Source organism: Pseudomonas sp. CFII68, from assembly GCF_000416195.1.
GTDB lineage: Bacteria > Pseudomonadota > Gammaproteobacteria > Pseudomonadales > Pseudomonadaceae > Aquipseudomonas > Aquipseudomonas kilonensis.
In genome coordinates, this window is sequence record NZ_ATLN01000077.1 from 1 (window position 1) to 54,393 (window position 54,393).

Genomic DNA, 54,393 nt, shown 5'->3' on the forward strand with positions numbered 1-54,393 from the left:
AGCTTGCTCGCGAAGAGGCCGGCACATCCAATATCTTCATTGGCTGTGAAACCGCCTTCGCGAGCAGGCTCGCTCCCACAGGAAAAACGCGTTCGCAAAAAAGCCAGGTCGGCTGTCAGGCCGCCTCGATTTTGATTTTGATTTTGATCTGGGGCGCCCCGTTAAACCACGCTGGCTGAGCGAAGGTATTGCGCAGTGGGCAACCCGGCATGGATGCCGGGTTAGCCGCGCTGGGCCATGGATGGCCCTTCGCGGCGGCCCACGGAGCGATGCCTTCGTTCAGGCATGCCGAGCCTAGGCGAGGCACCGAGTGGTGGGGCAAGAGCGTTTTGCTTACTTTTGCGCTTCTCAAAAGTGAGCCGCTGTAAGAGCGGAACCATAAGCAGCCGTTACCTAAATAACGGATATACACACCATCACCCGCAACACCACGCGCAATTTAGACGTTAAAGCGGAAGTGCATCACATCACCGTCCTTGACGATGTATTCCTTGCCTTCCAGACGCCATTTACCAGCCTCCTTGGCACCGGCTTCACCCTTGTACTGGATGAAATCGTCATAGGCGATGACTTCGGCGCGGATGAAGCCTTTTTCGAAGTCGGTATGGATCACGGCCGCGGCTTGTGGCGCGGTAGCCCCTACGCGAACGGTCCAGGCGCGGACTTCTTTTACGCCAGCGGTGAAGTACGTCTGCAGGTTGAGCATTTCATAACCCGCACGGATCACGCGATTCAGGCCAGGCTCTTCCAGGCCCAGGGCCTCCAGGAACATGTCCTTCTCTTCGCCGTCTTCAAGCTCGGCGATTTCCGCTTCGATCTTGTTGCAGACCGGTACCACGATCGCGCCTTCTTCTTCGGCGATAGCTTTTACCACGTCCAGCAGCGGGTTGTTCTCGAAGCCGTCTTCGGCAACGTTGGCAATGTACATGACCGGCTTGGTGGTCAGCAGGTGGAAGCCACGAACGATCTGCTTCTCATCGGCACCCATGTTCTTGATCAGGCTGCGTGCCGGCTTGCCCAAGGTGAAGTGGGCGATCAACTGCTCGAGCAGGGCTTTCTGGGCGACGGCGTCTTTGTCGCCACCCTTGGCATTGCGAGCGACTTTCTGCAGTTGCTTCTCGCAGCTGTCGAGGTCGGCGAAGATCAGTTCCAGGTCGATGATTTCGATATCGCGTTTCGGGTCGACGCTGTTGGAGACGTGAATCACGTTCTCGTCTTCGAAGCAGCGGACCACGTGGGCGATGGCATCGGTTTCGCGGATGTTGGCCAGGAATTTGTTGCCCAGGCCTTCACCTTTCGAAGCCCCGGCCACCAGGCCGGCGATGTCGACGAACTCCATGGTGGTCGGCAGCACGCGCTCCGGGATCACGATGGCCGCCAGGGCTTCCAGGCGCGGATCGGGCATCGGCACGATGCCGGTGTTCGGCTCGATGGTGCAGAAGGGGAAGTTCTCGGCCGCGATACCGGATTTGGTCAGGGCGTTGAACAGGGTGGACTTGCCGACGTTAGGCAGGCCGACGATGCCGCAATTGAATCCCATGGTGTTTCCCCTCGGATAAGTGTCAGGCCTTCTGGCTGTGCAGGTTTTTCATCGCGCGGTTCCATTCACCGGCGAGGATATCCGGCAGCACGCCGAGGGCAAAGTCGATGCTGGCATCGAGTTTTTCCTGTTCGGCGCGAGGCGCACGACCCAGGACAAAGTTTGAAACCATACTGGCAACGCCCGGGTGGCCGATGCCGAGCCGCAGGCGGTGAAAGGTATTCTGATTACCCAGTTGCGCGATGATGTCGCGCAACCCGTTGTGACCGCCATGGCCGCCGCCTTGCTTGAGCTTGGCAACGCCCGGAGGCAGGTCGAGTTCGTCGTGGGCCACCAGGATTTCTTCAGGCTTGATGCGAAAGAAACCGGCCAATGCCGCCACGGCCTGGCCGCTGCGGTTCATGTAGGTGGTGGGAATCAACAGGCGAACATCCTGACCCTGGTGCGAGAAGCGACCGGTCAGGCCGAAATACTTGCGATCGGCTGCCAGGCTGAGGCCTTGTGCGTGCGCGATGCGCTCAACAAAAAGGGCCCCTGCGTTATGCCGGGTCTGTTCGTATTCAGCGCCTGGATTTCCCAGGCCAACGATCAGTTTAATGGCAGTCACGATAGGGGCCCTTCCTGGAGTGTGGGTAACAATGTCGCAATCAGGCGGTGTTGCGACAGTGGACAAAAATGGCGGATTTACCGTTAAGTAAACTTCGCGTTCTCGCCCGCTGTCTCGCTACGTTCCAGTCCGCGATGTTTCCGGTCACTCCGGCGACAGAGTGAAATTACTCTGCAGCGCCTTCTTCAGTGGCTTCTGGAGCAACACGTGGAGCGTGGACGTTGGCAACAGCCTTGTCATCGCCGTGTGCCAGAGCAACAAACTCAACGCCTTTAGGAGCCTTGAGGTCGGACAGGTGAATGATCGTGCCGACTTCGGCGTCAGCCAGGTCGACTTCGATGAATTCAGGCAGGTCTTTCGGCAGGCAGGTCACTTCGATTTCCGAAACAACGTGCGAAATTTCGCCGCCTTTCTTGATCGGAGCAGCTTCGCCAACGAAGTGTACAGGCACGATAGCGGTCAGTTTCTGGCCAGCTACTACGCGTACGAAGTCGGCGTGCATCACGTGGCCTTTGGCCGGGTGACGCTGCAGGGCTTTGATCACGACGTTTTGCTTGGTGCCACCAATGTTCAGCTCGATGATGTGGCTGTAGGCCGCTTCGTTTTCGAGCAGTTTGGCAACTTCTTTGGCCAGCATGCTGATGGACTCAGGGGCTTTTTCGCCACCGTAGACTACAGCTGGAACCAGGCTTGCGAGACGACGCAGGCGGCGGCTCGCACCTTTCCCCAGGTCGGAACGCACTTCAGCATTCAGAGTAAAATCGTTCATGTTGTATCTCCAAAATAGCCATTTCCGAATGACGTCTGCGACCGACGCCAAAGCGGTATGGGCAAAAAAGCCCCGCCCCAACATGAGTGTTGGGGCGGGGCGCTTTTCGTCAACGAGATCTCCTGGAAAGGGCAGGGCCCTTAACGGAACATCGCACTGATCGATTCTTCATTGCTGATGCGGCGAACCGCTTCGGCAACAACCGGTGCGATATCCAGTTGGCGGATACGCGCACAGGCTTGTGCTGCAGCGGACAGCGGGATGGTATTCGTCACCACCAGCTCGTCCAGCACTGAGTTTTCAATGTTCTCGATCGCTCGACCCGACAGCACAGGGTGTGTGCAGTAGGCAAAGACCTTGGCAGCGCCATGCTCTTTCAGGGCCTTGGCCGCGTGGCACAGGGTGCCGGCGGTATCGACCATGTCATCGACCAGAATACAGGTACGCCCTTCGACGTCGCCGATGATATGCATCACTTCGGAGTGATTGGCTTTCTCACGGCGTTTGTCGATGATACCCAGATCAACGCCCAGGGATTTGGCAACTGCCCGTGCACGCACGACGCCGCCAATGTCCGGGGACACGATCATCAGGTTTTCGAAGCGCTGATCTTCAATATCATCCACCAGGACCGGGGAACCGTAGATGTTATCCACGGGGATATCGAAGAAACCCTGAATCTGGTCAGCATGCAAATCAACCGTGAGGACACGGTCGATGCCGACTACGGTCAGCATATCAGCCACGACTTTCGCGCTGATCGCCACACGTGCGGAACGCGGACGGCGATCCTGACGGGCATAACCAAAGTAAGGAATAACAGCAGTGATACGAGTAGCCGAGGAGCGACGGAAGGCATCAGCCATCACGACGAGTTCCATCAGGTTATCGTTGGTCGGAGCGCAAGTCGGCTGAATAATGAAAACGTCTTTACCGCGAACGTTTTCATTGATCTCGGCAGTGATTTCGCCGTCGGAGAATTTACCGACAGAAATGTCACCGAGAGGGATATGCAGCTGACGTACGACACGCCGAGCCAGATCGGGGTTAGCGTTCCCCGTAAAGACCATCATCTTGGACACGCGCAGTACCTGAAGGCTGAGGGTATACCTGGATGAGTATAGGAAAATGGCAGGGGCGGCTGGATTCGAACCAACGCATGGCAGGATCAAAACCTGCTGCCTTACCGCTTGGCGACGCCCCTGTATCTGTTGCTGCGAGTGCCCAGCACTCGATTCCTTTTAGAGCAGGTCTTGCAGCTTGCGATGCAACATCGAAACGTTGCTTCCTTTTGCTACAAACCCTGTAAGGGTCTCTGTCAGAAGGGCCGAGACTTTATCAGCTTCAGCTTTGCTTGGGAAGCCCCCAAACACACAACTTCCAGTTCCGGTGAGTTTTGCTTCGGTATATTTACCTAACAAATTCAAAGCGTTACGAACATCTGGATAACGCCTTGCTACCACCGGTAAGCAGTCATTTCGACTGTTTCCCTTGGGAACGGGGCGCACTTTAATGGGAGGAGAGTTACGTGTCAACAGTGGATCTGAAAAAATTTCTGCTGTACTTACAGATACTTGCGGCACCAGCACCAAGTACCAGGGTTCTTCGGGTTCCACCGGGGTGAGTTTTTCCCCGACGCCCTCGGCGAAAGCGGCGTGGCCACGCACGAAAACCGGCACGTCGGCGCCCAGCGTCAGGCCCAGGGCCGCCAGGCGATCCACGTCCCAACCCAGCTGCCACAAATGGTTGAGGCCCAATAAAGTCGTTGCCGCATTCGAGCTGCCGCCACCGATGCCACCGCCCATGGGCAGGATTTTTTCGATCCAGATATCGATGCCCAGCGGACAACCGGATTGCGCCTGGAGTTTTTTCGCGGCCTTGACGATCAGGTTGCTGTCGTGGGGAACGCCTTCGAACTCGGTGTGCAGGCGAATCACCCCGTCGTCGCGTACGGCAAAGGTGATTTCGTCGCCGTAGTCCAGGAACTGAAAAATCGTCTGCAACTCGTGGTAGCCGTCCGGACGACGGCCGATGATGTGCAGCATCAGGTTGAGCTTGGCCGGGGAGGGCAGGGTCAGGCGTGCAGCGCTCATGTCATTGCCCCAGCTTGCGCGGCTGCCATTGCTTGATCACCAGCGTGACGTCGAGGTTGCTGCCGTGCAGCTTGATGCGTTCGGGCAGCCAATAACCGTTCTGCTGGGCATAGCTGAGGTATTCGATCTGCCAGTCATCCTGTTCGAGGTTGGACAGGCGGCTGTCGGCATCGAGGGTCAGGCGACTTTTACTGTCCGGTGCCGGCAGCCCGCGAACCCACCAGGTCAGGTGGGAAACCGGCAGCTTCCAGCCCATTTGTTCTTCCAGCAGCGCTTCGGGCGTGGGCGCCTCGTAGCGTCCCTGGTTGGCGACTTCCAGCGACACCTGGCCCGGCCGGCCGGTCAGGCGGGCCGCACCGCGACCCAGTGGGCCTGACAGGCGAATGTCGTAGTAGTCCTGGCGTTGCAGCCAGAACAGCGTGCCACTGCCGGAGTCTTTCGGGGCGCGGATGCCGATCTTGCCGTCGATCTGCCAGCCGTCGAGGCTGCTCAGTTGTTGCTTGTGCTCGCGCCATTGGGCCTGGTTGCCCTGGCCCTGGACGGATTCACGGGCGCCGAAGCCCGCGCAACCGGCGAGCAGGGCAATGAAGCTGAAAACGATGAGATGGCGCAAAAACATAATCTTAAAGAGTCTCGGATCCGGTCAGGCGTTTGATGGTGCTGCGCAAGATAGGGCTGTCAGGCTGATCCTTGAGGAATCGGCTCCAGATCTGCCGGGCTTCGCGTTGTTTGCCGTTGGCCCACAGGACCTCGCCCAGGTGAGCGGCGACTTCCTGGTCGGGAAAGCGCTCCAGGGCCTGGCGCAACAGGCGTTCGGCTTCGTCGAGATTGCCCAGGCGGTAATTCACCCAGCCTAGGCTGTCGAGTACCGCCGGGTCTTCCGGATTGATCTGGTGGGCCTGTTCGATCAGCAGCTTGGCTTCGTCATAGCGGGTGGTGCGATCCGACAACGTATAGCCCAGGGCGTTGAGGGCCATGGCGTTGTCCGGGTCACGCTGGATGATCAGGCGCAGGTCCTTTTCCATCTGGGCCAGGTCATTGCGTTTTTCCGCGAGCATGGCGCGGGTGTACAGCAGGTTCAGGTCGTCCGGGTACTGCTTCAAGGCTTGTTGCAGCACGTTCCAGGCTTTGTCGCCCTGATTGTTGGCCGACAAGGTTTCGGCTTCGATCAGGTACAACTGGATGCCGTAGTCCGGTTGGGAGTCGCGTTGTACCGCGAGGCGGCTCTGGGCTTCGGCGGTCTTGCCATTGCCGATCAGGATATCGGCCTGGCGCAACTGTGCCGGCAGGTAGTCGTTGCCCGGGCCAACCTGGGCGTACTCGATCAGTGCGCTCTCAGGGTCATTGCGTTCCTCGGCGATGCGACCCAGGTTCAGGTGGGCCGAGTCGACGTGGCTTTCCCGGGCGATCAGGTCTTCCAGGTAACCCTTGGCCTCTTCCCAGGCCTTGGCTTCCAGGCAGACCAGCGCCAGGGAGTAGCGCAAGTCGTCGTCTTCCGGGTATTGCTGGACCAGGCTGGAGAACTCCACCTTGGCGTCGTCCATGCGGTTGTTTTCCACCAACATGCGGGCGTAGGTGAGGCGCAGGCGTTTGTCGTCCGGGTACTTCTTGATGCTTTTTTCCAGCAGCGGCAGTGCTTCGTCGCCCCGGTTCAAGCCTTGCAGCAGGCGTGCGCGCAGCAGGATCGGCGCCACTTCGCCGGCTTCCGGCGGGTTGTCTTCCAACAGGGTGAGGGCGCCCTGGGTGTCACCGTCCTGTTGCAGCAGCAGGGCCTTGCCGAAAATCAGCTGGCCGTTGTTCGGGTGGCGCTGCAACAGGCGATCGAAGCTTTTCATCAGGCCGTTGCGAGTTTCCTGGTCGGTATCGGCGGCGGACAGGGCCAGGAAGTCGAAATGGGTGTCGCCCTTGCCCAGCAGGACTTTCTCCATATAGATCATGGAGTCGTCATAGCGCCCGGCCCGGGCCAGTTGCACGGCGGCGGCGCGCTGTGCTTCGAGGTCGTCCGGGGCATTCTTGGCCCAGATCAGCGCGGTATCCAGCGCGGGCTGGTCGGCGCCCAGGTATTCGGCAATGCGAAATGCCCGCTCGGAGATGCCCGGATCCTGGGTGTTGATGGCCTGGGTCACGTAGTTGTCCAGGGCAATGTCGAAGCGATTGCGCTGGCCTGCCAGTTCGGCGCTCAACAGGCTGAAGATGGTTTCTTCGCTGAACGAGCCGTAGACCTTGGGTTTTTCAGGTACCTGCACACTGTCTTCGACGGGCGGCGTACCGTCCGTCGAAACGGGGGCCATGGACTGGCAGCCGCTGAGCAAGGCAAGGGCGAGGAGCAACGCGGAAGATCTATTCATATAGGAAGAGGACGACTAACCTGCGGTCGGATCATCATGACACAAGCCTTCGGTCAAACATAACCGCCCCGTCGATTTACAACCCCGGGCAGGGCGATAGAGATCGAGTGGTTGTTCTGAATCTGACGAAGTAGGACAATTGCCGGCTTCACGTCACCATCAGCGACTTTGAATGGCCTTCCTTGCACTCGGTATTAACCACAAGACTGCTTCAGTAGACGTCCGCGAGCGCGTGGCCTTTACGCCTGAGCAGCTGGTTGAGGCCTTGCAGCAGCTCTGCCGACTCACCGACAGTCGCGAAGCTGCGATCCTCTCCACCTGCAATCGCAGCGAGCTATATATAGAACAGGATCACGTTTCGGCCGATTCAGTCCTGCGCTGGCTGGCCGAATACCACAACCTGAGCTTTGAAGAGCTGCGCGCCAGTGCCTATGTGCACGAAGACGATGCGGCAGTTCGTCACATGATGCGCGTCGCCTCGGGGCTCGACTCGCTGGTGTTGGGCGAGCCGCAGATTCTCGGCCAGATGAAGTCGGCCTACGCCGTGGCCCGCGAGGCAGGCACCGTCGGCCCGCTGCTGGGGCGCCTGTTCCAGGCGACGTTCAACGCCGCCAAGCAGGTACGCACCGACACCGCCATCGGCGAGAACCCGGTGTCCGTGGCGTTTGCCGCGGTCAGCCTGGCGAAACAGATTTTCAGTGATTTGCAACGCAGCCAGGCACTGCTGATCGGCGCTGGCGAGACCATCACCCTGGTCGCCCGCCATCTCCACGACCTGGGGGTCAAGCGCATTGTTGTCGCCAACCGGACCCTGGAACGGGCCAGTACCCTGGCCGAGCAGTTCGGCGCCCATGCGGTGCTGCTGTCGGACATTCCCGCGGAGCTGGTGCACAGCGACATCGTCATCAGTTCCACCGCCAGCCAGTTGCCGATCCTGGGCAAGGGCGCCGTGGAAAGTGCCCTGAAGCTGCGCAAGCACAAGCCGATTTTCATGGTGGACATTGCTGTTCCCCGGGACATCGAGCCGGAAGTCGGCGAGCTGGATGACGTGTATCTCTACAGCGTCGACGACCTGCACGAGGTGGTCGCCGAGAACCTCAAGAGCCGGCAGGGCGCGGCCCAGGCAGCCGAAGAGATGATCACCGTCGGTGCCGACGACTTCATGGTGCGCCTGCGCGAGCTGGCGGCGGTGGATGTGCTCAAGGCCTATCGTCAGCAGAGCGAACGCCTGCGCGACGAGGAGCTGCAAAAAGCCCTGCGCCTGCTGGCCAACGGCGGCAGTGCCGAAGAGGTGCTGGTACAACTGGCCCGCGGCCTGACCAACAAATTGCTCCACGCCCCCAGTGTCCAGCTCAAGAAGCTGACCGCCGAAGGCCGCCTCGATGCGCTGGCCATGGCCCAGGAACTCTTTGCCCTCGGTGAGGGCTCACCGGATAGCTTTTCGGATAAAAAACCGCAATGAAAGCGTCACTGCTCAACAAACTGGACATTCTCCAGGACCGTTTCGAAGAACTGACCGCCTTGCTGGGCGATGGCGAAGTCATTTCCGACCAGAACAAATTCCGCACCTATTCCAAGGAATACGCGGAAGTCGAGCCGATTGTCGCCGCCTATAAACAGTTGCTCAAAGTGCAGGGCGATCTCGAAGGCGCCCAGGCGCTGCTCAAGGACAGCGACCCGGACATGCGCGAAATGGCCGTGGAGGAAGTCCGCGAAGCCAAGGATCAACTGGTTGAACTGGAAAGCAGCCTGCAACGCATGCTGTTGCCCAAGGACCCGAATGACGGGCGCAATGTGTTCCTTGAGATCCGTGCCGGTACCGGCGGCGACGAGGCGGCGATTTTTTCCGGCGACCTGTTTCGCATGTATTCGCGCTATGCCGAGCGTCGCGGTTGGCGGGTGGAGATCCTCTCGGAGAACGAGGGCGAGCACGGTGGCTATAAAGAAGTCATCGCCCGGGTCGAAGGCGACAACGTCTATGGCAAGCTGAAATTCGAATCCGGCGCCCACCGCGTGCAGCGCGTGCCGGCCACCGAGTCCCAGGGACGCATCCACACCTCGGCCTGCACCGTGGCGGTATTGCCCGAGCCGGACGAGCAGGAAGCCATCGAGATCAACCCGGCGGACCTGCGGGTCGACACTTACCGTTCCTCCGGCGCCGGCGGCCAGCACGTCAACAAGACTGACTCGGCGATCCGCATCACGCACTTGCCTTCGGGCATCGTGGTCGAGTGCCAGGAAGAACGTTCCCAGCACAAGAACCGCGCGCGGGCCATGGCCTGGTTGTCGGCCAAGCTCAACGACCAGCAGACCAGCGCCGCCGCCAATGCCATCGCCAGCGAACGCAAGTTGCTGGTGGGCTCGGGCGACCGTTCCGAGCGGATCCGTACCTACAACTTCGCCCAGGGCCGGGTCACCGACCATCGCGTCAACCTGACCCTGTATTCCCTGGACGAGATCCTTGCCGGTGGTGTCGATGCGGTGATCGAGCCGTTGCTGGCCGAATACCAGGCCGACCAGTTGGCGGCGATTGGCGAGTAAGCACAGGTGAACAAATGACCATCATCGCCAGTCTGTTACGCGCTGCCGAGTTACCGGATTCGCCCACGGCACGGCTGGACGCCGAGTTGTTGCTGGCCGCAGCCTTGGGCAAGTCCCGCAGCTTCCTGCACACCTGGCCCGAGCGGATCGTGCCCAGCGAGGCAGCGTTGCTGTTCTCCGAATACCTGCGGCGACGTCGTTCCGGCGAGCCGGTGGCGTACATCCTCGGGCAACAGGGTTTCTGGAAACTCGACCTGGAAGTCGCACCCCATACCCTGATCCCGCGTCCCGACACCGAGCTGCTGGTGGAGACCGCGCTGGCGTTGTTGCCGGCGACACCAGCCCGGGTCCTGGACCTGGGCACCGGCAGCGGCGCGATTGCCCTGGCATTGGCCAGTGAGCGCCCGGCCTGGAAAGTCACGGCGGTCGACCGGGTGCTGGAGGCCGTGGCCCTGGCCGAACGCAATCGTCAGCGTCTGGACCTGCGCAACGTCACGGTGCTGAGCAGCCACTGGTTCAGTGCGCTGGAAGACGAGCGTTTCGAGTTGATCATCAGCAACCCGCCGTACATCGCGGCCAGCGATCCGCACCTTATCGAGGGCGACGTGCGTTTCGAGCCGGCCAGTGCCCTGGTTGCCGGGCCGGACGGGCTCGATGATCTGCGCCAGATCGTTGCCCAGGCCCCGGCTCATCTCGAGCCGGGCGGCTGGCTGATGCTTGAACACGGTTACGATCAGGCCGAGGCGGTGCGCGATTTGCTGCGCCTCCAAGGTTTTGCTGACGTCCACAGCCGCAAGGACCTGGGCGGTCATGAGCGCATCAGCCTGGGGTGTCGGCCGTGCTGAACGATCAGGAGCTGTTGCGCTACAGCCGGCAGATTCTGTTGCAGCACGTCGACATCGACGGCCAATTGCGTCTCAAGCAAAGCCGCGTGCTGATCATCGGCCTTGGCGGTCTCGGCGCGCCGGTGGCGTTGTACCTGGCCGCCGCGGGGGTGGGTGAGATGCACCTGGCGGATTTCGACACCGTCGACCTGACCAACCTGCAACGCCAGATCATTCACGACACCGACAGCGTCGGCCTGAGCAAGGTCGATTCGGCAATGCGGCGCCTGGGGGCGATCAACCCCGAGGTCCGACTGGTGCCTCACCAGGTGGCCATGGACGAAGACAGCCTGGCCGCGGCAGTTGCGGCGGTGGATGTGGTGCTTGACTGTTCCGACAATTTTTCGACCCGCGAAGCGGTGAACGCGGCCTGTGTCGCGGCGGGTAAACCGCTGGTCAGTGGCGCGGCGATTCGCCTGGAAGGGCAGTTGTCGGTGTTCGACCCGCGTCGCCCTGAAAGCCCTTGCTACCACTGCCTCTACGGCCACGGCAGTGACGCCGAACTGACCTGCAGCGAAGCCGGTGTGATCGGGCCGCTGGTGGGGTTGGTGGGCAGCCTGCAAGCCCTTGAAGCCTTGAAGTTGCTGGCCGGTTTCGGTGAGCCGCTGGTGGGGCGCCTGCTGTTGATCGATGCCTTGGGTACGCGATTCCGTGAACTGCGGGTCAAGCGTGATCCAGGTTGCAGCGTCTGTGGTGGTCAACATGAGTGAAGCGCCGGTCGGTGTGCTCGACTCGGGTGTCGGCGGGTTGTCGGTGCTGGGGGAAATTCGCCAGCTGCTGCCCAATGAGTCGCTGTTGTATGTGGCCGACTGTGGGCATATTCCCTACGGCGAGAAGACCCCGGAATACATCCGTCAACGCTGCGCGATCATTGCCGACTTTCTCCTGGGCCAGGGTGCCAAGGCACTGGTCGTGGCCTGCAACACCGCAACGGTCGCCGCAGTTGCCGATCTACGCCGTGATTTCCCCCATTGGCCCATCGTCGGCATGGAGCCGGCGGTCAAGCCGGCGGCCGCCGCGACCCGCAGCGGTATCGTCGGTGTGCTCGCCACCACGGGCACCTTGCAGAGCGCCAAGTTCGCCGCTTTGCTCGACCGTTTCGCCACCGATGTGCGGGTCATCACGCAACCATGTCCGGGGTTGGTGGAACTGATCGAAGCGGGTGACCTGCACAGCCCGGCCTTGTATCAATTGCTGCAACATTACGTCGACCCCTTGCTGGCAGCCGGCTGCGATACGCTGATCCTGGGTTGCACGCACTATCCGTTCCTCAAGCCATTGCTCGCGCGGATGATTCCGGAGCACATCAGCCTGATCGATACCGGTGCCGCCGTGGCCCGGCAACTTCAGCGCCTCCTGGCGGAGCGAGGGTTGTTGGCTGAAGGACCTGCCAGCGAAACGCACTTCTGGACGAGTGCAGACCCGATACATTTAAGAAAAATCCTACCGATGCTATGGCATTCGTCCGGCGTTGTGCGAAGCTTCGATCTGTAAAAAGAATGTGAAAACCGTGTGAAACGGGCTGAACTTCTGTTTGGATGCGGATTTCTATAGCTTTGTCTGTTTGTAACAAAACTAACTAAGTCTGTTCGGAAAAGGATGTTTCTAATGAAGCGCTTATTCTGCTTTGCCGCGTTTGCGGCTGCATTGTTGGGGCACACTTACACTGCACAAGCAGCGGGTGTGGAGTTTGGGGTTGGCCAGACCAGCGACTCGACCATGACCTACCGCCTGGGCATGCAGTTCGACTGGGACAAGAGTTGGCTGCAAAGTGATGTCGGTCGCCTGACCGGCTACTGGAGTGGCGCCTATACCTATTGGGAAGGGGACGAGACATCCAGCAATCACAGCCTGTCGTTCTCGCCTGTGTTTGTGTATGAATTTTCCGGTCAGAACGTGAAGCCTTACATCGAGGCAGGTATCGGCGTGGCGTTGTTTGCCAATACCGAAGTCGAAGACAACAAGCTCGGTACGGCCTTCCAGTTCGAAGATCGCATCGGCTTCGGCCTGCGCTTCAACGGTGGGCATGAAGTGGGCATTCGCGCCACTCATTACTCCAACGCCGGCATCAAGTCGACTAACGACGGTGTGGAAAGCTACGCGCTGCACTACACGATGCCGCTGTAACAAAACAGCTTGAGAACGGTGGGAGCGGGCTTGCTCGCGATGGCAATAGACCAGCCAAGATAAAATTGTCTGAGCCACCGCTATCGCGAGCAAGCTCGCTCCCACAGTAGATCAGACCAGACCTTTATCGATACGCCGTCGTAATGCCCTGGCGTTCTTCCAGGCACTCCGGCGCGCCCATCTCGAACTCGCGGCAGATCAGCGGGCGCTTTTCGTAGATGGTGCACATCATGCTGTCGCGATCCAGGGCCGCGCACCAACCGTCATCCAGCCGCAGCATCACCTCTCCACCCCAGTCGTCCGTGTCGATAAAGCGCTCCGGGACCCCGGTGTCGGTGATCAGCATCACTTCCAACTGGCAGCAGCACGCCGCGCACGTCGAACACGTGACGGCCGATGTCGGGATTTCATGGACGGGGATGGTTTTCATGGCGCGCAGTGTAAGGCAATCAGCGGCTCAGGGTCGTCCCTTGATCGGATAGCCGTTTTTCGCCTGGCATGAGCCCATATCGGTCGGCACGGTTTCGGTCGACGAAGGCAAAGGCCAGAGTGCGGTCATGGACGCAATGGGAAGCGCGACTTCCCGCGGGCGTTCGACCAACTGATTCAGCACGTGCCGCGCTGTTTCGTCTGCCGACCAGTGAATCGGGGTTTGGGGGCAATCGTCGGGCCCCGGCAATGGGGCGTTGTAGCCAGGGTGTACCAGCGTCACATCGACCCCCGCGTATGCCAGTTCTGTCCGAGCCGATTCGAACAGATGACGCATCCCGTGGCCACCCGCTTCTACTTGTGAAGGGGGCAGGTAAGTCGCCGGGCTGGCAATACCCACCAGATGAGGTTCGGTCCCGGCGCGCAGCAAGGGCATGGCCACTTCGATGCAGAAACTGGCAGCCAGCAGATTGCTGCGCACAATATGCTCGATCAATGTGTGATCAGCCGGCTGCCCGTCAACGTACTCAGTCGTCCCGGCATTGACGATCACCTGATCCAGGGCGCCCCATTGCCGGGCGATCTGTTCGCCGATCTCGCGCACGGCCTGGCTGTCGGTCAAATTGCCGGGCACGGCCAGCACGTGTCCGGGATAACGTAGCGAAAGGGGTTCGCATGATCGGGTCGAGCGCGAACTGACGGCCAGGTATGCACCCGTCTGCAGTATCGCTTCAGCCAACGAAGCGCCGATTCCGTTGCCAGCCCCGGTGAGCCAATAGCGCCGTGGCAGTCTTAGACCCATTCCCTACTCCTTTCGATTGGACAGCGCACTGATTCGCAGCTTTTCAGTAGAGTCCGTACGACTAGTAAGACTATATGTTATCGGGTAAACAATGCATCCCGCAGGCTGGTAATTTCATGTTCGCTAATCGCCCATGCCTTCAAGGGCTGCGTCCCGTCGCGCCGGCAGGTTTCTGAACGCTGCCAGCGCGCGAGCCCTGGATTGGCTCAAGTCGACAATCGGTGCCGGATAATCCACGGCACCAAACAAGCCGCCTTGGGTATTTGGGCTATGGACCTGTTGCCTGTCCAGATCGTTCAGTTCAGGTAGCCAGCGTTTGATGAACAGGCCCTCACGGTCAAATTTTTCCGACTGGCTCAACGGGTTGAAGATGCGGAACCAGGGTGCCGAATCGGTGCCGGTGGACGCGCTCCACTGCCAGCCGCCATTGTTGGCGGCCAGGTCGCCGTCGATCAGATGCTGCATGAAAAAGCGTTCGCCTTCGCGCCAATCGATCAACAGGTTTTTGGTCAGGAACATGGCGACGACCATCCGCAAGCGGTTGTGCATCCAACCGGTCTCCAGCAATTGACGCATGGCTGCATCGATAATCGGCAGGCCGGTGCGCGCTTGTTTCCAGGCCTCCAGTTCTGCGGGGGCCTTGCGCCACGCCAGCGCCTCGGTTTCGGGGCGAAACGCACGATGGCGCGATACGCGTGGATAGCCCACTAGAATGTGTTTATAAAACTCGCGCCAGAGCAATTCATTGACCCAGGTCACAACACCGGCACTTCCGCTTTCGAATTCACCTTGGTTGGCTTGCAGCGCGGCGTGCAGGCACTGACGCGGCGACACCACGCCGGCCGCCAGATAGGCCGATAGCTGGCTGGTGCCGGGCTTGGCGGGAAAGTCCCGTTCGCCTTGGTAATCGTCGATGTGCTGCTCGACAAAGGTGTCCAGGCGCCGACGGGCTTCGGTTTCCCCGGCAGGCCAGAGGGCGCGTAGCGCTTCGCTGGGCGGTGCGAACCCATCGACTTGCGTCGGCACCGGGTCACGGGCAATGCCGTTGGGGGCCTGCCGGGCCGGCGTGGCGACCAGGCTCGGCAATGAAAAGTGCAGACGGCTGTAGCAGACCTTGCGGAACTGGCTGAACACTTGGAAATAGTTGCCGGTCTTGGTCAGTACGCTGCCGGGCTTGAACAGCAATTGATCGAGGTGGCTGTGAAATTCAACGCCCAGGTCATTCAGCGCGTGGGCGACTTCGGCGTCGCGTCGCGTTTCATTCAGGCCGTACTCTTCGTTGACATGCACGGCGGCGACGTTCAGTTCGCGACACAGCTTGAGCAGTACCTGCGGTGCCTGGTGCCAATGCGCAGCGGCGCGGATCAGCAGTGGGATATTCAATTCGGCCAGGGCCGCACTCAACGCGCCGAGGTTGCGCAGCCAGAAATCGATCTTGCACGGCGCGTCGTCATGGGCGCGCCATTGTTCGGGGCTGGTCAGGTACACCGCCACGCAGGGGCCTTGGGCTGCGGCCGCCGCAAGAGCGGTGTTGTCGTGCAGGCGCAAGTCGCTGCGCAGCCAGATCAGTTGCATGCTGTCTTCCATCTAAAGGAGTTCTCGGCGGCTCAGTTCGCGCTGAGCCGATAACGGGTCTTCGGCCCAGGACACGTCAATCATCGCAACGCCTGTGGATAACCTGGCCTGGTGGATCGACGCGGCGGGGCCGGCGATGATGATTGGGCAATCAATTGCGCCCAGCAGCCTGGGCAGTTGGGACAGGTTGAGGGCGTGACTGGAATACAGCAGGACGCCGCGGGCCTTGAGGCGCTCGACCGCCAGCGCCAGTTCGCCGGCCGGTAGCGGGCTGTCGAACACTTCCACCGGGCAGTCGGCGCTGCTGGCCAGCCAGGCGGTGAGCCACAAGTGCGGCTCCTGGGGCGAGTCCGAATGATTGACCAGCAACAGTGGCGCGCCGCGCAACTGACGGTTGTTGTGGTAGATCCGGCTGCCGAACTTGCTGCGCAGCCACGAGTACAGGAAGACCCGTTCCAGTTGCGCGCCGAACTGGCCTTGCCAGCGCAGGTGCAGCTCGGCCAGCAACGGCAAGAGCAACTGCTCGCACACGGTCCAGGGCGGGTACAGCGCCATCGCCTGGTTGACCAGGTCATCGATCTGGCGCTCGGCCAGTTGCGTCACCGCCAGCACCAGGGCATGGCGCTGACGCTGCCAGTCATTCTCCGGCACCTGGGAGGATTCGCTCGGTGGCTGCGGCGTGTCCAGCAACGGCTTGATCTTGCTCACCGCAACGCCACGGTCGATCCAGGTGAGGATGCTCAGGATCCGTTGCACATGCTCGGCATTGAACAGTCGGTGGCCCTTGGGCGTGCGGTGCGGCACGATCAGGCCATAACGGCGCTCCCAGGCTCGCAGCGTGACGGCGTTGACACCGGTTTGCCGGGCGACCTCGCGTATGGGCAGCCAGCCTTGCGCCAAGGCCTTGGCAAAGTCGACCCCCAGGTCTTCGCTGGCACTCGAATCGGGTTTGTTCCTCATTAAATAGCGTTTCGCAAGCTGAGGTTTTCCGGGTGTGGTTGCAGGTAGACCTGCTGCGCCAGGTAAGGATCGGGGTGCTGGCGCAAGTGATGCTTGAGCAGCGTCAGTGGCACCACCAAGGGCACGATGCCGAGGCGGTATTGCTCGATCAGATGCTGTACTTCCTGTTTGTCATCGGCGTCGATGGCGCGCTTGAGGTAACCGCTCAGGTGTTGCAGCACGTTGGTGTGGGTGCGGCGGGTGGCGCATTTCTTCAAGGCCGCCATCAATGCGCTGAAATAGCGTGGGCCCAACTCATTGGGGTCGGCCTTGCCCATGTTGCCCAGCAAGTTGCCCAGGGCCTTGTACTGCACCGGGTTGTGGGCCATCAGCAGGTATTTGTAGCGCGCGTGGAATTCGATCAGGTCGCGACGGGTCAGTCCGTCGCGGCGCAAAGGTTGCCAGGCGGCATAGGCGAACACCCGGGTCAGGAAGTTTTCGCGCAGCACCGGGTCGTTGAGGCGGCCGTCTTCCTCCACCGGCAGGTCGGGGTGGCGTTCGCAGAAGGCCTGGGCATAGATACCGCGGCCGCCGCCGTCCTGGGTCACGCCGTTGTGGTCGTAGACCTTGACCCGCTCCAGTCCGCAGGACGGCGATTTCTGCATGAAGATGTAGCCGCAGATATCATCCAGCTCCCCAGCCATCTGTTGCCCGTAGTCGGCCAGTGCCCGGGTCACGTTGAGGTCGCGATTCACCGTGCCGAGCGCCTCGGGATGTTCGGGGTTGCCCACCAGGCGAATCGGCTCCCGGGGAATACCCAGGCCGATGGCGACTTCGGGGCACACCGGCACGAAATCGAAATAATCGACGAGGGTGCGGCTGCACAACTGCGATTGCTTGTGCCCGCCGTTAAAGCGAACTTCAGCACCCATCAGGCAGGCGCTGATGGCGATTCTGGGTTTGGCGATGGCTGTGCTGGGCATGGGCGACCTCTGATTGCTAAATCTTGTACAGTTTTTCATTTCTGTACAATATTTTCATCATAGGTCCGAACGTGCACAAGTCAACCGGATTTGTGGGGCGAGGCGACGTCAATCGGTGTCGCAGGCAGGCTGCTGTCTCTTTCGACAGCAGCGAAGGGCGATGGGTGACGCGATCTACTGCAGGCTTGCATGCAGGCGGCGTGCAGCTTCCTGGCCGCTGAGCCAAGCGCCTTCGACCCGACCGGACAGGCACCAGTCGCCGCACACATACAGGCCCAGGTCGGCATCGGCCAGCGCGCCCCATTCGTGGCTGCCGGCGGGGCGGGCGTAGAGCCAACGATGGGCCATGCTGAAGCTCGGTGCAGGCATCGCACTGTGCAGCAGTTCGGCGAAGGCGCCATGCAGGTGCTCGATCACCGCTTCCTTGGACAGGTCGATGTGCTGCCGGCTCCAGTCGCTGGTGGCGTGCAGGACCCAGGTGTCGAGCTTGCTGTCGCGTCCCGGTTTGCTGCGGTTGCGCGCCAGCCAGTCCAAGGGGCTGTCCTGTACGAAGCAGCCTTCCATGGGCGTATCCAGCGGTGCTTCGAAAGCCAGCGCCACGGCCCAGGTCGGGTCCATCTTCACGCCGGCGGCCACTGCGGCCAGCTTCGGTACGGCCGCCAGCAATGCGGTGGCTTGGGGCGCGGGCGTGGCGATCACTACTTGGCCGAAGGGGCCGTGGGTGAAACCTTCCGCGTCCTGCAAATGCCAGTGCTCCTGGCCGCGGTAGACCTCGGTGATCCGGCAGGCAAACTGCACTTGCAACTTGTCGAGCAAGGCGCGGGTGATGGCGCTCATGCGCGGCGTGCCGACCCAGCGGGTCTGTTCGTCTGGCGATGGGCTCAGTTGGCCGTTCTGGAAGTTGTAGAGTTGCGGGTTCCATTCCGCCGCCCAGCCGTTGGCTTGCCAGCGCTGGACTTCCGTGACAAAGCGGCGATCGCGGGCGGTGAAGTATTGCGCGCCCATGTCCAATGCGCCGGCGTCGCTGCGCTTGCTCGACATGCGTCCGCCGCTGCCGTGGCTTTTATCGAAGAGTTGAACGATGTGCCCGGCCTCCGTCAGGGCCTGGGCGGCTGAAAGTCCGGCGATGCCGGTGCCGATGATTGCGATAGGTACAGTCATGAGGGCCTCGTTTACCTTTCTGTACAGACTACGCCGTCGTTTAAACCTGTACAATTCGGGTTTTTGGTATAAGTTTTACCGTTCGCGTTTGGGCAGGTTGTCCTATTGTTAAACACAGACCCTGTCCGATACGAAAAATCCCTGCTTATAAAAATAGACTAATGGGCCGGGTAAAACGCGATGCGAGGAACATCTCATGCACATATTGCTGACCGGCGGTACTGGTTTGATCGGACGTCAGCTCTGCCGCCTCTGGTTGGGGCAGGGACATCGCTTGACGGTATGGAGTCGTCGACCCGAAGAGGTGACGAAAATCTGTGGCGCAGATGTGCGAGGCGTTGCCAAGCTTGATGAAATTGTCGAGCCGGTGGACGCGGTGGTCAACCTCGCGGGAGCGCCGATTGCCGATCGGCCCTGGAGCCACAAGCGCAAGATGTTGTTGTGGAGCAGTCGCATCACGTTGACGGAAGTTCTGCTGGCGTGGCTGGAGCGTTGCGAGCAGAAACCGCAGGTATTGATTTCCGGTTCCGCGGTGGGCTGGTATGGCGACGGTGGTGAGCGTGAGTTGACCGAGGAATCGGGGCCGGTGAGCGAAGATTTCGCCAGCCAGTTGTGCATTGCCTGGGAAGAAACCGCACAACGGGCCGAGGCGTTGGGCATACGCGTGGTGCTGGTTCGTACCGGCCTGGTCCTGTCTGCCGAGGGCGGCTTTTTGTCGCGGCTGCTGTTGCCATTCAAACTGGCGCTGGGCGGGCGTATCGGCAATGGTCGGCAGTGGATGCCGTGGATTCATATTGACGATCAAATCGCCCTGATTGATTTTCTTCTGCACCGCTTTGAGGTCAGCGGTCCTTATAATGCGTGCGCTCCGAACCCGGTACGCAACCGCGATTTTGCCAAGGCCCTGGGGCATGTATTGCATCGGCCAGCCGTGGTGCCGATGCCGGAACTTGCGTTGAAAGTCGCGCTGGGGGAATTGTCCTTGCTGTTGCTCGGCGGCCAGCGCGCCACGCCGGCCCGATTGCAGGCGGCGGGTTTCACATTCCGCTTCACTGATTTGCCTGCGGCCCTGGAAGACTTGTCCAGCCGCCTTTGAAATAGGACGTTGCATGACCGATCACGCGTTGCTTCTGGTGAATCTGGGTTCGCCTGCCTCCACTTCGGTGGCCGATGTGCGCCGCTACCTCAATCAATTCCTGATGGACCCGTATGTCATCGACCTGCCATGGCCGGTGCGGCGCTTGCTGGTGTCGCTGATCCTGATCAAGCGTCCTGAGCAGTCGGCCCATGCCTATGCCTCGATCTGGTGGGAGGAAGGGTCGCCGCTGGTGGTGCTCAGCCGTCGGTTGCAACAGGCCATGACCGCACAGTGGACCCAGGGCCCAGTGGAACTGGCGATGCGTTATGGCGAGCCGTCCATTGAATCGGCGCTGGTGCGGCTGGCGAGCCAGGGGCACAAGAAGATCACGTTGGCGCCGTTGTACCCGCAGTTCGCCGACAGCACCGTGACCACGGTGATCGAGGAGGCCAAGCGGGTCGCGCGGGAAAAGAAACTCGATGTGCAGTTCTCGATTCTCCAGCCGTTCTACGATCAGCCCGAATACCTCGACGCCCTGGTGGCCAGCGCCAAGCCGTACCTGATGCAGGAGCACGATCATCTGTTGTTGAGTTTCCACGGCTTGCCGGAGCGACACCTGACCAAGCTCGACCCCACGGGGTTTCATTGCTTCAAGGATGCCGACTGCTGCAAGAACGCGCCGCCGGAGGTCATGGCGACCTGTTACCGCGCGCAATGCATTCGCACTGCCGAGCTGTTCGCCCAACGCATGGGGCTCAAGGCTGGCCAGTGGTCGGTGTCGTTCCAGTCGCGATTGGGCCGGGCCAAATGGATCGAACCCTATACCGAAGCGCGCCTGGAGGAACTGGCCAAAAGCGGCGTGAAGAAAGTCTTGGTGATGTGCCCGGCGTTCGTGGCCGACTGCATTGAAACCCTGGAGGAAATCGGCGATCGCGGCCGCGAGCAGTTCCGTGCGGCAGGGGGGGAGGAGTTGGTGTTGGTGCCTTGCCTTAATGATGAGGCGCAGTGGGCGCAGGCGTTGAGTACCCTCTGCGAACGGGCGCCGATAGCTCTGTAAACCTCGAAAAGCATCGCGGGCAAGCCTTGCTCCCACAGATTTTGTCTTGACCACTCAAGCATGGTCCACTCAAGACCTGTGGGAGCAAGGCTTGCCCGCGATGACGGCAGTGCGGGCGATGAAAGTTCTGCGTTTTACTGGAACGGCTCATCCGCCTGCTTCTGCTTCCAGCTGTCATTGCCCGGCAGCAGCAGGTTCAGCGCGATCGCCACCACCGCGCACAGCGCGATGCCTTTGAGGCCGAAGTCGTCCGGCCCAGTGCCGGTGCCCACCAGCACACCGCCGATGCCGAACACCAACGTCACCGAAACGATCACCAGGTTGCGTGCCTCGCCCAGGTCGATCTTGTGGCGGATCAAGGTGTTCATGCCCACTGCCGCAATCGAACCGAACAGCAGGCACAGGATCCCGCCCATCACCGGCACCGGGATGCTTTGCAGCAGCGCGCCGAACTTGCCGATGAATGCCAGGCTGATGGCAAAGATCGCCGCCCAGGTCATGATCTTCGGGTTGTAGTTTTTGGTCAGCATCACCGCGCCGGTCACTTCGGCGTAGGTGGTGTTGGGTGGGCCGCCGAACAGGCCGGCGGCGGTGGTGGCAATGCCGTCACCGAGCAGTGTGCGGTGCAGGCCGGGTTTTTTCAGGTAGTCGCGACCGGTCACGCTGCCCACGGCAATCACGCCGCCGATGTGCTCGATGGCCGGTGCCAGGGCGACCGGCACGATGAACAGGATTGCCTGCCAGTTGAACTCCGGCGCGGTGAAGGCCGGCAGTGCGAACCACGGCGCGGCGGCGATTTTCGCGGTGTCCACGACGCCGAAGAAAAACGCCATGGCAAAGCCCACCAACACGCCGGAAATGATTGGCACCAGGCGGAAAATGCCTTTGCCGAACACCGCCACGATCAGGGTGGTGAGCAGGGCCGGCATCGAAATCAGCATCGCGGTTTGATAATGAATCAGCTCGGTACCGTCGCCGGCCTTGCCCATCGCCATGTTGGCGGCAATCGGCGCCATGGCCAGGCCGATGGAAATGATCACCGGACCAATCACCACCGGCGGCAGCAGCCGGTCGATGAACCCGGTGCCCTTGATCTTCACCGCCAGGCCCAGAAAGGTGTAGACGAAACCTGCCGCCATCACGCCGCCCATGGTCGCGGCCAGGCCGAACTGGCCCTTGGCGAGGATGATCGGGGTGATGAAGGCAAAGCTCGAGGCCAGGAACACCGGCACCTGGCGCCCGGTGACGATTTGGAACAGGAGCGTTCCCAGGCCGGCCGTGAACAGCGCCACGTTAGGGTCCAGCCCGGTGATCAGCGGCATCAGTACCAGCGCACCGAAGGCGACGAACAGCATCTGCGCGCCAGACAGCACCTGGCGCCAGAGCGGATCGTTGAACTCATCCTGCATGCTCAAGCGTCCTTCTGCTTGGTGCCGAAGATTTTGTCGCCGGCATCGCCCAGGCCCGGGATGATATAGCCGTGTTCGTTGAGTTTCTGATCGATGGACGCGGTGTAGATGGTCACATCCGGGTGGGCATCGTGCACGGCCTTGATGCCTTCGGGGGCCGCGACCAGCACCATGGCGCGGATGTCCCGGCAACCGGCCTTTTTCAACAGGTCGATGGTGGCGACCATGGAGCTGCCGGTGGCGAGCATCGGGTCGATGATCATCGCCAGGCGCTCGTCGATTTCCGGCACCAGTTTTTCCAGGTAGGTGTGCGCCTGCAGGGTCTGCTCGTTGCGAGCTACGCCCACAGCGCTGACCTTGGCCCCCGGGATCAGGCTCAGTACGCCTTCGAGCATGCCGATGCCGGCGCGCAGGATCGGCACCACGGTGATCTTCTTGCCGGCGATTTTCTCGACCTGGACCGTACCGGCCCAGCCGTCGATTTCATAAGACTCCAGCGGCAGGTCCTTGGTGGCCTCGTAGGTGAGCAGGGCACCGACTTCCTGGGCGAGTTCACGGAAGTTCTTCGTGCTGATGTCAGCGCGGCGCATCAGGCCGAGTTTGTGTCTGATCAGCGGATGGCGGATCTCGAGGATGGGCATGGGGAAGGCTCCGACGGCGGGCAAAAAAACCGGTTTAGATTAATCTATCCGAGGGTGTTGTCCTATAGACAATACGGAACGTTAGTCCACAAACGCTTGATCTGGCCGGGCGGGGTGCGTACCTTTGCCGGTTTTTCCGATCCGCTACCCCTGGAGAGCGACATGTCCGCTGATCTCGAGCATATCCGTCAAATCATGCGAGAGGCTGACTGCCTGTACACCGAAGCCGAAGTCGAAGCGGCCATCGCCCGTGTCGGTGCGCAAATCAACGACCAACTGGCCGAGGCCAACCCGGTGGTGTTCTGCGTCATGAACGGCGGGCTGATTTTCTCCGGCAAGCTGCTGACCTACCTGAACTTCCCCCTCGAAGCGTCCTACTTGCACGCGACGCGTTATCGCAACGAAACCAGCGGCGGCGACCTGTTCTGGAAAGCCAAGCCGGAAGTCTCGTTCATCGACCGCGACGTGCTGATCATCGACGACATCCTCGACGAAGGTCACACCCTGGGCGCGATCATCGACTTCTGCAAACACGCCGGTGCCCGCGCCGTGCACACCGCCGTGCTGATCGACAAGGACCACGACCGCAAGGCCCGTCCTGACTTGAAAGCCGATTTCGTCGGCCTGCCGTGCATCGACCGCTATATCTTCGGCTACGGCATGGACTACAAAGGTTACTGGCGCAACGCCAATGGCATTTTCGCCGTCAAGGGCATGTAATCGATGACTCGGCCAAGCTTTCTGGATCATGCACTGTTCGATGACTTGGCCGAAAAAGCTGCGGCCAGTCCTCGTGGGCGGCAGCACCATAACTTTCATGAGATGGATGAGCCGTGCCACCGCATGGCGGTGGGTCTGCAGCCTTCGACCTACATCCCGCCGCACCGCCACCTGAGCGCCGACAAGGCGGAAACCTTGCTGGTGCTCAAGGGCCGGTTGGGGGTATTGATCTTCGATGAAGCCGGCGCGGTGGTGGACAAGCGCATCCTGCAGGCTGGTGGTGATTGCCTCGGCGTTGACCTGCCGGCCGGTGTGTATCACGGATTGGTGGTGCTGGAAGCCGACAGCCTGATGTTCGAATGCAAGGCCGGCCCCTACCGGCCCGTGGGCGAGGGCGAACTGGCCCACTGGGCGCCCCGTGAAGGCGAGGCCGGCGTGGCGCAATACCATGCCTGGATGCGCGCCCAGTTCGACTGACCCCTTGCTCCCGCTGAGCCTGCAGTAGCTGTGTAGGAGCTGTGTAGGAGCTGTCGAGTGAAACGAGGCTGCGATCTTTCCCCAGCCACTTGAGTCTCAAGCGAAAGATCAAAAGATCGCAGGCTTCGCCAGCTCCTACAGAGCCCAGCGGGAGCAATCTCTGGCCGCAGATCAGGTAAGGCTGGAATGGGCGGTGCTATTGGCAGCCAGCCATTGCTCGCTCTTGATCCGCGCCTGCTCCAGGGTCTGCACATACGCCAATTGCCGCTGCTCGCGATGAATGCCGGCGCGGCGCAGTTTCAGGCGCACCCTTGGCGCCGTCGCGACCAGGATCAGGCCGATGCCCTGCTTGCGGTAATCCTTCAGGATGTTTTCGAACGCGGCCAGCGCGGTCATGTCCAGCATGGGCACGGCGCTCATTTCCACGACCACCACCCGGACCCCCGGATCGAACTTGCGCAGCACATCCAGGGCTTTTTCCGCCGCGCCGAAGAACAGCGGTCCGCGAATCCCGTAGCAGCGCACATGCTCGGGCATGTCCAGCAGGGCCTGGTGGAAGTGGCGGGGCAGTTCGGCGCTGTCGGTCAGTTCGCTCATGCGCTTGATGAACAGCCCGGCGGCCAGCAGCAGACCGACGGCGACGGCCATGACCATGTCGAACAGGACGGTCAGGCTAAGGCAGGTCAGCAGCACCAGTACGTCGCTGCGCGGGGCGATGCGCAAGGTATGCAACACGTGTCCGGCTTCGCTCATGTTCCAGGCCACTATCACCAGTAGCGCCGCCAGGGCAGCCATGGGCAGGTAGCTGAACAATGGCGCCAGCAGCACCATCGCCAGCAGCACCACAAGGCTGTGAATGATCGCGGCCAGCGGTGAAGAGGCGCCGCTGCGCACATTGGTCGCACTGCGGGCAATGGCCGCCGTGGCGGTGATGCCGCCGAACAGCGGCGCCACGAGGTTACCCAGGCCTTGGCCGATCAGCTCGGCATTGGGGTCGTGCTTGCTGCCGGTCATGCCATCCGCCACCACGGCGCACAACAGCGATTCGATGGCGCCAAGCATGGCAATGGCGAAGGCCGGGCCCAGCAGTTGGCGGATCAGGTCATAGGAAAGCGTCAAGGCATGACCCTGGCCATCTGGCAGGTTCCATGGCCACTCGAAGCTCGGTAAAAACGGCGGGATACCGGGGTGGCTGATGCCATCGACCACGTAGCTGAAACGCTCACCCAATGTCGCCACCGGCCAACCGCCGCGCTCCAGCGCCAGTCCCAATAGCGCCCCGACCAGCAAGGCAACCAAATGCCCGGGAACCCGCGGTACCCAGCGTGGCCAGGCAATCAGTACTGCCAGGCACGTGACGCCGATGATGCCATCGCCGAGTCGGGCACTGGGCAGTGCCACGATCAGTTCGCCCAACTGTTCGATGTAGTGCTTGGCTTGCCCGACGGTGGTCAGCCCCAGCAGATCCCTGAGTTGCAAGGTGGCGATGACCACGCCGATCCCGGCGGTAAAGCCGAGGATCACCGGGTAGGGGATGTATTGGATCAGCCGTCCGGCGCGCATCAACCCCAGGGTGATGAGAATCAGGCCGGCGAGCATGGTGCATAACAACAGGCCGCCGAGGCCATATTGTTGGGTGATGGGCAGCAGGATCACCACGAACGCCGCCGTCGGCCCGCTGACGTTGAAGCGCGAGCCGCCGGTGAGGGCGATCAAGGGCGCGGCCACCAACACCGTGTACAAGCCATGTTGCGGCGGGACACCAACGGCAATCGCCAGGGCCATGGCCAGAGGGATGGCGATGATGCCGACGGTCAGCCCGGCCACCAGGTCGCCACGCAGGCGCTCAAGGGTGTAACCGGCGCGCCAGGTTTGGCGCCAGGCGGCAAACAACGGTGGGGCGGAGAAAGACATGGGCACTCCACTAAGTGAACGGGGCAAACACCGAACTCCCGGCAAACACCCAACCTGTGGCGGGTGTCAGGGCTGATGGCTCTTTGAGGTTGGGGTGATCTATCTGACTCACCGAGTATCCGGTTTGGGGCTGCTTCGCAGCCCAGCGGGGATAAATCCCCTCGCCACAAAAAGCATTCTGTGGCGGGTGTCAGGGCTGATGGCTCTTTGAGTATGCCGTGCTCGTTGCGCGGATGTATTGATCTGGATCGTTATTTTTACCGCTCAGGCTCATGCTAGAGTGCCCGGCCAAGACCCCGGAGCTTGTCATGCGTGTATTGATCCGCTGCGCCACTTTGCTGTTGATCTCCAGCCTGCCCTTGGCGGCCTTGGCTGCGCCGATGCACAGTCAATTCCTGCCGCCTGATGACCTGGTGGTGCGCCAGGAACAGCCTGAACAGCAGCAGTTGCTGCAAGTGACCGAGTATTCGGTGGTACTGGGTAACCAGCGTCAGTCCAACCAGCAACCGATTCCGGTCACTTCGCCCTTGCTGGTCCGCCTCAAGGGCAAGCCGATGAACAAGGGCGCGACCCTCAGCCAGGTGATCCTCAACTTCGACGGCGAAAGCAAAAGCCTGAAGAAACCGGTTTTCGACGAGGCGAGCAAGACCCTGACGCTGTCTTATCCACAGGCCCAGTACCGGGTGGTCATCGATCTGCTGCGCAACAACACGGTCTATGTGCAGTTTCTTACTTACGCCAACGGCCATATCTGGGCCGACCTGCACACCGGTGCCGAACGCCCGCGTTGAGCCCCGAGGCCTGCCGGGGGTAAACTGCCCGCCCCGTGAACTGTGCGAGCTGGAGCCGGCAATGCGTAAAGACAAGAAACAAGTGATTGGCGACGAGATTGGCGATGAACAGATCAAGCTGTTCCTCAATTTCGAACCGGTCGATGCCACGTCGCCGTCGCTGCACAAACTGATCAAGGCCTACCGCGGCCTGCGGGTCGATGACTTTGAACGCTTCCTGACGTTCTTCGTCGAGGCCGGCCATGACCTCAACGGCAAGGATGAGCACGGCAATGATTTCGTTGCGCTGATCAAGGACCAGCGTAATGCCGAGGAATATATTGAGTTGATCAAAAAAGCCCGCGGCTGAATTAACGTCCATCAACGCTCTTCGGAGCGTTGAGTATTCCGCTTGAACGCAACTAATTTTTTCTTTTGCACATCGCTCTGAAAGGTTATGTCACCATTCGGGCTGTTCTGTTTTATTTGAAATTCCATTACTTTGCGTCGAAGCCAATTGGCTTTGACGTTATTGTTTAAATGGAGCTGTACTCATCATGGAAGTTAAAAATAAATGTATCGCTGGGGTGTTATTGCCTTTGGCAGCGTGCCTGGCAAGTTCAGTGTCCTATGCGCGGGATGACATTCTCAATGTCGAGATATACAACGCAACAGCAACCGACATTGTTCCCGGTAGCGGCTTTAGCTGGACTGAATATTGGGCCAGTTCGGGCCACAATTTTTGGATAAGCCCCGGTGAAAGCCAGGAGCTAACGTACTATCTGCCCCAATCGCGCGCCGAGCGGGAGGCCTTCAGCTACACGCAAGACAGCCGCACCTGTCATTTCAGCTTTGGGCATGTCGCAAGAACACCGATCAGTGAGGGGGCGATGCCTTATCGTCGCTGGGTCAAAGCGGAGCCGACGGATTATTGTGTCGCTCAATTGATTGATGTTGAAGATCATGACGGCTATGTTCGTAACGGTGGAACACGCGTCAAGTTCACCATGAAGTAACACCGCAGGAAAATAAAAAGCCCCCCGTCTGCACGGGAGGCTTTTTATATTGACTGCAAGCGTCAGGCGTAACTTTGCGCCTTGCTGTCTTCAACCAACTCCAACGCAACGTTGTTCTGCGCGTTGATCTTGCGATACAGCGCCGCGTCGGTTTCCAGCACTTTTTCCCGGGCCGGGAAGATTTCTGCGAGCTTGGTAGCCCACTCGCCCTTGGCTTTGTCCGGGAAGCAGCGCTCGATCAGTTCCAGCATGATCGACACGGTCACCGAAGCACCCGGCGATGCGCCGAGCAGGGCGGCGAGGCTGCCGTCCTTGGCCGCCACCAGTTCGGTGCCGAACTGCAGGACGCCACCTTTCTTCGGGTCTTTCTTGATGATCTGCACCCGTTGACCGGCCACTTCCAGGCGCCAGTCCTCGGCTTTCGCCTCGGGGTAGAAGCGACGCAGGGATTCCAGGCGCTGTTCCATGGACTGCATCACTTCGCTGATCAGGTACTTGGTCAGGTCCATGTTGTCCCGGGCCACGGCCAGCATAGGGCCGATGTTGCCGGCACGTACCGACAGCGGCAGGTCCATGATCGAGCCGTGCTTGAGGAACTTGGTGGTGAAACCGGCGTACGGCCCGAACAGCAGGGATTTCTTGCCATCGACCACGCGGGTGTCCAGGTGCGGCACCGACATCGGCGGTGAGCCCACGGCGGCCTGGCTGTAGACCTTGGCCTGGTGGTGCTTGACCACTTCCGGGTTGTCGCAACGCAGCCACTGACCGCTGACCGGGAAGCCGCCGAAGCCCTTGCTTTCCTCGATGCCCGAGGCCTGCAGCAGCGGCAACGCCGCACCGCCGGCACCGAGGAACACGAACTTGGCGTCGACATCGCGGCTGCTGCCGGAATTGACGTCCTTGATGCTCACGGTCCAGCCACTGCCGTTACGCTTGAGGCCGGTGACGCGCTTGCAGTATTTGACCTGGGTGTCCGGGGCGCTGGTCAGGTGCTTGAGCAACTGGTTGGTCAGGGCCCCGAAGTTGACGTCGGTACCGTTCATGACGCGGGTGGCGGCGATGACTTCGTCGTCAGGCCGGCCAGGCATCATCAGCGGCATCCACTCGGCCATCCGGGCCTTGTCCTCGGTGTATTCCATGTCGGCAAAGGCGTGATGCTGGTGCATCAGCTCGAAGCGCTTCTTCAGGAACGACACGCCTTTCTCGCCTTGCACGAAGCTCAGGTGTGGCACCGGGGCGATGAAGGACTTGGAGGAGCCGAACGTGCTTTTTTTGGTCAGGTACGTCCAGAACTGCTTCGACACCTCGAACTGGGTGTTGATGTGCACGGCTTTCTTGATGTCGACATTGCCGTCGGCCGCCTGGGGCGTGTAATTGAGCTCACACAGCCCGGCGTGGCCGGTACCGGCGTTGTTCCAAGGGTTGGAACTCTCCGCGGCACCGGAATCCATCAGCTCGACGACTTCCAGCGAGATCGCGGGGTCGAGCTCCTTGAGCAGTACGGCCAGGGTGGCACTCATGATGCCGGCCCCTACCAGAACTACATCAACTGCTTCGTTATGCGCCATTTAACGCGTCTCCAAAATCTGCAGCACCAAATTGTCGGCATAGCGGCCATGAGTGGCGGGGCAGGTCAGTTGCGCCCCAGTTATCCATGGCCAGGATCGCCATGTCCGAATCTTCGCAATTTTTCGCACCTACTGCGGATGCATGCAGCCTGGCCTCAAGAGTCACATGAACTCATTTAAGCGCCGGGCAGGCAATTCGACTTATGGCCGAGACATCCGTTCGTGCAACCAAATCCGTAGCGGACAGGCTTCAGGCGCCGGTTCTTGAGCGATATCCGGTCCTGTGTCGTTGGGCTGTTTCAGACGCTAATGGTGCTTGTTCAGACGCAAAACTCTTCATTTGCTCGCCACACTCTCGTGAAGTTGTGAAAACCCGTTTTTTCACGCTCTTTTGAAGACGTGAACCTCAAAAAAGGGCTGTCCCAGCCTGGCACTGCGCCCGGTTTGGTTGCCCCCATGTAGTACATGACAGGCAAAACGGGCAGACAGCTCAGTGACCGAGCGTAATGACAGCTCTGCAGATTCGCGAAAAGTGGTGTTTTGCCTGGAGGAACAGCAAGCACGCCAGCTTCACTCGATCTGTGTGGGCGGCTCTCTGTGGGCGTTGCGGGGTGCCAATACCAGCGCATCAGCGGTGTTGCGAGGCCCGATCAGGAGACGTCCTTATAATCGGGGGGAGATTGTATCGAAGAAACGCAGGGAAATGGTCGTGTTTAATGACTTTTATTAGCCGTCCGGTCAGATGGTCAACAGCTGCCGGTTACGTGCGCGGGCAGGAAGCGGTTGCACGCGGGCGCTGGCGGGTAATGGCTGATGCAGCCAGTTGAGACGGATCTCTTCGATTTCCACCCAGCCTTCGCCCATGGGTTGCAGGCTGCACTGCTTGAATGCCTGGCAACGGCCGTCGCGATCGAGCAAAGCGAAGCTGCGGTGATGAGGGCGAGGGGTGAACAGGGAAATAAGGAAGCGCATGATCGAATACCGGGTCAGGGAGCTTGGGACAAGCCTGGCAGCGGCCCATGACATGCCGGTGTAAGGACCGTGACAATGGGGTGACAGGAACCGGCAACCACGGCCCGTGTCAGACATTTCAGTATTCATCGTGCGACGCTAGTTCACGGCGATGGCGCACCGCTATACTGCCGGCCTGTTTGTGCCCGATTCTGGAGAGAAGAGCATGTTGCAACGCCTGTTGTTCGGTTTGATCGCTGTGACCAGTCTGACCCTCGTCGGCTGCGCCCACAGCCCGCAACAACTTAACCCGGAGCCCAAGCTCAATGCCCAGCTGGCGCCTGTGGGTCGTGGCCAGCCGGTGGTGGTGCGGGTGGTGGACGGTCGTCCGTCGCCGACGCTCGGCACCCGTGGCGGGCTGTATCCGGAAACCAGTGTGATCACGGTGCAGGGCGCGCAGATCCTGCCCAAGCTGCAGGCCCAGGCTGAAGCCGCCGTGCGTTTGCTGGGCTTCACGCCGACCGCCAATGCCTTGAATGCACCGCAACTGACCGTGACCCTGGCCGAGCTCAAGTACCAGTCGCCCAAGGAAGGCATGTACGTGACCGAAGCCACCATCGGCGCGACCTTTCGCTCCGACGTGCAGAACGCCAACCGCCGCTACAGCGGTCGTTACGGTGCTTCCCTGGACCAGCGCTTCGGCATGGCGCCTAACCAGGACACCAACACCAAGCTGGTCAGCGATGTGTTGAGCGACGCCCTGACCCGGCTGTTCAAGGACCCGACCATTGGCCAGGTGCTGGCTGAGTAAGATTTCGGCCGCATGACCCTGGGCTGCAATGGCCCAGGGGGGCGATGAGGCTTGTGACCTGTGGGAGCAAGGCTTGCCCGCGATAGCGATCTGTCCTTCCCTGCATTGTCGAAGGTGCCGCCCTCATCGCGGGCAAGCCTTGCTCCCACAGAATGGAACCGTCATGCAGCCTCTGAGTACAGCTCCAGTACGCTGATCCCGGTCAGCAGGTCTGTCTCCGGCAGGTCGGCATGTTGATGGCCGCCGAGGGCGCAATACACCAGCCAATGTCGGTCCTGCACGTTGAAGGACAGACTGTCGACGAGGTTCTGTTGTTCGTCGCTTGGGCTGATGAGATAGAGGCGGTCCTGGTTTTCGGCGTGCAGCATGACGGGTTCCGTGCAGGTTTGAAGGGCGACAGAGTGGCCTAATCAGATGACGAAACCGTGACGGGTGAAATTAGAAAATTGAGCCCGCCCCTGTGGCGAGGGGATAAATCCCCTCGCCACAAAAGCATCCAATCCTGTAGGGGATCGTTACTGGTCGGAAAAAGCGGTGCAGGGCGTCAGGCTTTCGGTAGAATCCGCGCCCTGTTTGTAGGTCCCGGGCGTGTCCTGTCCGTTTTTTCGCTTGAGGTTCGTGATGTCGTCGCATCTGCTTTCGTTGTTCGCTGCCCACCCCGCCAAACTGATCAACCTGCTCGCGTTGCTGTTTGCCTGCCCGGGTGGCTGGGTGCTGCATGCGACGCGCCGCCGTGAACAACGGGCGCGAGCCTGCCTTGAAGCACGCAATCGCGATGGCAACGAACGATTTGAAGCGCTGCTGGATCTGGCCACTCAGCGGATGAACCGGTTTTTCTACCGGTTTGGCTTTGGTTGCCTGGCGCTGGCGTTGCTGGTGTCGTGGATCAGTACGCAGTTCTGATGAAGTAGCCGTGGCAAGGGCGTTTGTTCCCGCTGGGCTGCGCCCGTAGGAGCTGTCGAGTGCAACGAGGCTGCGATCTTTCCACAGTCACTTGAGTCTCAAGCGAAAGATCAAAAGATCGCAGGCTTCGCCAGCTCCTACAGAGTCCAGCGCAAGCAAGCTCCCTCGCCACAAGGTTCCCCTAATTCAACTTAACGTTCCGTGAGGAGTTTCCATGATCAGCAAAATTCCCGAACCGGATCTCGAATACCTGCAAAAGGTCCTGCTGGAGATGCTCGCCATTCCCAGCCCTACCGGCTTTACCGACACCATCGTGCGCTACGTCGCCGAGCGGCTCGAAGAGCTGGGTATCGCTTTTGAAATGACCCGCCGTGGCACGATCCGCGCCACGCTCAAGGGGCGCAAGAGCAGCCCCGACCGGGCCGTGTCGGCACACCTGGATACCATCGGTGCCTCGGTGCGGGCCATCAAGGACAACGGCCGCCTGACCCTGGCGCCGGTGGGTTGCTGGTCCAGCCGCTTTGCCGAAGGCAGCCGGGTCAGCCTGTTCACCGACACCGGCGTGATCCGTGGCAGCGTGCTGCCGTTGATGGCGTCCGGGCACGCGTTCAATACCGCCGTGGATGAGCTGCCCATCAGTTGGGACCACATCGAGCTGCGCCTGGACGCCTATTGCGCCACCCGCGCCGATTGCGAAACCCTGGGGGTGGGCATCGGCGATTACGTCGCCTTCGATCCCTTGCCGGAATTCACCGAAAGCGGCCACATCAGCGCCCGGCACCTGGACGACAAGGCTGGGGTCGCGGCGTTGCTGGCGGCGCTCAAGGCGATTGTCGACAGCGGTGAAGAACTGCTGATCGATTGTCACCCACTGTTCACCATCACCGAGGAAACCGGCAGCGGTGCGGCCGCCGCACTGCCCTGGGATGTCAGCGAATTCGTCGGCATCGACATCGCGCCCGTCGCCCCTGGCCAACACTCAAGCGAACATGCAGTCAGCGTGGCGATGCAGGACTCTGGAGGCCCTTACGACTATCACCTGTCGCGGCACTTGCTGAAACTGGCCAAGGAAAACGACGTACCGGCACGCCGCGACCTGTTCCGCTACTACTTCAGCGATGCCCATTCAGCCATTACCGCCGGCCACGACATTCGCACCGCCCTGCTCGCCTTCGGCTGCGACGCCACCCATGGCTACGAACGCACCCACATCGACAGCCTGGCCGCCCTCAGTCGCCTGCTCGGCGCCTACATCCTCAGCCCGCCGGTGTTCGCCAGCGACGCGCAACCGGCCCAAGGCTCGCTGGACCGCTTCAGTCATCAGATCGAACACGATACCCAGATGGAAAGTGATACTCGGGTGCCATCGGTGGATAGCTTGGTGGGGCAGCGCTCCGATAACTGATCCAGCTCGCGATACCGGCTGACAGCATGACTCCCTCGGAACACACACAATCCAATTGTGGGAGCGGGCTTGCTCGCGAAAGCGTTGGGTCAGTCAGCATAAGTGCTGAATGTACCGCCGCTTTCGCGAGCAAGCCCGCTCCCACAAGGATTTGCAATGGCCATAAAACCAGGCTAGCCGCAAAAGCCCATTGGCCGTAGCATCGCCCCATTGTCTAGCCGAGGTACTCCATGCTCATCCCCCACGACCAACTCGAAGTCGACACGCTCACCCGCCTGATCGAGGACTTCGTGACCCGCGACGGCACCGACAATGGTGACGACACGCCCCTGGAAACCCGGGTTCTACGGGTCAGGCAAGCCCTGACCAAAGGCCAGGCGTTGATCGTCTTCGACCCCGAAAGTGAACAGTGTCAACTGATGCTCAAGCACGACGTGCCCAAGCACCTATTCGACTGAACAGGCCTTGCGAGTGGCCTGGGCCTTTTTCCTCTGGATCTTGTCGTAGATTTCGGAGCGATGGACATCGACGTGCCGTGGCGCTTCCACGCCAAAACGCACGGTGCCGCCACTGACCGACAGCACACGGACGGAAATATCGTCACCGATGGAAATCAACTCACCTACAGCGCGGCTTAGTACAAGCATGGTTCTTGTCCTTAAGAATGTCTGGACCCTGACCATGCCCGGCCTGTTTCCCGTTCTCAAGACACCCGCGAGAATTCAGTAAGGCCCTACAAGCAAAGTTCTCGTGACTGACGGAAATTTCCTGCAAAACCCTGTCGGATCGCCGGTTATTTCAGGGTGCCGAGAACCGCGGGCCGAATAGAATCACACTCGCCCCCAACACGCAGAGCGCCACGCCAATCCAGTCGGACCCCAGTGGTCGCACTCGCTCGACCATCGCCAGCCAACCGATCGAGGCAACGATATAGATGCCGCCATAGGCGGCGTAGGCGCGCCCGGCATACGTCGCTTCGATGCGGGTCAGCAACAGGGCGAACACCGTGAGGCTGAGCAACGCCGGAACGATCCACCAGGCGCTCTTGCCCTGGCGCAACCACATCCAGAAGGCGTAGCAGCCCGCGATCTCAAACAGCGCGGCGAGAAAAAACCACAGGTAATTGAGCATGCAAATGTCCATCAGGAAGGCCGAATGGCGCCATCCTGAGGACATCGGGCACCCAGGTCAATTGAGGTTTTGCCGGGCCTTGGCGCGCATCTTGTCGGCCATGACGGTCATTTCGTCGTACAGCAACTGCGGATTCTTCTGCTTGAGCGCCCAAGCCATGCGTCCCTGTTCGTGGGGCAGGATCATGAACTGGCCCTGGGCGACCTGCTGGTAGATGTAGTCGGCAATATCCGTGGCGCTGATCGGTGAGCTTTCCAGCAACTTGCCAACCTGGGCCTTCATGGCCGGGGTCGGGCCGCGGAAGGAGTCCAGCAGATTGGTCTGGAAGAACGACGGACACACCACGTGTACACCGATCTCCTGCTGCGCCAGTTCCACCAGCAGGCTTTCCGACAACGCCACGACGCCAGCCTTGGCTACGTTGTAGTTGCTCATGGCCGGCCCCTGCATCAGGGCTGCCATGGAGGCGATGTTGATGATCTTGCCGCGGCTTTTTTCCAATAGCGGCAGGAACGCCTTGCAGCCCTTGACCACCCCCATGAGGTTGATCGCGATCTGCCAGTCCCAATCCTCCAGCGAGAGTTCACTGAAGAAGCCGCCCGAGGCCACGCCGGCATTGTTGACGATGATATCGATGCCCCCGAGCTTCTCTTCGCAGGCCTGGGCGAACGCAGTCAATTGGCTGTAGTCGCGCACATCGCAGCGCTGGATGAAGCCGTCGCCACCGGCGGCGCGCACGAGTTTGAGGGTTTCCACAAGGCCTGGCTCGCTGACATCCGACAAGGCCAGGCGCCAGCCTTCACGAGCCCAGCGCAGCGCGATTTCGCGACCCAGGCCAGAGCCGGCACCAGTGATCATCATGCGATTTTGCATAGCAAACAGCCTTGTTGTTCCGGGAGAGATAGGCCGAGTGTAGCGAAGGCGTTCGACGGACCAAGCTCCATCAGATTGCTGAATGGCAAGGGCAAACCGTAGACGTATAAAAACTTTGAATTTTCTACAAAGCGCTATGGTCAGATTTATTAAGCCGCCCGGATTTAACGCATGCGCGCTGGCAGTTGAAAGTTGTATCACTCCAGAACTGACCAATAAGGAAATCTACAATGGGCACAATTCTCATCATTATCCTGATTCTCCTGCTGATCGGTGGTCTTCCGGTCTTCCCGCACTCCAGAAGTTGGGGTTACGGCCCGTCCGGTATCATCGGTGTCGTGTTGGTGGTGCTGTTGATCCTGCTATTACTGGGCAAAATATAAACCACTAAGTAAGTGCCAAAAAAAAGAGGCCTTTTCAGGCCTCTTTTTTATGCTCGCCGTTTTATCAGTCCGGTTTGCCGTCAACGACGCCAGCGGTGTTATCCAGCAGGCTCTTGGTCGCGGTTTGCAGGAAAGCTTCGAGCTTGAGTTTCATCTCGGCAGCGTCAGGTGCATTCTGGATAATTTGCTCATGCGGTTTGGCGCCCAGCTCATAGCGATACATCTTCGGCGCCATTTCCTTTTCCTTCGGAAGCATCAGGACGGTGTCACCATGGATAATCGCGGTGGTCTGATCACTGCCTGACGGCTTGATCACACCAAAACCGGGATCGCCTTGCGGCAGGTTCAGCAGATCACGGCCCCAGCACTGGTTACGCACCTGCCCACCGATCCGGCCCATGATGGTCGGCACGATGTCGACTTGAGTGCCCACGGTGTGGCTAAGCTGGCCGAATTTTTCCTGGACGCCCGGGCCGATCAAGAGCATCGGCACGTGGAAACGGCCCAGGTCCATCTCGGTGATCTGGCGTTCGTTGCCAAAGCCATGGTCGCCGACCACCACGAACAGCGTTTCCTTGAAGTAAGGCTCTTTACGCGCCTTCTCGAAGAACTGGCCCAGCGCCCAGTCGGAATAGCGCATGGCGGTCAGGTGTTCGTTCAGGCTGCCACGGTCGGTGACCCGCTCGACCGGCAACGGCGTCGGCAACGCATAAGGGGTGTGGTTGGACAGGGTTTGCAGCAAGGCATAGAACGGCTTGCCGTTTTCCCGCGCCTTGAGCTCGATCAGACCACGGTCGAACATGTCCTGGTCGGACACGCCCCAGGTCGGATCGGAGAACACCGGGTTCACGAAGTCGTTACGCCCGATGAACGTGGTCATGCCCTGGCTGCCGAAGAAACCCGACTGGTTGTCCCAGGCGAAATCGCCGTTGTAGACGTACACATCGTCGTAGTTACGAGCGCTGAGCAGTTGCGGCAGCCCCGACAGCTTGTGGCTGCCTTCCGGCGTCTGCATCAGGTATTCGAAACCCGGCAGGTTCGGGAAGCACGCCATGGTGGCGAACATGCCTTGGTGGGTGTGGGTACCGTTGGAGAAGAAACGGTCGAACAACAGGCCTTCCTTGGACAGTTTGTCCAGGTAAGGCGTGATGTTGCCCGGCGCGCCCAGGGCTCCCACCGAGTGACCGGCCATGCTTTCCATGAGAATCACGACCACGTTCTTGATCGGCAGGGTCTTGTCCGCCGGCGGCGTGTAGTCGCGGCGCACGGCGGCTGTCGCAGTGTCCACCAGTTTATCGTCAGGCATCACCAGCATGTCCCGCACGGTCTGCTGTGCCAGCGGTTGCTCAAGGGTGGCTTTCCAGATGTTGTCACGGTCTTCGGACATCCGGCTCTTGGCCGCGGCCACCAGCGACAAGGTGCCGTTGAGGCCCAACTGGTTGGCGAAGTTCGAATCGGTGGTGTAGACGTCGCCCCAGCGCAGAGGCGGCCCTTGGCGCAAGGTGCCACGCGCAGCGGCCACGGCCACCAGCAGGCAAACCATGAACACCGCGACCCGCCCATACCACGGGGCGATCTGGCGGGTGCCGATGGTGCCGCCACTGAAAGGCCCACGGGGACGCGTGGCGCGGTCGGCGCCCTTGAACGCCAGGCTGAGGACGATGGTGCCGCCGACCCAGGCCAGCAGGTAGCGCACCACCGGGAAACCGTACCAGAGCATGCTCATCACGGTTTTCGGGTCTTCCTTCACATACTGGAAGACCAGGCCGTTGAGGCGCTGGTGGAATTCACGGTAGAAATCCATCTCCATCAGGCCCAGGAACAGCGCGATGCTGGAGGTGACAGTCAGCCAGAAACGAAAGAACCCACGGGCCGCCATGGCCCTTGCGCTGAACAACGCCAGCAGCAACGGGATGCAGAGGTAGACCACCAGGCGCAAGTCCAAACGCAGGCCGTTGACGAAGGCTTCAACGAAGGTCGAAGCCGGCGTGTCGAGGATCATTTCGCGGTTATAGACCAGCAGCGCCAAACGCAGCAGGCTGAACATGACCATCATCACCAAGGCACAAAGCAACGTGTAGGCCAGGTGCGATTTGACGGTCGGTTGCAGCAGGCGATGCGTAGTACGCTGCTGACTAAGGGCGTCCGGGATTGCCATGTCGTTTAAGGACCCTATCGGAATTGGAGTGACAAAAAGAAACAACGGCGCGCCCTCTGTTGACCAAAGCCTGGCCTCGGGGCGTGTGCAGATGTGCACAAACGGCTATCGCCTTGCCATTAAATAACCGGTGGCGATATGAGCGCAGGGGATTGTCCGCAAGACGTGGTGAAAATTTCGTTCAAAGAATATTCAGAAACACAAAAAGCCCAGCCTGCTGATGCGGATGAGCCGAACACTATTGTGGCAAGGGGATTGATTTATCTGTGGGAGCAAGCTGTGCTCCCACAGATGCCCCCCTTTTGGCTCCAGGGTTCCCGGCGCTTAGTGGAATTGGCGCCCCAAGCCCGCCGGAACGCCTTCGATGGTGGTGTCTTCCCATGGGCCATTCGGGCTCACGGAACGGCTCCAACCGTTGTTCCAGCGATAATAGGTACGCTGGCGATAGAACGTGTTCGTCTGATTGTCCAGCACATAGACCCCAAGCTTGGCGTCCCAGTGGCTATTGCCACCTGGCGGCGGAGCGAAGCTGGCAGAGGTGCGCGGCAGTGGTTTGGCCGGTTTGTTCGGGATGGCAGGCTTGAGCGGCGGTTTGGACGGGGCCGGTTTGGTGGTCGGGGTCGACGGTGGAATCGGTGGCAGCGGCGCCGAGGGCTCCGACGGACGCTGGACCGCACAAGCGCTCAGGCCCATGACGAGCGTGAGCAGGGTGATACGAGCGATGGCGGTCATGGTGCGAATTCCTGTTATTTGTCCGGGCTGTCGATGATCAGTTGTTGCGGCGCCGTGGTGCTGCTCGCCAGGGGCTGGCTGCGGCCGATCCACTCACCCGCGGTCGGCTGGCCGGCCCGGGAGATGCGCGCCACCAGTTGGACTTCGGGGAAGTTCGACAGTTTCAACTGCGGCATCATTGCGTCCGCGTCACCCAGTTCTACCGTGACCGGCAGATCGGCAACCGTCAGGCGCTTGGCGGCCAGCGGCGCCGGCGGGCCGCTAACGGCGCGAGCGAAGATGAACACGCTGTCGCCCGGTTGCACCTTGGCCTTGAGTGCCGGTGCCAGGTCGACGCGCACCTTGAGCAGTGCCGCAGCCTTGGTCACCGGCGCCTGGGCGACCTTGCCACCGCTGGCTTGCAGCTTCTCGGTGGCGCGGGTGATGCCGCCCTGCAGCGCTTCACGGGACTTGTCACCCTCCGGCAGTTCCACCAGCAGACGCCCCCAGTAATTGATCGCGTCCTGATAGCGTTCACCTTCAAAGGCAGCAATACCCAACAGGCCGAGGCTGGTGACTTCCTTCGGATCGAGCTTCAACGCTTCGTCGGTCAGGGCCTGGAGTTTGTCCGACCATTTCTTGCCATCGGCAAAATATTGCGCCTGGGCCCATTGGCCCAGCAGTTCGGGTTGACGACCGGCCACCGCCACGGTGCGCTCGAAGAGCTTCGCCGCGTCGGCGGGTCGATCCTGGGCCATGTAGGTACGCCCGAGAAAATACAGGCCCTCGGCGTTATCCGGCTGCGCCGCCACCGCACGCTCCAGGCGCTGGGTCATCTCTTCCATCGACTGCGGCGCCTGGGCGAACTCACGGGTCAACTCGACCTTGTCACTGGCGCCGAAATGCAGGTACAGCGCCAGGCCCAATACCGGCACCAGCACGGCGGCGAGCAACGGCAACGGCTTGCCCAACCGGGATTCGCGCGGCGCATCGGCACCCTCGGTGTCGGCGAGCAGTTCACGGGCGGCTTCGGCGCGACCGGTGTCCAGTTGCGCGGCGTTGAGCACGCCCTCCTCCCGCTCGGTCTGCAATTCGGCGACGCGTTCCTGATACAACGCCACGTTGAGCGCGGTACGGTCCTCCTCCAACTGGGCGCGGCGACCACGCAGTACAGGGATCAACAGAAAACTCAGGGCAACCAGAAGAAGCAGACCTGCGGCGAGCCAGAAATCAATCATGCTTGGTTTTATCCAACAGTTGGTCGAGGCGCTGGCGCTCTTCGACAGAAAGCGTGTCCGGGGCGGCCGTGCGCTGGACCCGGCGCCGACGGACGATCACTGCAATGACCACGAAACCGCCAAGCAACAGCCCGGCAGGGCCGAACCAGAGCAGCGCGGTCTTGGAGGACAGGGCGGGGTTGTAACGCACGAACTCACCGTAGCGATCGACCATGAAGTCGATGATCTGCTGGTTGTCCTTGCCCTCGCCGAGCATGCGGAAGATTTCCTTGCGCAAGTCGGCGGCAATCGGCGCGTTGGAGTCGGCGATGTCCTGGTTCTGGCACTTGGGGCAGCGCAGTTCCTTGGTCAGTTCGCGAAACCGCTCGCGCTCGCCGTCGTTGGCGAATTCGTAAGTGTCGATGGCGGCATGGGCCACACCGGCCAGGCTCAAACCGAGGATGGCAGCGGCTAACCAGCGCTTCATGGTTTGGCCTCGTCCACCAGTGCCTGATACTTGGCGGCCAGTTTCTCGCGCCAGACCTGTTCGTCGATCACGCCGACGAACTTGTCGCGGATGATGCCCTTGGCATCGATGAAGAAGGTTTCCGGCGCCCCGTAGACACCCAGGTTCAGGCCCAGGGAGCCGTCTTCGTCGCGGATGTCCAGCTGATACGGGTTATGGAACTCGGCCAGCCACTTCAAGGCGTCGGCGTTGACGTCCTTGTAGTTGACGCCGTAGATCACCACGCCGTTCTGGGCCAGCTTGTTCAGCACCGGGTGTTCAACCCGGCAGGAAATGCACCAGGTGCCCCATACGTTGACCAGGGCCGGCTTGCCCAGCAGGTCGGCGCGGGTCAGGGTCTTGTCACCTTGCACCGAAGGCAGGGAAAACTCCGGGAACGGCTTGCCGATCATCGCCGAGGGCAACTCGGTCGGATTCAGGTACAGCCCACGATACAAAAACACCGCCATCAACAGGAACAATGCCAGCGGCACCAACATCAACCAACGTTTCATGCAGTGGCTCCCGTCACACCCAGGGCTTCACGCACCCGGGTTTTCACCTTGACTCGATAACGACGATCCAGCGCCGCCAGCACCCCACCCAGGCCGGTGAGCAAGCCACCGAACCAGATCCAGCGTACGAACGGCTTGACGTGGACCCGCACCGCCCACGCGCCGTCGCCCAGGGACTCGCCTAGCGCCACGTAGAGATCGCGGGTGAAACCGGCATCGATCCCGGCTTCGGTCATGACCGAGTTCTGCACGGTGTAGAGACGTTTTTCCGGGTGCAGCACGGTGATTTCCTGGCCGTTGCGGATGACCCGCACGGTGCCTTTGTCGGACGTGAAGTTCGGGCCCTCGAAATGCTTGGCACCCTCGAAAACGAACTGATAGCCGGCCAGGTCCATGGACTCTCCCGGCGCCAGGCGCAGGTCGCGCTCGGCGCTGTTCTGGCTGGACAGCACCACACCCAGGGCGCAGACGGCGATGCCCAGGTGGGCGATCTGCATGCCCCAGTAACTGCGGGTCAGGGTCGGCAGGCCCTTGATCAGGCCTTTGTGCCGGGTCTTGTCGAAGATGTCCCGTACCCCCGCCAGCAATACCCAGGCCGCCAGACCGAACGTCGCCAGCACCGCCCAGTTGAAGTCGCCATACGCCACGCCGGCCGCCACGGCCAGGGCGGCCGTGCCCAGCAGCACCGGGGTCAACATGCCCAGCAGCCACTTGACCGGAGTGTCTTTCCAGCGCACCAGCATGCCGATGGCCATCACCACCATCAGGATCGCCATCAGCGGGATGAACAGCGCATTGAAGTACGGCGGCCCGACCGACAGCTTGGCGCCGGACAGCGCGTCGAGCACCAGCGGGTACAACGTTCCCAGCAGGATCATCGACGCGGCCACCACCAACACCAGGTTGTTGCCCAGCAGCAGGGTTTCCCGCGACCAGAGGTTGAAGCCGACCTGGCTCTTGACCACTGGCGCACGCAGGGCGAACAACGTCAGCGAGCCGCCGACCACGAACATCAGGAACATCAGGATGAACACGCCACGTTCAGGGTCCGAGGCGAAGGCGTGCACCGACGTCAGCACGCCGGAACGCACCAGGAACGTCCCCAGCAGGCTCAGCGAGAACGCCGCGATGGCCAGCAGCACGGTCCAGCTCTTGAACACACCGCGTTTTTCCGTGACGGCCAGGGAGTGGATCAGCGCCGTACCCACCAACCAGGGCATGAACGAGGCGTTTTCCACCGGGTCCCAGAACCACCAGCCGCCCCAGCCGAGTTCGTAGTAGGCCCACCACGAACCGAGGGTGATGCCGATGCCGAGGAAGGCCCAGGCGACGATGGTCCATGGACGCGACCAGCGTGCCCATGCGGCATCGAGACGACCACCGAGCAACGCGGCGATGGCGAAAGCGAAGGCCACGGAGAAGCCGACGTAGCCCATGTAGAGCATCGGCGGGTGAACGATCAGGCCGATGTCTTGCAGCAATGGATTGAGGTCGCGGCCATCCGTCGGCATCTGCGGCAGGATGCGCTCGAACGGGTTGGAGGTGACGATCAAAAACAGCAGAAAACCGGTGCTGATCATGCCCATCACTGCCAGGACCCGCGCCAGCATCACTTGCGGCAACTGTCGGGAGAACACCGAGACGGCGAAGGTCCAGCCGGCGAGGATCAACGCCCAGAGCAACAGCGAGCCTTCGTGGGCGCCCCACACGGCGCTGAACTTGTAGTACCAGGGCAAGGCGCTGTTGGAGTTGCTGGCGACGTACTCCACGGAAAAGTCATCGGCCATGAACGCATAGGTCAGGCAACCGAAGGCGAATAGCATAAAGGCGAACTGCCCCCACGCCGCCGGCTGGGCCAGGCTCATCCACAAGCGGTCGCCGCGCCAGGCTCCGAGCAAGGGCACCACGGCCTGTACCAGGGAGAAACACAGGGCCAGGATCATCGCCAGGTGGCCCAGTTCGGGAATAAAGATGCCGGTCGTCATGAATCAGCCCTCCTTCACGGGAGCGGGCGCCGACTGGCCGCTGTCTTTCAGGGCCTTGGTCACTTCCGGCGGCATGTATTTTTCGTCGTGCTTGGCCAGCACTTCATCGGCCACCACCACGCCGTCGGCATTGAGCTTGCCCAGGGCGACGATGCCCTGCCCTTCGCGGAACAAGTCCGGAAGGATGCCGCGATAGGTGATGGTCACGGTCTTGCTGAAGTCGGTGACGTTGAACTTCACGTCCAGCGAATCCCCGGAACGCACCAGCGAACCTTTTTCCACCATGCCGCCGGCGCGGATACGCGTGTCTTTCGGCGCTTCGCCGTTGGCGATCTGGGTCGGGGTGTAGAACAGGTTGATGTTCTGCTGCAAGGCGCTCAGGGCCAGGGCGACTGCGGCACCGACACCCACCAGGATCGCAAGAATGATGATTAGACGTTTTTTGCGCAGCGGATTCACTGACCGTTCTCCCGGCGCAGACGACGCGCCTCTTGTTGCAGATACCGCTTGCGGGCCAGGATCGGCACCGCCACGTTGAGGACTACCACTGCCAGGCAAATGCCATAGGCTGACCAGACATACAGGCCATGATGGCCCATGGCGAGGAAATCGCCGAATGAAGCGAAACTCATCGAGCGGCCTCCAGGCTGTTCTGTACTTCGGCCTTCACCCAACTGGCCCGGGACTCGCGCTTGAGCACTTCCAGGCGCATGCGCAGCAACAGCACCGCGCCGAAGAAACAGTAGAAACCCAGCACAGTCAGCAACAGCGGCAGCCACATTTCGACGGGCATCGCCGGTTTTTCGGTGAGGGTGAAGGTCGCGCCCTGGTGCAGGGTGTTCCACCACTCCACCGAGTACTTGATGATCGGGATGTTGATCACACCGACAATCGCCAGCACGGCGCAGGCCTTGGCGGCACTGTCACGATTGCTGATGGCGTTGCCCAGCGCAATAAGACCGAAGTACAGGAACAGCAGGATCAACATCGACGTCAGTCGCGCATCCCAGACCCACCACGAACCCCAGGTCGGCTTGCCCCAGATGGCCCCGGTGACCAGCGCCACGGCGGTCATCCAGGCGCCAATGGGGGCGGCGCATTGCAGGGCGACGTCGGCCAGTTTCATCTTCCACACCAGCCCGACCACACCGCACACCGCCAGCATCACGTAGACGGACTGGGCCAGCATCGCCGTGGGCACGTGGATGTAGATGATGCGGAAGCTGTTGCCTTGCTGGTAGTCCGGCGGTGCGAAGGCCAGGCCCCAGACTACGCCAAAACCAATCAGCAACAACGCAGCAATGCTCAACCATGGGAGCAGTTTGCCGCTGATGCCGTAGAACCATTTGGGTGAGCCGAGCTTGTGAAACCAGGTCCAGTTCATTGCTGTTTCCATCACGGTTGCGGCTCGCCATCGCGAACCGCCGGGTCAGCCTTTACTTCCGAAGAAGTGGTCAGTTTTTGACCTGGCCTCGTTATTATTCGCCGACGCTGATTTTCAGGCCAGCGGCTATTGCAAAGGGTGTCAGGGTTATCGCCAGGGCGGTCAGGCTCCCAAGCCACAGCAGATAACCGGTCGCGGGCATCCCTTGCAAGGCCGCTTGCAAGGCACCACTGCCCAGGATCAAGACCGGGATATACAACGGCAGGATCAGCAGCGCCAGCAACAGGCCGCCGCGCTTCAAACCCACCGTCAATGCCGCGCCCACCGCACCGAGCAGGCTCAGCACCGGCGTGCCCAGCAGCAGCGACACCAGCAGCACCGGCATGCACGCCCCGGGCAGCCCCAGCATCATCGCCAGCAGCGGCGAGAGCAGCACCAGCGCCAGCCCGGAAAAAACCCAGTGTGCCAGTACCTTGGCCAAAACCAGAAGGGCCAGGGGGTGCGACGAAAGGACCCACTGTTCCAGTGACCCGTCTTCGAAATCACTGCGGAAAAGCCCGTCCAGCGAGAGCAGGACTGATAAAAGCGCGGCCACCCAGACCAGCCCCGGAGACAAGGTTTGCAACAATTGAGTCTCCGGACCGACCGCCAACGGGAACAGCGCGATGACGATCGCGAAGAACACCAGCGGATTGGCCAATTCGGCCGGACGACGGAACAGCAGGCGCGCCTCGCGGGCAAGCAACAGGCCAAACACACTCATACGGCCCAGTTCCCCAGATCAATGTTGCGATAACCGGCCGGCATTCGCGCCAGCGTGTGGTGGGTGGTCAAGAGCACCATGCCGCCGTTTTCACAGTGCCGGGCCAGGTGTTCCTCAAGCTGCGCGACGCCCTGCTTGTCCAGGGCGGTGAATGGTTCGTCGAGAATCCACAACGGAGGGCTGTCCAGGTACAGCCGGGCCAGGGCCACGCGGCGTTGCTGGCCGGCGGACAGGGTGTGGCTCGGCACGTCTTCGAAGCCGCGCAGCCCTACCGCCGCCAACGCCTGCCAGATCGCCTCGCGGCCGGCCGGCGTATGCAATGCGCAGAGCCAACTGAGGTTTTCTTCGGGGGTCAGCAAGTCCTTGATGCCGGCGGCATGGCCGATCCAGAGCAGGTTGCGGGCCAGTTCGCTGCGCTGGCTGTGCAAGGGTTGGCCATTGAGCAACACCTGGCCTGCGGTGGGCTGCATCAACCCGGCCAACAGGCGCAACAGGCTGGTCTTGCCACTGCCGTTGGGGCCACTGATTTGCACCATATCGCCACGCGAGAGTCTCAATTCGAGATTTTCGAAAAGCAGTCGCAAGTCTCGCTCACAGGCGAGGCCGACGGTTTGCAGGAGAGGATTGCTCAAGGGATCGCGGGCCTTATACGGTTCAAGTCGGCGGTGCAGCGGCCGTTAAAGAGGTGCAGCATAGATGCTTTGACGACCTGTTCCACAGAGCTGCGTCAAACAATTGCAAGGTTTTCGCCACTCCCTGAAAGACGGGCGGCATTATACATGTGATGCCCTACGCTAAAGAGGGCTTATTTTCCCAAGGTAAGACCGCAGATGACAGGCGACATGAACATCCTGCCGCTGCCCCAGTCCACGGCAACGACGCGTATGCCGGCGGTCAGTGGCGAGTTGCTCAAACTGCTGGTGCCGGCCCAAGGCCTGATCGGCTCGGGCCAGACTGCCCAGGCCGAAGTGCTATCGCTCAAGCAGGCCGACCAGACTTTCCAGCTGTTGCTCAAGGTCACGCTGGAGAGCGGCCGCCAGACCACCGTGCAGGCCACCAGCACCCAGCCGCTCCCCCAGGGCACCAGCCTGGCCGTGACCCAACCGTCCGCCAGCAACCTGGCGATTGCCGTGCAACAGGCCGTGTCCTCCAGCGTCGCCACCCTCACCCGAATCGACACCGCGCAGTTGCCGGTAGGCACCCTGCTGCAAGGCAAAGTGCTGACCAGTCAGGCGTTGCCGCAGCTGCCAGGGCAACCGACGGTGTATCGATCGTTGGTAAGCTTGCTCAACACCGCCCAGGCGGGCAGCACCCTGGACATCGACAGCCCCCAACCGCTGCGCATCGGCACGCTGTTGAGCGCCCAGGTGCAAGATGCCCAGACGCTGAAGTTCGTTCCGCTGAGCAACCGCCAGGAGCAACTGGCGGTAAGCCAGCAACTGGTCACCCAAGTGAGTCGCCAGGGCTCGCTGGACAGCCTGATCAGCGCCCTGCAAAACCTGCCGGCCACTGACGACACCGGCACCGAGCTGCGCGCCGCGGTGACTCGTTTGTTGGCTGGCCTGCCGGATGTCCAGCAACTGAGCACACCCAAGGGTTTGGCCCAAGCCATGGTCGCCAGCGGCGTATTCCTGGAAAGCAAATTGCTCGCTGGGCAACCACCGAGCCTGGCGCCGGACATGAAAGGCGACCTGCTGAAACTGATCGCCCAACTGACACCGGCCCTGCCCGCCTCCACCAACCTCGGCGCCATCATTGCCGCCAATACGCTGGCCCAAGTCCTGCCGAGCTTCGTCCGCAGCGCCCTGGGGATGCTCGGCCAGGTCAGCGCCAAGCCGCAACCCACCAGCTTCCCCCTGCCCTCGCGCCAGATGAAAGGCCAGGACGAAGAAGGCGACCTCGAACACCTGCTGCGCCTGGCCGCTGCCGCCGTGTCACGCTTGCAAAGCCATCAATTGTCGAGCCTGGAGCAGACCGGCCTGACCGACGACGGTCGGCTGATGAGCACCTGGCAATTGGAAATCCCGATGCGCAACTTGCAGGACATCGTGCCGTTGCAGGTCAAGTTCCAGCGCGAGGAAACCCCGCCCCGGGAGCAGCCAAACGAGCGCAGGGAAGAACGCGAGCCGAAACAGCAGCTCTGGCGGGTGGAACTGGCATTCGACATGGAACCGCTCGGCCCGCTGCAGGTTCAGGCCCAGTTGCTCAGCGGCAGCCTCTCCAGCCAGTTGTGGGCCGAACGGCCGTACACCGCGAGCCTGATCGAAAGCAACCTGACAGCCTTGCGTGAGCGCCTGGTGACTTGCGGCCTGAACGTCGGCGACCTGGACTGCCACCTCGGCACCCCGCCCCAAGGCCCCAAGACTCGCCTGGAACAACGCTGGGTGGACGAAACCGCATGACAACCCATACCGAACCCCGCCAGGCCATTGCCCTCAAGTACGACGGTCACCACGCCCCGACCCTCACCGCCAAGGGCGACGAGGCCCTGGCCGAGGAAATCCTGCGCATTGCCCGCGAAAGTGAAGTGCCGATCTATGAAAACGCCGAGTTGGTGAAGCTGTTGGCACGGATGGAATTGGGGGACAGCATCCCGGAAGAGCTGTACCGCACGATTGCCGAGATCATTGCGTTCGCCTGGAACCTCAAGGGCAAGTTTCCCCAGGGCTACGACCCGAATGCGCCGAGTGTCGAAAAGGATGTGACCGACCGCGGCGACGATTATTAATCACAGCCACCTGGACTAATGCCTGTCAGTTAGGAGCAAACGGCATAATCCTGTGGGAGCAAAGCTTGCTCGCGATAGCGGCAGAGTCGCCAATATTGTTGTCGGCTGGCTTACCGCAATCCCGAGCAAGCTTTGCTCCCACAGGTTTGCTGTTTAACTGACAGGTATTAGCCACCTGGGCTGCGTTTTGGGTTAAAAATAATCAATCTGCAAGCCCCAGAAAACCTGTGGGAGTGAGCCTGCTCGCGATGGGGCCCTGTCAGTCAATATTGAGAGACTGACACACCGCTATCGCGAGCAGGCTCCCACATTGGATTGGGGAGAATGCGTTCAGCCGCCCTTGTGCAGCTTGCTCATCAACTCCGCCTCGGCCTGGGTCAGGCCGCAGGCTTGGGTCAGTTCGTCGACGCTGGCGCCCATGCCCACCAGGCGGGCGGCCTGGGCGAAGGACAGGCTGGAGGGGTCGCGCTGTTCCAACTGGGCGAGTTTATCCGGCAACGGCGCGACCACGGCACGCAGCTCATGGAGCGCTTCGCCCATGCGCACGGTGCCGTTCTGGTAATCGTCGACGCGCTTGGCCAGGTCCTTGATGCGCTGGTCGCGCAACGCATCGCCCTGGGCCTGCTGAGCGGCGATCTGCCGCTGGCCACGTATGTACGCCAAGAACATCGCCAGCGTGCCTGCCCAGAAAAGGAACAGGACAATGACTGCTACCTCAAGAATCAAATCAGATACTCTCCAGTTCCGACCACTCTTCTTCGCTCATCATCTTGTCCAGTTCAACCAGAATCAACAACTCGTTGTTCTTGTTGCACACGCCCTGAATGAACTTGGCAGATTCTTCGTTACCCACGTTCGGCGCAGTCTCGATTTCCGACTGACGCAGGTAAACCACTTCGGCGACGCTGTCGACCATGATGCCAACCACTTGCTTGTCGGCTTCGATGATGACGATCCGGGTGTTGTCGCTGATCTCGGCATTCATCAGGCCGAAGCGCTGGCGGGTATCGATCACCGTGACCACGTTGCCACGCAGGTTGATGATGCCCAGCACGTAGCTCGGCGCACCCGGAACCGGGGCGATCTCGGTATAGCGCAGCACTTCCTGAACGCGCATCACGTTGATGCCGTAGGTTTCGTTATCGAGCTTGAAGGTCACCCATTGCAGAATCGGATCTTCAGAACCCTTTTGAGACGACGCCTTATCATTCATACCCTGACCCCTCGAAAAACCGCCTGTGGCGGCGTGTATTCTGTCCGGCGACGCTGTGCGCCACCGGTTGTCTTATTTCGGTTTCTGGACCGGCTTGCTGCCGCCCAGGTGTTTTGCCCCGCCGCTGGCGATCAGCTCCGCCAGCTCGGAAACGTCCAGCAAGGCGCACATGTGCTCGATCACCGTACCGGCCAGCCATGGCCGTTGCCCTCGATGGCTGCGCCACTTGATCTCGTTCGGGTCCAGGCGCAGCGAGCGACTGACCTGATGCACCGCCAAACCCCACTCGTAACCCTGCACTGAAATCACGTACTGCAAGCCTTGGCGAAAGTCATCGCGATAACGGTCCGGCATGACCCAGCGCGCGGTATCCAGGACCTTCAGGTTGCCGGCCTGGCTCGGCAGGATCCCGAGGAACCATTCCGGCTGGCCAAACAACGGCGTCAATTCCTGCCCGGCCAGGGAATAAATCGATCCCAGGCATACCAGCGGCACCGCCAGGGTCAACCCGGCCACATCGAACAACAAACACTCGAACGGCTCGGCAGCCCAGGCCGGACGGTCGTCGCCCGGCACCGGTGGCGGCGGATTGCTCGGCGGCAGGTGGATTTCCACCACCGGCGTCACCAGGCCTTGTAGCAGCGGGGCAACGGTCGAGACCGACGCCAGGATCGGCGCAGGCGCGTCCAGGACCGCCACCTGAGGCTTGATAAACGGCGCCTCGACCGCTGCAGCCACTACTGCTTTCTGTGCGTCACGGGCCTGCTCTTCGAGCACGGCCGCTTGAAATTCATCCAGCACACCCTTGGCTTCAACGTGCTCGGGCAACGCCTCGATCACGCTTGGCGGCGGTGGCAATTCTTCGGTCGCTTCCTGCAGCAGCCCATCCAGATAGGATTGCAGGGCCATTTGCGGACGCGAGGTTGTCTTTATCGGGCGGCTCATAGGAACAGTGCGCCACTTGAAGAGGTTATCGGCATGAATGCGGTAGGACTTGAGCGCTCGCAAGCGAACACGATGCCAGTGGAAAACCTCGTCACTTAAGCCACCTGCTGCGGAACAAGCTGCTGGGCCAGCAGGTGCTTGAGCAGCGCCCGGTAAGCCAGCACGCCACGGCTCTTGCCATCGAATTGCGAAGGGGTCACTCCGGCGCGGCTGGCGTCCCGCAAGCGGGTGTCGACGGGGATATAGCCTTGCCAGATGTCATCCGGGTACATGTCCCGCAACACCCGCAGGGTACCCAGGGACGCCTGGGTGCGACGATCGAACAAGGTCGGCACGATGTTGAAGGCCAGCGTCTGTTTGCGCGAGCGGTTGACCATCGCCAGCGTATTGACCATGCGCTCCAGGCCTTTGACCGCCAAGTGCTCGGTCTGTACCGGGATCACCAACTGCTGGCTGGCCGCCAAGGCATTGACCATCAGCAGGCCCAGCAACGGCGGGCTGTCGATGATTGCGTAATCGAAATCCTGCCACAGCTGCGCCAGACTCTTGGCGATCACCAGACCCAGGCCGCTCTGCCCGGGCGACTGTCGCTCCAGGGTGGCGAGGGCGGTGCTCGACGGCAACAGGGAAATCCGCTCGTCGCTGGTGGATAACAGCAACTGCCCCGGCAGGCCCTCGGGCACTACGCCCTTGTGCAGGAATAGGTCGTAGTTGCTGTGCTCCAGGCTGTCAGGATCGTAGCCGAAATAGCTGGTCATCGAGCCGTGGGGGTCCAGATCGACGATGACCACGCGCTTGCCCGCCTCGGCCAGCAACCCGGCTAAAGCGATGGAAGATGTGGTCTTGCCCACACCACCTTTTTGATTGGCGACTGCCCAGACTCTCATTCGGATCGTTCCTCCCGGCCGAAACAGGCTCGACCGAGAAATAGCTCGGTTATAAAGCGGGTGACGGAGAATTGACGGCACTCTGTCTTCCCGGCGACTTGACCGGAGCCGGTGCAGTTTGTGTGCCAGCCCGCTTCAATGCCGCATCCGGAGTTGCATTGGTCGTACCGGTACCGGTCAGGCTGCGACGCACATCCAGGTTACGCGACACCACCAGCACCACCCGCCGGTTGCGCGCGCGCCCCTCGGCAGTGGCGTTATTGGCGACCGGCTGGAACTCGCCGTAACCCACCGAGGCCAGGCGACCAGGCTTCACGCCCTGCATCGCCAGCATGCGCACGATGCTCGCCGAACGGGCCGAGGACAGTTCCCAGTTGGTCGGGTACTGCGCAGTACGGATCGGCTGGTCGTCCGTGAAGCCTTCGACATGGATCGGGTTGTCGAAGGGCTTGAGGATCGCCGCGACCTTATCGATGATGTTGAACGCCATGTCGCTGGGCATGGCATCGCCGCTGCCGAACAACAGACTGGAATTGAGTTCGATCTCGACCCACAACTCGTTGCCGCGCACAGTCATCTGGTTGGAGCTGATCAGGTCACCGAACGCCGCGCTGATATCGTCGGCGATGCTTTTCAACGGATCGCTACTGCCGGCGATACCGGCCTCGACCTGCTCGCTGTCCTTGACCAAGGGCTTGGCCGGGGTCGTGGTCTTCGGCCGCTCCTCACCGATGGGGATAGGCTTGAGGGCGCGGTCGGAGTCGGTAAAGACACCGATCAATGCCTCGGAAATGACTTTGTACTTGCCTTCGTTGACCGACGAGATCGAATACATGACCACGAAAAAAGCGAACAGCAGCGTGATGAAGTCGGCGTAGGAAACCAGCCAGCGTTCATGGTTGACGTGTTCTTCACGATGCCTGCGACGTGCCATGCTCCATATCCCCCATTAGTCCATGAAGCCTTGCAGCTTCAACTCAATGGAGCGTGGGTTTTCACCTTCGGCGATCGACAGGATCCCCTCCAGCAGCATTTCGCGATAGCGCGACTGGCGCAACGCGATGGACTTGAGTTTGGCCGCGATGGGCAGCAGCACCAGGTTGGCACTCGCCACGCCGTAGATCGTGGCGACAAACGCCACGGCGATGCCACTGCCCAGTTGCGACGGATCGGCCAGGTTGCCCATCACATGGATCAGGCCCATCACCGCACCGATGATGCCGATGGTCGGCGCGTAGCCGCCCATGCTTTCGAATACCTTGGCCGCCTCGATGTCGCGACTTTCCTGGGTGTAGAAATCCACCTCCAGGATGCTGCGGATGGCTTCCGGCTCGGCGCCGTCCACCAGCAATTGCAGGCCTTTGCGTGAGTAGTTGTCCGGTTCGGCATCGGCCACCCCTTCCAGACCCAGCAGGCCTTCCTTGCGCGCGGTCAGGCTCCAATTCACGACACGATCGATACCACCAGCCAGGTCGACACGGGGCGGGAACAGAATCCAGATCAGCACCTGCATGGCGCGCTTGAAAGCGCTCATGGGCGACTGCAACAGCGCTGCGCCAACGGTGCCACCGATCACGATCAACGCCGCCGGGCCGTTGGCCAGGGCGCCCAGATGACCGCCTTCCAGATAATTGCCGCCAATGATGGCGACGAACGCCATAATGATGCCAATCAGGCTGAGCACATCCATTAAATGCAGGCCTCGACCAGGTGTCTACCGATGTCGTCCAATCCGTACACCGCATCGGCAAGATCGGCTTTTACGATGGCCATTGGCATGCCGTAGATCACGCAACTGGCTTCGTCCTGGGCCCAGATTGCACTGCCGCCCTGCTTGAGCAGGCGCGCGCCTTCGCGACCGTCGGCGCCCATGCCGGTGAGCACCACCGCCAGAACTTTGTCACCGTAGGACTTGGCCGCAGAACCGAAGGTAATGTCCACGCAAGGCTTGTAGTTCAGACGCTCGTCGCCCGGCAGGATTTTCACCGCGCCGCGGCCATCGATCATCATCTGCTTGCCACCCGGGGCCAACAACGCCAGGCCTGGACGCAGGATGTCGCCATCCTCGGCTTCCTTGACGCTGATGTTGCACAGCTTGTCCAGGCGCTCGGCAAACGCCTTGGTGAACGCTGCAGGCATGTGCTGGATCAGCACGATGGGGGCCGGGAAGTTGGCCGGCAACTGGGTCAGGACCCGCTGCAGTGCCACCGGGCCACCCGTGGACGTGCCGATAGCGACCAGCTTGTAGGCTTTGCGCTTGGGTGCTGGTGACGAGGCACTGGCGGGCGCCGCCGAGCGAGCCGGCGCAGGTGCCGGGGCGCTGCGTACCGGTGCCGGATTGAAGCTGCTCGATGCAGTCGGTGTCGGCGACGGTGCCGGGCTTGGCGCCGCAACAGGGGCTGGCGCCGGTGCGCTGTAGGCACCGACACGGCGGTTGCTGCGGGAAATGCTATGGACTTTTTCGCAGAGCAACTGCCGGACCTTGTCGGGGTTGCGCGAAATGTCTTCGAAGTTCTTTGGCAGGAAATCCACCGCCCCGGCGTCCAGCGCATCGAGGGTCACCCGGGCGCCTTCGTGGGTCAGGGACGAGAACATCAATACCGGCGTCGGGCAGCGCTGCATGATATGTCGCACGGCCGTGATGCCGTCCATCATCGGCATCTCGTAGTCCATGGTGATCACGTCCGGCTTGAGAGCCAGGGCCTGATCAATCGCCTCTTTGCCATTGGTCGCGGTACCGACGACCTGAATACTCGTGTCCGCCGAAAGAATTTCCGAGACGCGGCGGCGGAAAAACCCCGAATCGTCCACCACCAGGACTTTAACTACCATAAACACTCCGTTAGACGAGGCGCGGCCCTGGGCCACGCCCCTCCAGAATCAAATACGCCGGGCGGCGTAACGCTTGAGCATGCTTGGCACATCGAGAATCAATGCGATGCGGCCGTCGCCGGTGATGGTGGCGCCGGACATGCCCGGGGTGCCCTGGAGCATCTTGCCCAACGGCTTGATGACCACTTCTTCCTGGCCCACCAATTGGTCGACGACAAAGCCGATCCGCTGGGTGCCCACCGAAAGGATCACCACATGGCCCTCGCCCTGCTCTACATGAGCAGCGGAGCTGACCAACCAGCGCTTGAGGTAGAACAGTGGCAGTGCCTTGTCCCGTACGATCACCACTTCCTGGCCGTCCACCACGTTGGTGCGCGACAGGTCGAGGTGGAAGATCTCGTTGACGTTGACCAGCGGGAAGGCGAATGCCTGGTTGCCCAGCATCACCATCAGGGTCGGCATGATCGCCAGGGTCAACGGGACCTTGATGACGATCTTCGAGCCCAGGCCCTTGGTCGAGTAGATATTGATCGAACCGTTGAGCTGGGAAATCTTGGTTTTCACCACGTCCATGCCCACGCCACGGCCCGACACGTCGGAGATCTCGGTCTTGGTCGAGAAACCTGGGGCGAAGATCAGGTTGTA

At 61.1% G+C, this 54,393-nt stretch carries 61 protein-coding genes and 1 tRNA gene (1 of these 62 only partly in view); 20 read left to right on the plus strand and 42 right to left on the minus strand.

The window, feature by feature from the left end:
* Positions 1 to 439: 439 nt before the first annotated feature.
* From ychF to CFII68_RS15005, 8 genes are all read right to left on the minus strand, one after another.
* On the minus strand, positions 440 to 1,540 hold the full coding sequence (gene ychF, locus CFII68_RS15040; protein ID WP_003205534.1) for a redox-regulated ATPase YchF: 1,101 nt from the start codon (positions 1,538 to 1,540) through the stop codon (positions 440 to 442).
* Positions 1,541 to 1,562: 22 nt separating this feature from the next.
* Positions 1,563 to 2,147, minus strand: coding sequence for an aminoacyl-tRNA hydrolase (gene pth, locus CFII68_RS15035; RefSeq protein ID WP_018606430.1), 585 nt, complete (start codon positions 2,145 to 2,147; stop codon positions 1,563 to 1,565).
* A 166-nt stretch (positions 2,148 to 2,313) separates the two neighbouring features.
* Positions 2,314 to 2,916, minus strand: coding sequence for a 50S ribosomal protein L25/general stress protein Ctc (locus tag CFII68_RS15030; RefSeq protein ID WP_018606432.1), 603 nt, complete (start codon positions 2,914 to 2,916; stop codon positions 2,314 to 2,316).
* Between the two features lie 140 nt (positions 2,917 to 3,056).
* Positions 3,057 to 3,998: a ribose-phosphate pyrophosphokinase gene (locus CFII68_RS15025; RefSeq protein WP_003171603.1), complete on the minus strand. Its 942-nt coding sequence runs from the start codon at positions 3,996 to 3,998 to the stop codon at positions 3,057 to 3,059.
* Positions 3,999 to 4,045: 47 nt separating this feature from the next.
* Positions 4,046 to 4,120, minus strand: a tRNA-Gln gene (locus CFII68_RS15020).
* Between the two features lie 37 nt (positions 4,121 to 4,157).
* Complete coding sequence (gene ispE, locus CFII68_RS15015) at positions 4,158 to 5,009, minus strand: 4-(cytidine 5'-diphospho)-2-C-methyl-D-erythritol kinase (protein ID WP_018606456.1); 852 nt, start codon at positions 5,007 to 5,009, stop codon at positions 4,158 to 4,160.
* A 1-nt stretch (position 5,010) separates the two neighbouring features.
* Positions 5,011 to 5,628, minus strand: a complete 618-nt coding sequence (lolB, locus tag CFII68_RS15010; protein WP_018606458.1) for a lipoprotein insertase outer membrane protein LolB — start codon at positions 5,626 to 5,628, stop codon at positions 5,011 to 5,013.
* A 4-nt stretch (positions 5,629 to 5,632) separates the two neighbouring features.
* Positions 5,633 to 7,357: a tetratricopeptide repeat protein gene (locus CFII68_RS15005; protein WP_033062615.1), complete on the minus strand. Its 1,725-nt coding sequence runs from the start codon at positions 7,355 to 7,357 to the stop codon at positions 5,633 to 5,635.
* Positions 7,358 to 7,529: 172 nt separating this feature from the next.
* Between CFII68_RS15005 and hemA the strand changes: the two genes are divergently transcribed.
* From hemA to CFII68_RS14975, 6 genes are all read left to right on the plus strand, one after another.
* A complete protein-coding gene (gene hemA / locus CFII68_RS15000) occupies positions 7,530 to 8,819 on the plus strand; it encodes a glutamyl-tRNA reductase (protein WP_018606462.1) in 1,290 nt (429 codons plus the stop codon).
* Complete coding sequence (gene prfA, locus CFII68_RS14995) at positions 8,816 to 9,898, plus strand: peptide chain release factor 1 (RefSeq protein WP_018606464.1); 1,083 nt, start codon at positions 8,816 to 8,818, stop codon at positions 9,896 to 9,898. Before hemA ends, prfA begins: the two co-directional genes overlap by 4 nt.
* A gap of 14 nt (positions 9,899 to 9,912) precedes the next feature.
* Entirely contained in the window at positions 9,913 to 10,743 is an 831-nt protein-coding gene (gene prmC / locus CFII68_RS14990; RefSeq protein ID WP_018606466.1) for a peptide chain release factor N(5)-glutamine methyltransferase, read from the plus strand.
* Positions 10,737 to 11,492: a molybdopterin-synthase adenylyltransferase MoeB gene (locus CFII68_RS14985; RefSeq protein WP_018606468.1), complete on the plus strand. Its 756-nt coding sequence runs from the start codon at positions 10,737 to 10,739 to the stop codon at positions 11,490 to 11,492. The genes prmC and CFII68_RS14985 overlap by 7 nt, the downstream gene beginning before the upstream one ends.
* Positions 11,485 to 12,276 (plus strand): glutamate racemase, encoded by a 792-nt coding sequence (gene murI / locus CFII68_RS14980; RefSeq protein ID WP_014340189.1) that lies wholly within the window; start codon positions 11,485 to 11,487, stop codon positions 12,274 to 12,276. The genes CFII68_RS14985 and murI overlap by 8 nt, the downstream gene beginning before the upstream one ends.
* A gap of 114 nt (positions 12,277 to 12,390) precedes the next feature.
* Positions 12,391 to 12,909, plus strand: a complete 519-nt coding sequence (locus CFII68_RS14975; RefSeq protein WP_014340188.1) for an acyloxyacyl hydrolase — start codon at positions 12,391 to 12,393, stop codon at positions 12,907 to 12,909.
* A 124-nt stretch (positions 12,910 to 13,033) separates the two neighbouring features.
* On the opposite strand, the gene CFII68_RS0125965 is transcribed toward CFII68_RS14975, so the two are convergent.
* The 6 genes from CFII68_RS0125965 to CFII68_RS14950 all read right to left on the minus strand — a co-directional run bounded on the left by CFII68_RS0125965 (position 13,034) and on the right by CFII68_RS14950 (position 18,798).
* Positions 13,034 to 13,339, minus strand: a complete 306-nt coding sequence (locus CFII68_RS0125965; RefSeq protein ID WP_024617812.1) for a YkgJ family cysteine cluster protein — start codon at positions 13,337 to 13,339, stop codon at positions 13,034 to 13,036.
* Positions 13,340 to 13,366: 27 nt separating this feature from the next.
* A complete protein-coding gene (locus CFII68_RS14970; RefSeq protein WP_018606472.1) occupies positions 13,367 to 14,140 on the minus strand; it encodes an SDR family oxidoreductase in 774 nt (257 codons plus the stop codon).
* A gap of 123 nt (positions 14,141 to 14,263) precedes the next feature.
* The gene (gene phrB / locus CFII68_RS14965; protein ID WP_033062618.1) at positions 14,264 to 15,715 is read right to left on the minus strand and encodes a deoxyribodipyrimidine photo-lyase; all 1,452 of its coding nucleotides are present in this window, start codon (positions 15,713 to 15,715) and stop codon (positions 14,264 to 14,266) included.
* A gap of 12 nt (positions 15,716 to 15,727) precedes the next feature.
* Complete coding sequence (locus tag CFII68_RS14960; protein WP_018606476.1) at positions 15,728 to 16,675, minus strand: MerR family transcriptional regulator; 948 nt, start codon at positions 16,673 to 16,675, stop codon at positions 15,728 to 15,730.
* The gene (locus CFII68_RS14955; RefSeq protein WP_018606477.1) at positions 16,675 to 17,637 is read right to left on the minus strand and encodes a DUF523 and DUF1722 domain-containing protein; all 963 of its coding nucleotides are present in this window, start codon (positions 17,635 to 17,637) and stop codon (positions 16,675 to 16,677) included. The genes CFII68_RS14960 and CFII68_RS14955 overlap by 1 nt, the downstream gene beginning before the upstream one ends.
* 174 nt (positions 17,638 to 17,811) lie before the next feature.
* On the minus strand, positions 17,812 to 18,798 hold the full coding sequence (locus CFII68_RS14950) for an NAD(P)/FAD-dependent oxidoreductase (RefSeq protein WP_018606479.1): 987 nt from the start codon (positions 18,796 to 18,798) through the stop codon (positions 17,812 to 17,814).
* Positions 18,799 to 18,994: 196 nt separating this feature from the next.
* On the opposite strand from CFII68_RS14950, the gene CFII68_RS14945 reads away from it, so the two are divergent.
* On the plus strand, positions 18,995 to 19,894 hold the full coding sequence (locus CFII68_RS14945; protein WP_018606481.1) for a TIGR01777 family oxidoreductase: 900 nt from the start codon (positions 18,995 to 18,997) through the stop codon (positions 19,892 to 19,894).
* 13 nt (positions 19,895 to 19,907) lie between these two features.
* Positions 19,908 to 20,933, plus strand: a complete 1,026-nt coding sequence (gene hemH, locus CFII68_RS14940) for a ferrochelatase (protein WP_018606482.1) — start codon at positions 19,908 to 19,910, stop codon at positions 20,931 to 20,933.
* A 134-nt stretch (positions 20,934 to 21,067) separates the two neighbouring features.
* Here the strand turns inward: hemH and CFII68_RS14935 are convergent, their stop codons facing one another.
* On the minus strand, positions 21,068 to 22,342 hold the full coding sequence (locus CFII68_RS14935; RefSeq protein ID WP_018606484.1) for a uracil-xanthine permease family protein: 1,275 nt from the start codon (positions 22,340 to 22,342) through the stop codon (positions 21,068 to 21,070).
* 2 nt (positions 22,343 to 22,344) lie between these two features.
* Positions 22,345 to 22,983: a uracil phosphoribosyltransferase gene (upp, locus tag CFII68_RS14930; RefSeq protein WP_018606486.1), complete on the minus strand. Its 639-nt coding sequence runs from the start codon at positions 22,981 to 22,983 to the stop codon at positions 22,345 to 22,347.
* A gap of 162 nt (positions 22,984 to 23,145) precedes the next feature.
* Here upp and CFII68_RS14925 point away from each other — a divergent pair, with 162 nt between their 5' ends.
* Positions 23,146 to 23,703: a hypoxanthine-guanine phosphoribosyltransferase gene (locus CFII68_RS14925; protein WP_018606488.1), complete on the plus strand. Its 558-nt coding sequence runs from the start codon at positions 23,146 to 23,148 to the stop codon at positions 23,701 to 23,703.
* Between the two features lie 3 nt (positions 23,704 to 23,706).
* Positions 23,707 to 24,180 (plus strand): WbuC family cupin fold metalloprotein, encoded by a 474-nt coding sequence (locus CFII68_RS14920; protein WP_018606490.1) that lies wholly within the window; start codon positions 23,707 to 23,709, stop codon positions 24,178 to 24,180.
* A gap of 171 nt (positions 24,181 to 24,351) precedes the next feature.
* Here CFII68_RS14920 and dauA read toward each other — a convergent pair whose 3' ends face one another.
* A complete protein-coding gene (gene dauA, locus CFII68_RS14915; protein ID WP_018606491.1) occupies positions 24,352 to 26,094 on the minus strand; it encodes a C4-dicarboxylic acid transporter DauA in 1,743 nt (580 codons plus the stop codon).
* 308 nt (positions 26,095 to 26,402) lie between these two features.
* On the opposite strand from dauA, the gene CFII68_RS14910 reads away from it, so the two are divergent.
* The 3 genes from CFII68_RS14910 (at position 26,403) to CFII68_RS14900 (ending at position 27,880) form a co-directional block, all read left to right on the plus strand.
* Positions 26,403 to 26,885: a hypothetical protein gene (locus tag CFII68_RS14910; RefSeq protein WP_018606492.1), complete on the plus strand. Its 483-nt coding sequence runs from the start codon at positions 26,403 to 26,405 to the stop codon at positions 26,883 to 26,885.
* 61 nt (positions 26,886 to 26,946) lie between these two features.
* Positions 26,947 to 27,234, plus strand: a complete 288-nt coding sequence (locus CFII68_RS14905; RefSeq protein WP_018606494.1) for a PA4642 family protein — start codon at positions 26,947 to 26,949, stop codon at positions 27,232 to 27,234.
* Between the two features lie 187 nt (positions 27,235 to 27,421).
* Complete coding sequence (locus CFII68_RS14900; RefSeq protein ID WP_018606496.1) at positions 27,422 to 27,880, plus strand: hypothetical protein; 459 nt, start codon at positions 27,422 to 27,424, stop codon at positions 27,878 to 27,880.
* Between the two features lie 62 nt (positions 27,881 to 27,942).
* On the opposite strand, the gene mqo is transcribed toward CFII68_RS14900, so the two are convergent.
* Together mqo and CFII68_RS14890 are read right to left on the minus strand one after the other, a co-directional pair.
* Entirely contained in the window at positions 27,943 to 29,448 is a 1,506-nt protein-coding gene (gene mqo / locus CFII68_RS14895; protein ID WP_018606499.1) for a malate dehydrogenase (quinone), read from the minus strand.
* Between the two features lie 738 nt (positions 29,449 to 30,186).
* Positions 30,187 to 30,420, minus strand: a complete 234-nt coding sequence (locus CFII68_RS14890; protein WP_018606501.1) for a hypothetical protein — start codon at positions 30,418 to 30,420, stop codon at positions 30,187 to 30,189.
* Positions 30,421 to 30,625: 205 nt separating this feature from the next.
* Between CFII68_RS14890 and CFII68_RS14885 the strand changes: the two genes are divergently transcribed.
* A complete protein-coding gene (locus CFII68_RS14885) occupies positions 30,626 to 31,210 on the plus strand; it encodes a YajG family lipoprotein (protein WP_003205489.1) in 585 nt (194 codons plus the stop codon).
* Between the two features lie 161 nt (positions 31,211 to 31,371).
* Here CFII68_RS14885 and CFII68_RS14880 read toward each other — a convergent pair whose 3' ends face one another.
* Positions 31,372 to 31,578 carry a hypothetical protein gene (locus CFII68_RS14880; RefSeq protein ID WP_014340170.1) on the minus strand — a complete coding sequence of 69 codons (207 nt, stop codon included), beginning with the start codon at positions 31,576 to 31,578 and terminating at the stop codon, positions 31,372 to 31,374.
* 253 nt (positions 31,579 to 31,831) lie between these two features.
* Between CFII68_RS14880 and CFII68_RS14875 the strand changes: the two genes are divergently transcribed.
* From CFII68_RS14875 to CFII68_RS14865, 3 genes are all read left to right on the plus strand, one after another.
* Positions 31,832 to 32,113 carry a hypothetical protein gene (locus tag CFII68_RS14875; protein WP_014340169.1) on the plus strand — a complete coding sequence of 94 codons (282 nt, stop codon included), beginning with the start codon at positions 31,832 to 31,834 and terminating at the stop codon, positions 32,111 to 32,113.
* Between the two features lie 214 nt (positions 32,114 to 32,327).
* Positions 32,328 to 33,518, plus strand: coding sequence for an osmoprotectant NAGGN system M42 family peptidase (locus CFII68_RS14870; RefSeq protein WP_018606504.1), 1,191 nt, complete (start codon positions 32,328 to 32,330; stop codon positions 33,516 to 33,518).
* A gap of 230 nt (positions 33,519 to 33,748) precedes the next feature.
* The gene (locus CFII68_RS14865; RefSeq protein WP_003199186.1) at positions 33,749 to 33,976 is read left to right on the plus strand and encodes a YheU family protein; all 228 of its coding nucleotides are present in this window, start codon (positions 33,749 to 33,751) and stop codon (positions 33,974 to 33,976) included.
* On the opposite strand, the gene csrA is transcribed toward CFII68_RS14865, so the two are convergent.
* The 3 genes from csrA to CFII68_RS14850 all read right to left on the minus strand — a co-directional run bounded on the left by csrA (position 33,965) and on the right by CFII68_RS14850 (position 35,522).
* Complete coding sequence (gene csrA / locus CFII68_RS14860) at positions 33,965 to 34,165, minus strand: carbon storage regulator CsrA (RefSeq protein ID WP_018606525.1); 201 nt, start codon at positions 34,163 to 34,165, stop codon at positions 33,965 to 33,967. The genes CFII68_RS14865 and csrA overlap by 12 nt on opposite strands.
* A gap of 151 nt (positions 34,166 to 34,316) precedes the next feature.
* A complete protein-coding gene (locus CFII68_RS14855; protein WP_033062619.1) occupies positions 34,317 to 34,649 on the minus strand; it encodes a YnfA family protein in 333 nt (110 codons plus the stop codon).
* Positions 34,650 to 34,706: 57 nt separating this feature from the next.
* The gene (locus CFII68_RS14850) at positions 34,707 to 35,522 is read right to left on the minus strand and encodes an SDR family oxidoreductase (RefSeq protein WP_018606529.1); all 816 of its coding nucleotides are present in this window, start codon (positions 35,520 to 35,522) and stop codon (positions 34,707 to 34,709) included.
* 230 nt (positions 35,523 to 35,752) lie between these two features.
* Here CFII68_RS14850 and CFII68_RS26740 point away from each other — a divergent pair, with 230 nt between their 5' ends.
* Positions 35,753 to 35,905, plus strand: a complete 153-nt coding sequence (locus CFII68_RS26740) for a DUF3309 family protein (RefSeq protein ID WP_018606531.1) — start codon at positions 35,753 to 35,755, stop codon at positions 35,903 to 35,905.
* Between the two features lie 64 nt (positions 35,906 to 35,969).
* Here the strand turns inward: CFII68_RS26740 and CFII68_RS14840 are convergent, their stop codons facing one another.
* The 11 genes from CFII68_RS14840 to ccmA form a co-directional block, all read right to left on the minus strand.
* Positions 35,970 to 38,063, minus strand: coding sequence for an LTA synthase family protein (locus tag CFII68_RS14840; protein ID WP_018606533.1), 2,094 nt, complete (start codon positions 38,061 to 38,063; stop codon positions 35,970 to 35,972).
* Positions 38,064 to 38,387: 324 nt separating this feature from the next.
* Positions 38,388 to 38,795: a hypothetical protein gene (locus tag CFII68_RS14835; RefSeq protein WP_018606535.1), complete on the minus strand. Its 408-nt coding sequence runs from the start codon at positions 38,793 to 38,795 to the stop codon at positions 38,388 to 38,390.
* Between the two features lie 14 nt (positions 38,796 to 38,809).
* A complete protein-coding gene (gene ccmI / locus CFII68_RS14830) occupies positions 38,810 to 40,012 on the minus strand; it encodes a c-type cytochrome biogenesis protein CcmI (protein ID WP_018606537.1) in 1,203 nt (400 codons plus the stop codon).
* Positions 40,005 to 40,478: a cytochrome c-type biogenesis protein gene (locus CFII68_RS14825; RefSeq protein WP_018606539.1), complete on the minus strand. Its 474-nt coding sequence runs from the start codon at positions 40,476 to 40,478 to the stop codon at positions 40,005 to 40,007. Before CFII68_RS14825 ends, ccmI begins: the two co-directional genes overlap by 8 nt.
* Positions 40,475 to 41,011, minus strand: coding sequence for a DsbE family thiol:disulfide interchange protein (locus CFII68_RS14820; protein ID WP_018606541.1), 537 nt, complete (start codon positions 41,009 to 41,011; stop codon positions 40,475 to 40,477). Before CFII68_RS14820 ends, CFII68_RS14825 begins: the two co-directional genes overlap by 4 nt.
* Positions 41,008 to 42,996 carry a heme lyase CcmF/NrfE family subunit gene (locus CFII68_RS14815; RefSeq protein WP_018606543.1) on the minus strand — a complete coding sequence of 663 codons (1,989 nt, stop codon included), beginning with the start codon at positions 42,994 to 42,996 and terminating at the stop codon, positions 41,008 to 41,010. Before CFII68_RS14815 ends, CFII68_RS14820 begins: the two co-directional genes overlap by 4 nt.
* Before the next feature lie 3 nt (positions 42,997 to 42,999).
* Positions 43,000 to 43,455, minus strand: a complete 456-nt coding sequence (ccmE, locus tag CFII68_RS14810) for a cytochrome c maturation protein CcmE (RefSeq protein ID WP_014337191.1) — start codon at positions 43,453 to 43,455, stop codon at positions 43,000 to 43,002.
* A complete protein-coding gene (ccmD, locus tag CFII68_RS14805) occupies positions 43,452 to 43,628 on the minus strand; it encodes a heme exporter protein CcmD (RefSeq protein ID WP_014337190.1) in 177 nt (58 codons plus the stop codon). The genes ccmE and ccmD overlap by 4 nt, the downstream gene beginning before the upstream one ends.
* Complete coding sequence (locus CFII68_RS14800) at positions 43,625 to 44,380, minus strand: heme ABC transporter permease (protein ID WP_014337189.1); 756 nt, start codon at positions 44,378 to 44,380, stop codon at positions 43,625 to 43,627. Before CFII68_RS14800 ends, ccmD begins: the two co-directional genes overlap by 4 nt.
* A 94-nt stretch (positions 44,381 to 44,474) precedes the next feature.
* Positions 44,475 to 45,143, minus strand: a complete 669-nt coding sequence (ccmB, locus tag CFII68_RS14795; RefSeq protein ID WP_003199151.1) for a heme exporter protein CcmB — start codon at positions 45,141 to 45,143, stop codon at positions 44,475 to 44,477.
* Positions 45,140 to 45,775, minus strand: a complete 636-nt coding sequence (gene ccmA, locus CFII68_RS14790) for a cytochrome c biogenesis heme-transporting ATPase CcmA (protein WP_024618187.1) — start codon at positions 45,773 to 45,775, stop codon at positions 45,140 to 45,142. Before ccmA ends, ccmB begins: the two co-directional genes overlap by 4 nt.
* 198 nt (positions 45,776 to 45,973) lie before the next feature.
* Here ccmA and CFII68_RS14785 point away from each other — a divergent pair, with 198 nt between their 5' ends.
* Together CFII68_RS14785 and CFII68_RS14780 are read left to right on the plus strand one after the other, a co-directional pair.
* Positions 45,974 to 47,545: a flagellar hook-length control protein FliK gene (locus CFII68_RS14785; protein ID WP_018606548.1), complete on the plus strand. Its 1,572-nt coding sequence runs from the start codon at positions 45,974 to 45,976 to the stop codon at positions 47,543 to 47,545.
* Complete coding sequence (locus CFII68_RS14780) at positions 47,542 to 47,871, plus strand: EscU/YscU/HrcU family type III secretion system export apparatus switch protein (RefSeq protein ID WP_003199146.1); 330 nt, start codon at positions 47,542 to 47,544, stop codon at positions 47,869 to 47,871. The genes CFII68_RS14785 and CFII68_RS14780 overlap by 4 nt, the downstream gene beginning before the upstream one ends.
* Before the next feature lie 330 nt (positions 47,872 to 48,201).
* On the opposite strand, the gene CFII68_RS14775 is transcribed toward CFII68_RS14780, so the two are convergent.
* The 8 genes from CFII68_RS14775 to CFII68_RS14740 all read right to left on the minus strand — a co-directional run.
* Positions 48,202 to 48,597, minus strand: coding sequence for a DUF2802 domain-containing protein (locus CFII68_RS14775; RefSeq protein ID WP_003183966.1), 396 nt, complete (start codon positions 48,595 to 48,597; stop codon positions 48,202 to 48,204).
* 1 nt (position 48,598) lies between these two features.
* On the minus strand, positions 48,599 to 49,084 hold the full coding sequence (locus tag CFII68_RS14770) for a chemotaxis protein CheW (protein ID WP_003199144.1): 486 nt from the start codon (positions 49,082 to 49,084) through the stop codon (positions 48,599 to 48,601).
* A gap of 72 nt (positions 49,085 to 49,156) precedes the next feature.
* Entirely contained in the window at positions 49,157 to 50,029 is an 873-nt protein-coding gene (locus tag CFII68_RS14765) for a CheW domain-containing protein (RefSeq protein ID WP_033062617.1), read from the minus strand.
* A gap of 95 nt (positions 50,030 to 50,124) precedes the next feature.
* Positions 50,125 to 50,916, minus strand: coding sequence for a ParA family protein (locus CFII68_RS14760; protein WP_018606550.1), 792 nt, complete (start codon positions 50,914 to 50,916; stop codon positions 50,125 to 50,127).
* 49 nt (positions 50,917 to 50,965) lie between these two features.
* Entirely contained in the window at positions 50,966 to 51,850 is an 885-nt protein-coding gene (gene motD / locus CFII68_RS14755) for a flagellar motor protein MotD (RefSeq protein ID WP_018606552.1), read from the minus strand.
* Between the two features lie 15 nt (positions 51,851 to 51,865).
* Entirely contained in the window at positions 51,866 to 52,606 is a 741-nt protein-coding gene (locus tag CFII68_RS14750; RefSeq protein WP_018606553.1) for a flagellar motor protein, read from the minus strand.
* Positions 52,606 to 53,748 (minus strand): chemotaxis response regulator protein-glutamate methylesterase, encoded by a 1,143-nt coding sequence (locus CFII68_RS14745; protein WP_018606555.1) that lies wholly within the window; start codon positions 53,746 to 53,748, stop codon positions 52,606 to 52,608. The genes CFII68_RS14750 and CFII68_RS14745 overlap by 1 nt, the downstream gene beginning before the upstream one ends.
* Before the next feature lie 48 nt (positions 53,749 to 53,796).
* Positions 53,797 to 54,393: part of a chemotaxis protein CheA coding region (locus CFII68_RS14740; protein ID WP_018606557.1), annotated on the minus strand (this coding region is incomplete at its 5' end). Its footprint extends 655 nt past the window's final position; the window shows 597 of its 1,252 annotated nt.

Excerpts from the sequence above, each read along its gene's own strand:
- CFII68_RS14765 (WP_033062617.1), bottom strand. The coding sequence starts at position 50,029 with ATGAGCCGCCCGATAAAGACAACCTCGCGTCCGCAAATGGCCCTGCAA.
- CFII68_RS14875 (WP_014340169.1), top strand. The coding sequence starts at position 31,832 with ATGTCGTCGCATCTGCTTTCGTTGTTCGCTGCCCACCCCGCCAAACTG.
- CFII68_RS14800 (WP_014337189.1), bottom strand. The coding sequence starts at position 44,380 with ATGAACTGGACCTGGTTTCACAAGCTCGGCTCACCCAAATGGTTCTAC.
- CFII68_RS14750 (WP_018606553.1), bottom strand. The coding sequence starts at position 52,606 with ATGGATGTGCTCAGCCTGATTGGCATCATTATGGCGTTCGTCGCCATC.
- dauA (WP_018606491.1), bottom strand. The coding sequence starts at position 26,094 with ATGTCTTTCTCCGCCCCACCGTTGTTTGCCGCCTGGCGCCAAACCTGG.
- CFII68_RS14835 (WP_018606535.1), bottom strand. The coding sequence starts at position 38,795 with ATGACCGCCATCGCTCGTATCACCCTGCTCACGCTCGTCATGGGCCTG.
- CFII68_RS14890 (WP_018606501.1), bottom strand. The coding sequence starts at position 30,420 with ATGCGCTTCCTTATTTCCCTGTTCACCCCTCGCCCTCATCACCGCAGC.
- CFII68_RS14855 (WP_033062619.1), bottom strand. The coding sequence starts at position 34,649 with ATGCTCAATTACCTGTGGTTTTTTCTCGCCGCGCTGTTTGAGATCGCG.
- hemA (WP_018606462.1), top strand. The coding sequence starts at position 7,530 with ATGGCCTTCCTTGCACTCGGTATTAACCACAAGACTGCTTCAGTAGAC.
- phrB (WP_033062618.1), bottom strand. The coding sequence starts at position 15,715 with ATGCAACTGATCTGGCTGCGCAGCGACTTGCGCCTGCACGACAACACC.
- CFII68_RS15030 (WP_018606432.1), bottom strand. The coding sequence starts at position 2,916 with ATGAACGATTTTACTCTGAATGCTGAAGTGCGTTCCGACCTGGGGAAA.
- CFII68_RS26740 (WP_018606531.1), top strand. The coding sequence starts at position 35,753 with ATGGGCACAATTCTCATCATTATCCTGATTCTCCTGCTGATCGGTGGT.
- CFII68_RS14955 (WP_018606477.1), bottom strand. The coding sequence starts at position 17,637 with ATGCCCAGCACAGCCATCGCCAAACCCAGAATCGCCATCAGCGCCTGC.
- CFII68_RS14885 (WP_003205489.1), top strand. The coding sequence starts at position 30,626 with ATGTTGCAACGCCTGTTGTTCGGTTTGATCGCTGTGACCAGTCTGACC.
- CFII68_RS14820 (WP_018606541.1), bottom strand. The coding sequence starts at position 41,011 with ATGAAACGTTGGTTGATGTTGGTGCCGCTGGCATTGTTCCTGTTGATG.
- CFII68_RS14920 (WP_018606490.1), top strand. The coding sequence starts at position 23,707 with ATGACTCGGCCAAGCTTTCTGGATCATGCACTGTTCGATGACTTGGCC.
- CFII68_RS14870 (WP_018606504.1), top strand. The coding sequence starts at position 32,328 with ATGATCAGCAAAATTCCCGAACCGGATCTCGAATACCTGCAAAAGGTC.
- CFII68_RS14945 (WP_018606481.1), top strand. The coding sequence starts at position 18,995 with ATGCACATATTGCTGACCGGCGGTACTGGTTTGATCGGACGTCAGCTC.
- CFII68_RS14770 (WP_003199144.1), bottom strand. The coding sequence starts at position 49,084 with ATGAATGATAAGGCGTCGTCTCAAAAGGGTTCTGAAGATCCGATTCTG.
- CFII68_RS14975 (WP_014340188.1), top strand. The coding sequence starts at position 12,391 with ATGAAGCGCTTATTCTGCTTTGCCGCGTTTGCGGCTGCATTGTTGGGG.
- upp (WP_018606486.1), bottom strand. The coding sequence starts at position 22,983 with ATGCCCATCCTCGAGATCCGCCATCCGCTGATCAGACACAAACTCGGC.
- mqo (WP_018606499.1), bottom strand. The coding sequence starts at position 29,448 with ATGGCGCATAACGAAGCAGTTGATGTAGTTCTGGTAGGGGCCGGCATC.
- CFII68_RS0125965 (WP_024617812.1), bottom strand. The coding sequence starts at position 13,339 with ATGAAAACCATCCCCGTCCATGAAATCCCGACATCGGCCGTCACGTGT.
- lolB (WP_018606458.1), bottom strand. The coding sequence starts at position 5,628 with ATGTTTTTGCGCCATCTCATCGTTTTCAGCTTCATTGCCCTGCTCGCC.
- CFII68_RS14905 (WP_018606494.1), top strand. The coding sequence starts at position 26,947 with ATGCGTAAAGACAAGAAACAAGTGATTGGCGACGAGATTGGCGATGAA.
- csrA (WP_018606525.1), bottom strand. The coding sequence starts at position 34,165 with ATGCTTGTACTAAGCCGCGCTGTAGGTGAGTTGATTTCCATCGGTGAC.
- CFII68_RS14760 (WP_018606550.1), bottom strand. The coding sequence starts at position 50,916 with ATGAGAGTCTGGGCAGTCGCCAATCAAAAAGGTGGTGTGGGCAAGACC.
- CFII68_RS14910 (WP_018606492.1), top strand. The coding sequence starts at position 26,403 with ATGCGTGTATTGATCCGCTGCGCCACTTTGCTGTTGATCTCCAGCCTG.
- CFII68_RS14900 (WP_018606496.1), top strand. The coding sequence starts at position 27,422 with ATGGAAGTTAAAAATAAATGTATCGCTGGGGTGTTATTGCCTTTGGCA.
- CFII68_RS14970 (WP_018606472.1), bottom strand. The coding sequence starts at position 14,140 with ATGGGTCTAAGACTGCCACGGCGCTATTGGCTCACCGGGGCTGGCAAC.
- ispE (WP_018606456.1), bottom strand. The coding sequence starts at position 5,009 with ATGAGCGCTGCACGCCTGACCCTGCCCTCCCCGGCCAAGCTCAACCTG.
- ccmI (WP_018606537.1), bottom strand. The coding sequence starts at position 40,012 with ATGATTGATTTCTGGCTCGCCGCAGGTCTGCTTCTTCTGGTTGCCCTG.
- ychF (WP_003205534.1), bottom strand. The coding sequence starts at position 1,540 with ATGGGATTCAATTGCGGCATCGTCGGCCTGCCTAACGTCGGCAAGTCC.
- CFII68_RS14960 (WP_018606476.1), bottom strand. The coding sequence starts at position 16,675 with ATGAGGAACAAACCCGATTCGAGTGCCAGCGAAGACCTGGGGGTCGAC.
- CFII68_RS14850 (WP_018606529.1), bottom strand. The coding sequence starts at position 35,522 with ATGCAAAATCGCATGATGATCACTGGTGCCGGCTCTGGCCTGGGTCGC.
- CFII68_RS14785 (WP_018606548.1), top strand. The coding sequence starts at position 45,974 with ATGACAGGCGACATGAACATCCTGCCGCTGCCCCAGTCCACGGCAACG.
- ccmD (WP_014337190.1), bottom strand. The coding sequence starts at position 43,628 with ATGAGTTTCGCTTCATTCGGCGATTTCCTCGCCATGGGCCATCATGGC.
- hemH (WP_018606482.1), top strand. The coding sequence starts at position 19,908 with ATGACCGATCACGCGTTGCTTCTGGTGAATCTGGGTTCGCCTGCCTCC.
- CFII68_RS15005 (WP_033062615.1), bottom strand. The coding sequence starts at position 7,357 with ATGAATAGATCTTCCGCGTTGCTCCTCGCCCTTGCCTTGCTCAGCGGC.
- CFII68_RS14815 (WP_018606543.1), bottom strand. The coding sequence starts at position 42,996 with ATGACGACCGGCATCTTTATTCCCGAACTGGGCCACCTGGCGATGATC.
- prmC (WP_018606466.1), top strand. The coding sequence starts at position 9,913 with ATGACCATCATCGCCAGTCTGTTACGCGCTGCCGAGTTACCGGATTCG.
- motD (WP_018606552.1), bottom strand. The coding sequence starts at position 51,850 with ATGGCACGTCGCAGGCATCGTGAAGAACACGTCAACCATGAACGCTGG.
- CFII68_RS14780 (WP_003199146.1), top strand. The coding sequence starts at position 47,542 with ATGACAACCCATACCGAACCCCGCCAGGCCATTGCCCTCAAGTACGAC.
- CFII68_RS14925 (WP_018606488.1), top strand. The coding sequence starts at position 23,146 with ATGTCCGCTGATCTCGAGCATATCCGTCAAATCATGCGAGAGGCTGAC.
- CFII68_RS14880 (WP_014340170.1), bottom strand. The coding sequence starts at position 31,578 with ATGCTGCACGCCGAAAACCAGGACCGCCTCTATCTCATCAGCCCAAGC.
- ccmB (WP_003199151.1), bottom strand. The coding sequence starts at position 45,143 with ATGAGTGTGTTTGGCCTGTTGCTTGCCCGCGAGGCGCGCCTGCTGTTC.
- prfA (WP_018606464.1), top strand. The coding sequence starts at position 8,816 with ATGAAAGCGTCACTGCTCAACAAACTGGACATTCTCCAGGACCGTTTC.
- CFII68_RS14825 (WP_018606539.1), bottom strand. The coding sequence starts at position 40,478 with ATGAAGCGCTGGTTAGCCGCTGCCATCCTCGGTTTGAGCCTGGCCGGT.
- CFII68_RS14950 (WP_018606479.1), bottom strand. The coding sequence starts at position 18,798 with ATGACTGTACCTATCGCAATCATCGGCACCGGCATCGCCGGACTTTCA.
- CFII68_RS14865 (WP_003199186.1), top strand. The coding sequence starts at position 33,749 with ATGCTCATCCCCCACGACCAACTCGAAGTCGACACGCTCACCCGCCTG.
- CFII68_RS14935 (WP_018606484.1), bottom strand. The coding sequence starts at position 22,342 with ATGCAGGATGAGTTCAACGATCCGCTCTGGCGCCAGGTGCTGTCTGGC.
- murI (WP_014340189.1), top strand. The coding sequence starts at position 11,485 with ATGAGTGAAGCGCCGGTCGGTGTGCTCGACTCGGGTGTCGGCGGGTTG.
- CFII68_RS14745 (WP_018606555.1), bottom strand. The coding sequence starts at position 53,748 with ATGGTAGTTAAAGTCCTGGTGGTGGACGATTCGGGGTTTTTCCGCCGC.
- CFII68_RS14840 (WP_018606533.1), bottom strand. The coding sequence starts at position 38,063 with ATGGCAATCCCGGACGCCCTTAGTCAGCAGCGTACTACGCATCGCCTG.